Consider the following 46,584-nt stretch of genomic DNA (forward strand, 5'->3'; position numbering starts at 1 on the left):
GCGACTCCACGGTGAGTGCGGCTTCAGCCCCGACAGGCGTTATCGGTAAAGCCCGTCGGGGCTGAAGCCCCTCCCACAGTGCAATCGCAACCGCCCAGCACTCGCGGAACATTCCGGATCCCGGTTTGCGGGGTTCCGAATCCCCAATCCCCAATCCCGGCTTTTTAGCTCCTGGCTTCAGCGCGATGCCTCACCAATAAAACAACGCTAACGCTAGCCCTGCAGGAAGCGGCCGCGCATGCAGCCATCCTGTGGGAGGGACTTCAGTCCCGACGCGATAGCGCCAAACGACACTGCAGATTTCCCGGCACGCGGTCCGCGGCCGATGCGCTGCCTTCCTCCAGGACATCGCCGTCGCTGGAGGCATCGCACACGCGCTTGGTCAGCCGCCCTGGCCGCCGCTCCAGTTATCGCGCAGGGTCACGCTGCGGTTGAACACCGGCGCGTCGGCGCGGTGGTCGTAGCGGTCGGCGACGAAATAGCCGGTGCGCTCGAACTGGAACGCCTGCTCCGGCGCGGCCTGGGCGGCGGCGGGTTCGACGTAGCCGCGCACGCTGCGCTTGGAGTCGGGGTTGAGGTAATCGCGGTAGGTCTTGCCGTCGGACTCGTCGTCGGGCTTTTCCACCGAGAACAGGCGGTCGTACAGGCGGATCTCTGCCTCGACCGCGTGCGCGGCGCTGACCCAGTGGATGGTGCCCTTGACCTTGCGGTTGGCGCCTTCCATACCCGGACGCGATTCCGGGTCGAGCCAGCCGCGCAGTTCCACGATCTCGCCGGCGGCGTTCTTGATCACTTCGTCGACGCGGGCGATGCCGGCGCCGCGCAGGCGCACTTCGCCGCCCGGTACCAGCCGCTTCCAGCCTTTAGGCGGGACTTCGGCGAAGTCCTCGCGCTCGATCCACAGTTCGCGCGAGAACGGCACTTCGCGCGTGCCGAAGCTCTCATCCTTGGGATGATTGGAGAAGGTCAGGGTTTCGCTGTGGCCCTGGGGCAGGTTGCTCAGCACCAGCTTCAGAGGCTCGATCACCGCCATGCGCCGCGCGGCGTGCGCGTCCAGGTCTTCGCGCAGGCAGCCTTCGAGCACCGAGAAGTCGATCACCGAGTTCTGCTTGCTGATGCCGACGCGGTCGACCAGCAGGCGCAGCGCGGCCGGCGTGTAGCCGCGGCGACGCAGGCCCTGCAGGGTGTACATGCGCGGGTCGTCCCAGCCATCGACCAGGCCCTCGGCGACGAGCTGGGTCAGCTTGCGCTTGCTCATCACCGTGTAGTTGATGTTGAGCCGCGAGAACTCGATCTGCCGCGGCTTGGCCGCCTCGCGCGGCAGGCCCTTGTCCAGCAGCGGCTGCAGCAGTTCGGGGTGGCCGGCCAGGTCGACCTTGTCCACGCACCAGTCGTACAGCGGGCGGTGGTCCTCGAACTCCAGCGTGCACAGCGAGTGGGTGATGCCTTCCACCGCATCGCCCAGCGAATGCGCGAAGTCGTACATCGGGTAGATCGGCCAGGCGTTGCCGGTGTTCTGGTGCTCGACGTGCTTGATCCGGTAGAGCGCCGGGTCGCGCAGGTTGATGTTGCCGCTGCTCATGTCGATCTTGGCGCGCAGGGTGCGCGCGCCGTCCGGGAACTCGCCCGCGCGCATGCGCCGGAACAGGTCCAGGTTCTCTTCGACGCTGCGGGTGCGGTAGGGCGAATCGCGGCCCGGCTCGGTGAGGGTGCCGCGGTACTCGCGCACCTGCTCGGCGGAGAGGTCGCAGACGAAGGCGTGGCTGTCGCGGATCAGCTTCTCGGCGGCCAGGTAGTACACCTCGAAATAGTCCGAGGCGTGGCGCAGCTCGGCCCAGTCGAAGCCCAGCCAGCGCACGTCGTCCTGGATCGCGGCGACGAATTCGGGATCTTCCTTGGCCGGATTGGTGTCGTCGAAGCGCAGGTTGCAGCGCCCGCCGAACTCGGCGGCGATGCCGAAGTCCAGGCAGATCGCCTTGGCGTGGCCGATGTGCAGGTAGCCGTTGGGCTCGGGCGGGAAGCGGGTGCGGATGGCCGTGTGCTTGCCGTTGGCCAGGTCCTCGCGGACGATCTGGCGGATGAAGTCTTTCTTCTCGGCCGGGGCGGAGGCGTCGGTGGCGGGGGTGTCGGACATGCGCGCGTCTGAGAATAAGTAAAGCGCAAGTTTATAGTAAGTAAAGCGCTGCTTTAGCTTGGCCGGACTGGTCTGCGGCCGTTCTGGCGCGTAGGCTGCGGAACAATTCACTCAAGAGAAGCCCGCATGCAGGCGTTCCGTCTTGCCCTTGGCGTCATGCGTCCTTCTCAGTTGGCGTACCCGTTTACGGATCTGTGTTGCCTTTCCTCGCTCCAGGTTCTGCCTGGCTCCGTGGCTCGCCGCTGAGGGCTCGACCATGCAGATCGCCTACCGCGCCCAGCACCTGATCGACGCGCACCTGGCCAAGCACGCGCTGGAGGATGCCGGCATCACCGCCTTCGTGTTCGGCGAGGCCCTGCTCGGCGGCGCCGGCGAACTGCCGTTCGGCGTGGTCCAGGTCTGCGTGGCCGACGAACTGCTGGAAAAGGCCCAGGAAGTGCTGATGGCATTGGGCCTGGGCGGCCAGGTGACGCGGGCGATGTAGGTTGGGGGCCGGGATTGGGGAGTCGGGATTGGGGATTGGCAAAAGCGGGGGGCTGCCGTTGCGAATCCCCAATCCCTAATCCCCAATCCCGGCCGTCAGCCATCCCGGCGGCGCGGCATCCGCCACGGCCAGCGCGCGCAGGCGTTTGAACAGCACCACGGTCTCGGCCACGTTCCAGACGCGCAGGGCGACTTCGAAGGTGTCCAGCGGCTTGGTCAGGAAATCCTTGGCGCCCAGGCCGAGGGCGCGGTGGCGGGCGCTGCGGCTGGGGTCGGCGGTGAGCACGATCACCGGCAGGAAGGTGGACGGGCCGGCCAGGCGCGCCAGCTGTTCCAGGATCGCGTAGCCGTCCAGCTCCGGCATCATCAGGTCGAGCAGGATCAGGTCCGGCGCGAACGCCGCGACCAGGCCCAGCACCCGCTGCGGGTCGGTGGTCGCCACCACCTGGCGGAAGCCTTCGCGCTGCAGCAGTTCCTCCAACAGGCGGACGTTGGCCGGTTCGTCGTCGACGATCAGGATGCGCGTGGCGAGGACATCGTTGCGGGTCATGCGAGGTGTCGGTCCAGAACGGAGAAGAAGTCGGCCACGTCCAGCGGCTTGGTCAGGTAGGCACGCACCGGCTCGCCTTGCACGCGGGCCAGCGTGGTCGCGGTGGCATCGGCGCTGATCACCACCACCGGGATCGCCGCGGTGTGCGGCTGCGCGCGCAGCGCCTGCAGCAGGTCCTCGCCGTTGCCGTCGCTCAGGTGCAGGTCGAGCAGGATCAGGTCGGGCGTGGTCTGCTGCAGATGCGCGTGCGCCTGCGCCAGGCTGGCGGCCTCGTGCAGGCGCCAGTGCGGGCGGCGTTCGACCAGGGTACGGATCAGCGCCTGGTTGGACGGGTTGTCTTCCACGCTCAGCAACTGGCGCTGGATCCCGCCCGCCGTCGTCGTCGCCACGGCCAGGTCTGGCTGCGCCGCGGCCTGCGGCCGGTCCAGCGGCAGCGCGATGGTGAAGCGCGATCCGTCCGGGTCGCTGTCCACGGCGATGCGCCCGCCCATCGCCTCGGTCAGGCGCTTGCTCAGCGCCAGGCCCAGGCCGGTGCCCTCGATCGCCGAGCGCTCGGCGCCGAGCCGCTCGAACGGCGTGAACAAGCGTTCCACCTGCGCCGGCGTCAGACCGCGGCCCTGGTCGTGCACGCTCAGCGCCAGGGACTGGCCTTCGGGCACGGCGCTCACCCACACCGCGCCACCCGGGCGGTTGAACTTGATCGCGTTGGACAGCAGGTTGATCAACACCTGGCGCAGCCGCTGCGGATCGGCGCGCACGGTCCACTCCGGCGGCAACTGCGGTGGCCGCAGCACGATGCCGCGCGCCTGCGCTTCCGGCGCGACCAGGCCCAGCGCCTCTTCCAGCGCGGTGCGCACCGGCACCGGGCGTGGGCTCAGGTCGAGCTGGTCGGCCTCGATGCGGGCGATGTCCAGCAGTTCGGTGATCAACCCCAACAGATGCCGGCCGGCGCCGAGGATGTGCTGCAGGTGGTCGCGCTGCGCCGCGCCCGGCAGGTCCATCTCCAGCACCTGCGCATAGCCGAGGATGGCGTTGAGCGGGGTGCGCAGTTCGTGGCTGCTGCGCGAGAGGAATTCGGTCTTGGCGCGGTTGGCGCTCTCGGCCTCGCGGCGCGCCGACTGCGCTTCCTCGGCGCGCGCGGCGAGCAGGGTGCTGGCCTGCTGCAGGCGTTGCGCGACCTGGCCCAGTTCGTCGCCGGCCGGCGGCTGCGGCGCCAGCGGCCGGCCGTCGCCGAGGCGGTCGGCATTGGCCGAGAGCTGGCGCAGGCGCCGCGACAGCGACGAGGCGAACCAGGCCACCGCGAGCACCGCGCCGAGTCCGCCCAGCATCGCCGCGCACAGGGTGATCAGCAGGTTGCGCTGGCGCAGCGCCTGCGCCTTGGCGGTGCGCACCTGCAACTGCGCGGTCTCGTAGTTGCGCAGCTCGCGCAGTTCCGCACGCAGGATGTCGAGGGTGACCTTGCCCTCGCGCAGCTGGCGGATCTCTTCATCGCGGCTCAGGTCCGGCGCCAGCAGCCGCCGCCAGCCCTGCATCTTCTCCTCGAACAGCGGCTGGATGCGGGCGAAGCGCTGCGCCTGGCGCGGGTCGGTGATGCGTTGCGACAGGCGCTGCACCACGGTCTTCAGCCGCGGCTCGGCATCGCGGTACGGGGTCAGGAACGCGTCCTGGCGCACCAGCCGGTAGCCGCGCACGCCAGCGGCGGTCTCGGCCAGCAGCGCATGCGCCTCGTGCAAATCGCTGAGCAACTGCAGGGTGCGGCGCACGTCGTTCTCGGCGGCGATGTTCTGCCGCTCCACGCTGTAGATCGCCACCAGCGCCGCCACCAGCAGCAACAGCGGCAGCGCCACCAGCGCCAGGCTCTTGCGGGTCAGCGGCCAGTCGTTCCAGCGCCGCGCCAGCGCCCTCACAGCGCCACCCCCGCCTGCACCGCGACCACCGCGGCCTGGGTGCGGTCGGCCACCTGCAGCTTGTGCAGGATGCGCTCGACGTGGACCTTGGCGGTGCCGGCGCTGATGCCGAGTTCGGCGCCGAGTGCGGCATTGGTGAGGCCGCGCGAGAGCAGCGCCAGCACCTGCCGCTCGCGCGCGCTGAGCACGGCCAGGCGGTCGGCATGCGCCGGTTTGCGTCGCCGCGGCGGACGCGGCGGTTCGGCCGCCAGCGGTGCCAGCAGCGCGGCGATCGCGGACAGGGCCTGCACGTCTTCCGGCGCCGGGACGGTGCGGGCGTCCCAGCCCAGGCACAGCATGCCCAGCGGCACGCCCAGCGCGGCGATCGGCAGGCACAGTTCGCCGGCCTCGTTGGCGGCATGGCCGCGCAGGCGCCAGGCCTGCGCCGGGGCCTCGACGGCGACGCTGGCGCCCGGCGGCAATGCATCGCCCTGGCTGGCCAGTACCAGGCAGCGGGCGCCCCGCACCGCCAGCACCGCAGCATGCGGGGCCGCCACCAGGGCACTGGCCGGCACGAGTGCGTGCGCGGCGGCCTGCGCGGCATCGCCGGCCTCGCGCAGCGCCGCCGCGGCGGCGGCCACCGCCTGCCAGCGCGCGGCGTCGGCAGCGTCGCGGCGCAGTGCTTCACGCCACTGGCCTGCATTGGAGGGAGGGTGCATGGGTGCGTCTCCGATATGCCGAACGGCATATTCGAGGATATGCCGCCCGGCGGATGTTGCGCAAGCCGCGGCTGCCAATACTCGCTTCGCCCCGAGACGGCATCCCCTCAGCACACGGAGACTTCCCATGCGTCGCATCCTGTTCGCCCTGGCACTGGGCCTGACCACCACCTCCACCGCGCTGGCCGCGCCGGCGATGCACTACGACGGCCAGCCGGCGACGCCGGCCAGCAGCGCCGAACGCGAGATCGCCGGCCTGTTCGACCGCTGGAACGCGGCGCTCGCCACAGGCAATCCGCAGCGCGTGGCCGACCTGTACGCCCGCGACGGCGTGCTGCTGCCCACGGTGTCCAACCAGGTCCGCGCCAGCCGCGCCGAGATCGAGGACTACTTCAGCCACTTCCTCGCCGCCAAGCCGCGCGGGGCCATCAACTACCGCCAGGTGCGGCTGCTCGACGACGACAGCGCGGTCGATGCCGGCGTCTACACCTTCACCCTGAACAATCCCGACGGCAGCACCCGCCAGGTGCAGGCGCGCTACACCTTCGTCTACGAAAAGCGCGACGGGCGCTGGCTGATCATCAACCACCACAGCTCGGCGATGCCGGAACCGGTCGCCGCCGCCACGGCCAGCGCCGCAGCGAAGTGAACGTCGAGCCTGTCACCGCCGCCGCGGTAGTCGGGCGCACTTGAAAGCGGACTCCGGCAGCGCCATCCACACGACATCGCCGTCGCTGCCAGGAGTCCATGCCATGTTGGGAATCGGTGCCTTCAAGCAGCGCCTGCCGCGCCCGGGCGAGAGCCTGCCGGGACGCGCGCAGCCGCTGCCGCTGCACAACCGTCACTTCGTCAACGGCCATCCCTTGCGCGATGCCTTCGCCGGCCTGGAGCAGGTGCAGTTCGGCCTGGGCTGCTTCTGGGGCGCCGAACGCAAGTTCTGGTCGCTGCCCGGCGTGTTCAGCACGGCGGTCGGCTATGCCGGCGGCGAGACGCCCAATGCCACCTATCGCGAAGTGTGCTCCGGTCAGACCGGTCACACCGAGGCGGTGCTGGTGGCGTTCGACCCGCAGACCGTGCGCTTCGAGCAGTTGCTGCAGACCTTCTGGGAAAGCCACGACCCGACCCAGGGCATGCGCCAGGGCAACGACACCGGCACCCAGTACCGCTCGGCGATCTACTGCACCACCCAGGCGCAGTACGAGGCCGCGCTGGCCAGCCGCGATGCCTACCAGCAGCGCCTGGACGCCGCCGGCTACGGCCCCATCACCACCGAGATCCGCTTCCCGGCGCCGCCGTTCTACTACGCCGAGGACGAGCACCAGCAGTATCTGGCCAAGAACCCCGGCGGCTACTGTGGCCTGGGCGGCACCGGGGTGAGTTGTCCGATCGGGCTGGAGGCCTGAGCGGGCGCATCTGCGCATGGTGTGCGCAGGATGCTGTCGCCATCGGGGGTCACCGCGACCGCGGCTGACGTCTCGCCGCGAGCCCGTTACTTCGCGGCACGCGGATCGCGCGTGCTCGCGGCGGCCGGCCGCAGCCGCGCCGCATAGCCGGACAGTTGCAGCGCCTTGCGTGGCGACAGCTCGGCCTTGAGCCGTTCGATCGCCGCGTCGCCGTCGCGGCTGCGGCCGAGCGCATAGTCGGTCCGTGCCAGTTCCAGCGTCGCGCGCTGGCGCACCGTCAGATTGCCGAAGGGATCGAAGAACGAATCCACGCGCGTGCGGTCCTGCACGCCGGTCCAGCCGAACGCCAGTTCGACCGGCGTGTCCTCGGCGAGCCGTGCGTAGCGCCGCCGCGCCTCGGCCGGTGCGATGCGGCCGCTCAGCAGGGCCAGGCGGGTTCGCAACAGCGCCGTTTCGGCGGCCGGCGCGTCGGCGGCGTAGGCAGCCAGGACGCGGCTCATCCATGCCCAGTCGACGTTGCCGGTCTCGGCCTGGGTGCCGAGCAGGTTGAAGGCGAGGATCGCGGCGCGCTGCGTCGCGGTGGTGGCGCGCGCGACCGCCTCCGCGGTGGGGCGCCCCAGCGTCGACGGCGGCACCAGCGCGATCGCCGGGTCGTGCGCGAGGATCGCCTCCAGATCCGGTTTGTGGAAATAGCCGACCACCACCAGCACGGTCTTGCCTGGGTGCGCCAGCGCCGCGGCGCGGATGCGCTGGGCCTGCAGGAAGGTGCGGTACAGGTACAGGCGTCGCGGCAGGTCCTGGTCGGCCCGCGGCGCCGGCGTCTGCGCCCACTTCCGTACCGCGGCCACGTTTTCGGCCGCATCCGCCGCGAAGAAGTCGCGCTGCAATGCGGCCTTGTCGGGGAACGACAGGAAGCCCTGGAACCCCTGCTCGCGGCGTAGTTCCAATGGCGTGTCCAGATCCATGCCGAAGCCGAGTCTGGCGTCCTCCACCGGCGGCATCCAGTCGATCGGACAGAGGGCGACGGGATGCGCCGCAGCGTAGGGCAGGATCACGCCCTGCACCTCGTAGGTGTATTCGTAGTAATCGCCGCGCGCCGCCTGCTCCGGCGGGCGTTCGATACAGATCGCGTCCGGCGCGAGTTGCTCCAGGAACGCGGCAAGCACGCCCGGCTGGTCGCGCTCGGAGACCAGTTGCGCCGCGTGCTCCACGCCCAGGATCGCGACCCGGGTCGGTGCCGGCGTGGCGGCCATGCCGGTGGCACTGGCGGCGGCCAGCGCCAGCGAAAACAAATAACGCGCCATCCATCCGCGCATGCGCCTTCTCCTGTCGACGTCGTGGAAGCACCCTGCTGGCGCGCTGGCATGCGTGACCGCCGTTGCGTCACGCCCGCCAAGGGTCGATCGCGACGCCGCGCTCAGCCGCCGATGGCGTACCTCACGGTGTGTGACGACAAGTGTAGTCATGCGGCGCCGCCGCCGTCTGCATGACACGTGGCACTGGTCGCGCTACACGAACTCGGCCGCGAACATCTGCCGCATCTGCGCGATCTGCTCCTCGCGTTCGGGGTGCAGCAGGCGCAGGCATTCCTCGGCGAAACTGACCGGGCTGGTGCCGGGGGCGGTGATCAGGCCGCCGGCGCTGACCACGCGGCGCTCCTGGTAATGCGCGCTGCCGGCGTAGACGCAGGCGTGCTCGCGCAGGAAGGCTTCGGAATTGCTGGTGTGCGGGCGGCTATCGAGCAGGCCGGCGTAGGCCAGCGCCAGGGTCGCCCCACAGATCGCCGCCACGCCGCGGCCAGCCTCCAGGCGCTGCTGCAGCAGTGCGCTCAGTCCTGGAATCTCGCCGGCCTGCCAGCGGTCGCTGCCGGGCAGCAGCCACAGGTCGGCGTCCAATGGCGCCAGGTCCGACAGCGCGTAGGTGGGGTGCAGCTCCAGCCCGCCGATCGAGGTAATGGGCTTGCCGTCGATGCTGGCGATCTGGATCGTGTCGCCGAACCAGGCCCGCGCTGCCGGCAGGATGGTGCCGATCTCCCAGTCCGCCACGCCGTCCACCATCACCACTGCGATCGTCGCCATTGCCTTGCCTCTGCACGCGGGGAGGCAGCATAGCCGGGAAGACGTCGCCGCTGCGCCAAACGCACGGCGACGACCGAGGGCGATGGCCGGTCATGCGGCACCCTGCCCGGAGGAGCGACGTCGCCCCAGCGTATGGTTCGACTATCCCGGGCGCCGCCCGGCCAGTCATGGTGCGGCGCGTGCACAAGCGGCCATGCAAGCGGCCATGAAGTCGATGTGGCATGCCTTGCAACCACGGTGTGCAAAAAGCATGTTACAAACCGTGCGGTCGCACCTGTGCCGGGCGAGGACAACGCACGGTGTGAAAGGGGGGGATTTCGAGATCGGAGCACGGCGCCGACGAGGCTGCGGTTCGTCGATGCTTGTGTCTTCGCCTGTGTGGTTCGATGGTTGGTATCTGGAGAATAGGTGATGAGCTTTCTCTGTCAGGGCGTCTGCAACAGTTTCGACCTCAACAAACAGATCACCGACCAGGGAAGCCGTTCGGGACGGGAAATCAGCTTCTGGCATCCGCTGGTGAGCGGCATTGGCCATGGCGAGGATTATTTCTACATTGGCCTGTACGCGACCAATAACTACGCCAATCCGCCGTCCCCATCCGGTCCGGTGGTCGTGTTGCAGGAATACGATTCCGACAAGAATCTATGCCTGAGCGCGCCCCTCGGCTTCACGACCGTGTGGGAGTGCGAAGGCAACGACAGTCCCTGCAATCTAGGCATTTACAACCTGCAGGCGCCGGCCGGATACATCGCGCTCGGGTCGATCGCGGTGGCGGATTTCAATACCCCGCCAAGCCTTGCCGACTACCCGAGCCTGATGTGCGTGCGCGACGAATTCTGCCAGGTGGTCACGCTGGGCAAGGAAAACCTGATCTGGGACAACGCGGAGTCCGGCGCCGACCGCAACGTGCTGGTGTGGCAGCTTCCGTACTCCGGCGCGTGTTTCGCCCGTGGCTATCAGCGCAGCCAGGGGTATCCGACGGATATTCAGACCTTCGACCTCATGCTGCCGCCCTGACCGAGCCTGCCGCGCGCGTGTCGGGGACAGAAAAAGAGCGGCGTCGCCGCCGCTCTTTCGTTGCCGTGATGTGCGCGACGCTCAGCCGACCAGCTTGTGCCGGATCGTGTCGCGCAGGGTCTGCAGGTCCTTGGCGAAGGTGTCGATGCCGCCGGCCAGCTTTTCGGTAGCCATCGGATCGGCGGCCAGGTCGGCGGCGAAGCGCTTGGCGTCGATCGGCTCGATCTTGGCGCCGTCGGCCTGGCCGGGCGAGAGCTTGCGCGGCAGCGGGCCGTGGTCGGCGTCGAGCTTCTCCAGCAAGTCCGGCGAGATGGTCAGGCGGTCGCAGCCGGCCAGCGCTTCGATCTGCGCGGTGGAACGGAACGAGGCGCCCATGACCACGGTCTGCGAACCGCGGTGCTGCCAAGTTTCCCCATTCCCTTTTGCCCATTCCCTGCAATAAAAGAATGAGTGCCCATTAATCTCCGATCGGTCTAGTCAAATGCCGCTCGCCTTTGCTGATGCAGGGGCTAGGCTTGATAAGGAGCGCTTCGAGTAGTTGGCGCGCTACAACTCTGGCCAAGTAAAGGCCATGACGAGAAATGCACTTGTCGCTACTCCGCAAAGGGCGCTGACAAGTCGTTTGTGACTGGGTGCCAAGCGATAAGCACTGAGACAGCAAACCAGCACGGATAGAAGAAGCATCACAATCAGGAGTGAAGATTCTGCAGATGGGTACCAACTTTGTGAACATGTAGTGGTGGCTATTCCGTAGTTGTCACTCGCTAGGTCGGTCACCCCCTCTATCGACTTTGACGATGGAGGGCATACCTGCAGCAGCAATTGATGGCATAGCCAATACATGCCCGCCATCGATAAGAGGCTGGCAACTACGGCCGGTGCAAGAAGGAGCCAGCGAAGTAGAGGCTTTCCCATGGTCATATTCACGGTCCAGGCGGAAAGGAGCGCATGACTCCTGGATTGGCATAATTCTTCCAATGGAAGTAAGGAACCTTTCCATAGATTCCGCTTATGCCAAGATCGTTGTACCACATGTACTGCGTGGCGCCCGATGTAGCAGTGGAATACTTGTTTGCGAACTGTTCGGCGATCGAGTTCTCTCCCTGCCCTGAGCGGCACCCCATAAATTCAACCGGCTCACCGGGAGTCCAGCCCGCTCCCTCAATAATGTACTTGACACCTTCCACGTCCAGCTTCACAGCAAGACCATCATGGCGCTGGTCGAGAACGCGGTCAGGTCCCATGTGCCCAAACACCCTGGTGACGCCTGGAATGTCAGGAGTCGCCATTGCGCCTTGGTAGAACGGATAGTCGCCAGGGTTGAAGAGGATCACCTTTCTGAGGCCAAGTGGGTCTATGGATGACACCGGATTTTCTTGCACGTAGGCATATGTATTGACGCCGCCTGCGATACCGATTGGATCTGACTGTACGTAACGTGCTGAGACGGGTCCGCCAAACCCGGCGATTAGAATGGCTAGCACGCCCCCTGCGCATTTTAGCTTGTGCATCACCGCCCTCACTGTTGCGTTGCCTTTGCGTGTTGGATGGTTTGTAGGTAGTTCGCATCCTGTGTCTTGGGTGGCATCGTCCAACCAAGCGCCTCGGCCCGATTAAACCAAAGATCGTTACTGCGTTGGAGTGCATCGAAATCCAAACGCTGTTCTGGGGGAATGGCCGCAGGCGACGGATACTTCGCCATGTACTGTTGCATTAACCTGAAGTAGGCGTTGCCCTTCTGTAGCATCGCCGCAATATCCTTGGGGTCGGCCTGCAACGCCAGGTCGGCGATCGCGATGCGTTGCTCCTGACGCTGCTGCTGCCCGTAAAACTCCATCAAGGTACTCAGCATGACTGCGACAGACTCGCGTTTGTTTAGCGGCCGCAAGTAGAGGCGGTTGGCCATGGCCTTCGGCGAGATGTTGGTTTCCTGCTCATAGCTGGCGTTGCTCTTCGTGCCAAAGCTGGTGGCCTCGATGTTGATCCACTGGCCTCGGTCGTTCCGGAACTTCGCCAGGACGTGCTCGGGCGCTGTCGCCAAGGTCATATCCAGTCCTAGCTTCTGGCCCAGAATTACAAGCAGCACCGGCATGGAGACGCAGTTGCCCTTGCGGGTCTTCAGGTAGGTTGAAAGCAGCTTATTGTGGATCGTTTTGCCGAATGGGTCGTTCAGGTCGTAACTGAAAGGGCGATAGTCATTCCACGGCCCGGCCTGGGACAGCGAGTTCACAAGCAATTCCAACTTGGACTGGCTGGTCGCATTCGTCGGAAAACGCGCCTTGATGCGAGTAGTCAGTGTGTCGAGCTGCAGCAGGGTGACAGTGGGGTCAACCTTCGAGTCGATCATGCGGTCGATAGCGAGCTTGGCCTTTGCCAAGTCGATTTCGCTCTCGGGCGTCTGCAGGAGTGCTCGGAGCTCCGTGACCGTGGCGTCCGGTGTTCGTTGCTGGCTCTGACGAGTCGCCGGCTTGGGAGGATCAGCCAAACTCTCGCCCGATACGCCAAGCATGAGAAACGCTGCAAACAAGAGAAGTGCTGGTCGCATTCCTTTGCCCCCAAGTCCTTTGGTCATCCTAGTCTGGCCAAAGAGGACTGTCTATTGATTGTCAAACCTTATCGACCTCAGCGGATTGAGGAGCAAGTCAACTGACAGGCTATCAGCGTAAGGAATGACGCAAGGTTGGGAGTCAAGGCAAGCGCCGCATGCTCGATGCGCGAATAAAAAAGGAGCGACGTCGCCGCCGCTCCTCGGGATGATGCAAGGCGTGCGCTGCTCAGCCGGCCAGCTTGTGCCGGATCGTGTCGCGCAGGGTCTGCAGGTCCTTGGCGAAGGTGTCGATGCCGCCGGCCAGCTTTTCGGTGGCCATCGGGTCGGCGGCCAGGTCGGCGGCGAAGCGCTTGGCGTCGATCGGCTCGATCTTGGCGCCGTCGGCCTGGCCGGGCGAGAGCTTGCGCGGCAGCGGGCCGTGGTCGGCGTCGAGCTTCTCCAGCAGGTCCGGCGAGATGGTCAGGCGGTCGCAGCCGGCCAGCGCTTCGATCTGCGCGGTGGAACGGAACGAGGCGCCCATGACCACGGTCTGCGAACCGCGGCGCTTGAACTCGTCGTACACGCCGCGCACGAACTGCACGCCCGGGTCCTCGTCGATGGTCGCCGGGGTCTGGCCCTTGGCCACGTACCAGTCGAGGATGCGGCCGACGAAGGGCGAGATCAGGAACACGCCGGCCTCGGCGCAGGCCAGGGCCTGGGTGCGGTTGAAGATCAGGGTCAGGTTGCAGTCGATGCCGTCGCGCTGCAGCTGCCGCGCCGCCTCGATGCCTTCCCAGGTCGCGGCGACCTTGATCAGGATGCGGTCCTTGGGGATGCCGCGCTCGGCGTACATGGCGATGAACTTGTGCGCCTTGGCGATGGTGGCGGCGGTGTCGTGGGCCAGGTCGGCGTCCACTTCGGTGGACACGCGGCCGGGCACCAGCGCGCTGAGCTTGGCGCCGACGCCGATGGTCAGGCGGTCGGCGATCTCGTCGACCAAGGCGGCGTGGTCGCCGTCCTGGCCGCGCGCCCAGGCCAGCGCCTCGTCGATCAGATCGGCGTAGACCGGCAGGTCCAGCGCCTTCTTCACCAGGGTCGGGTTGGTGGTGCAGTCCACCGGCTTGAGCCGCTTGATCGCGTCGTAGTCGCCGGTATCGGCCACGACCACGGACAACTCGCGCAACTGGGCGAGCTTGGAGGGGGCGGAAGAGGTCATCGGTATCTCTCGGGAACGAGTGGGAACAAGGATAGGGCCGCGCACGTTAACGCGCCGCGCGCGCATTGTCGTCGTCGGCGCGCTGCACCGCGGTCACGCGCAGGCGCAGCGGGCGTCCGCCGGGCGCCTGCCAGTCGATCGACTGGCCCACGGCCAGGCCGAGCAGGGCGCTGCCGACCGGGGCCAGCACCGAGATGCGCGCATGCGCGGCATCGGCTTCGTGCGGATAGACCAGGGTCAGCTGATGGCGTTCGCCGTGCAGTTCGTCTTCGCACTCCACGCGGGAATGCATGGTGACGATGCCGGGGGGGATCTGGCCGGGCGCCATCACGGTGGCGCGGTCGAGTTCTGCGCCCAGCGCTTGCGCGGCCGGGTGCTGGTGCAAGGCAGGGGAGTCGAGCAGGGCTTCCAGGCGCGCGAGGTCGCGGCTGGAGACGATCAACGAGGGCGGCAGGCCGCTGTGGTGTTGCGAGGTCATGGACAGGCTCCGGTTGGATGGCACAACGAACGGAGGCGGCACCGCGCCGCCCCCGTTCCCATTGTGCAAGCAAGCCGGCGCCGATGCGACGCCTCGGCCGGTCGGCCTGTTCAGGCCACCTGGCGCGGCGCCTGGTCCGGCAGCGACGCCTGCGCCGGCAGCGTGAACAGCTCCTCGGGCAATGCACCGAACAGGTGCGCCAGTTGCTGCAGGAACGCGCCCATCGCCGAACTGCGCCGCCACAGCATGGCGATGCGCCGGCTCGGCCCGCCGTCGGGCGCGAACGGCAGCAGGCGCAGGTTCGGCGGATTGGCCACTGGCGGCTGCACCGCCAGCAGCGGCAGCAGGGTCACGCCGACGTTGGCGGCGACCATCTGCCGCAGCGTCTCCAGGCTGGTGGCCTGGAACTCGGCCTTTTCCAGCGCACCGGACAGATGGCATACGTCCAGCTCCTGGTCGCGCAGGCAATGCCCATCCTCGAGCAGCAGCAGGCGTTGCGCGTGCAGTTCGTCCATGGTCAGCGGGGTCGGCCGTCGCGCCAGCGGATGCTGCTCGGGCACCGCCAGCACGAACGGTTCCTCGAACAGGAATTCGGCATGCAATTGCTCGTCGTGCAACGGCAGCGCCAGCAGCGCCGCGTCCAGCCGGCCCTCGCGCAGGCGGGTCAGCAGCACGTCGCTCTTCTCTTCGATCAGCAGCAGTTCCAGCTGCGGGAAGCGCGCGCGGATGCGCGGGATCACATGCGGCAGCAGATACGGGCCGAGCGTGGGGAAGATGCCCAGGCGCACGGTGCCGGCTTCCGGGTCCTGGCTGCGTCGCGCCGCCTCCTTCATCTGCTCGATCTCGGCGACGATGCCGCGCGCGCGGCTGGCGGCCTCGCGCCCGGCCGGGGTCAGCATGACCTTGCGCGGCGCGCGCTCCACCAGCGGCACGCCCAGTTCGTCCTCGAGCTTCTTGATCTGCGTGGACAGCGTCGGCTGGCTGACGAAGCAGGCCGCGGCGGCGCGCCCGAAATGCTTGTGATCGGCCAGCGCCACCAGGTATTTCAGATCACGCAGGTTCATCAGCGGGTTCCTCGGAACGCAGCGGCGGGAGGTGACGCAGGGTCACAGCATAGAGCGTGTAGCGCACTTGGCGACGAGACAGATGGGCGCGCGCGGTGGAGACCGCACACCCTGGTCCCGCGCCGGCAGTGCGGCGCGGGACGGGGCGGATCAGGCCGCTTCGGCGACGCTGCCGCTGGCGACCGGTGCACTGTGGCGGATCAGGTGATCGAACGCGCTCAGCGCCGCCTTGGAGCCTTCGCCCATGGCGATGATGATCTGCTTGTACGGCACCGTGGTCGCGTCGCCGGCGGCGAACACGCCCGGCAGGGAAGTCTGGCCGCGGTCGTCGACCACGATCTCGCCACGCGGCGACAGCGCCACCGTGCCCTGCAGCCACTCGGTGTTCGGCAGCAGCCCGATCTGCACGAAGATGCCTTCCAGCGCCACGCGATGCACATCGCCGCCGACGCGGTCCTTGTAGACCAGGCCGGTGACCTTCTGGCCGTCGCCCAGCACCTCGGTGCTCTGCGCGTTGACCAGGATGTCGACGTTGCCCAGGCTGCGCAGCTTGCGCTGTAGGACTTCGTCGGCGCGCAGCTTGCTGTCGAACTCGACCAGGGTGACGTGGCTGACGATGCCGGCCAGGTCGATCGCCGCTTCCACGCCGGAGTTGCCGCCACCGATCACCGCCACGCGCTTGCCCTTGAACAGCGGGCCGTCGCAGTGCGGGCAATAGGCCACGCCCTTGTTGCGGTACTGGTCTTCGCCGGGCACGTTCATCTGCCGCCAGCGCGCGCCGGTGGACAGGATCACCGTGCGGCTCTTCAGCGATGCGCCGTTGGCCAGCTTGACCTCGACCAGGCCATCGGCACCGGCCGGCACCAGCTGTTCAGCGCGCTGCAGGTTCATGATGTCCACGTCGTACTGGCGCACGTGCTGCTCCAGCGCCGCGGCCATCTTCGGGCCTTCGGTCTCCTGCACGGAGATGAAGTTCTCGATCGCCATGGTGTCCAGCACCTGGCCGCCGAAGCGCTCGGCCGCCACGCCGGTGCGGATGCCCTTGCGCGCGGCGTAGATCGCCGCGGCCGCGCCGGCCGGGCCGCCGCCGACCACCAGCACGTCGAACGGCGCCTTGGCCGCGATCGCCGCCGCATCGCGCTTGGCCGCGCCGGTGTCGAGCCTGGCCACGATCTGCTCCAGGGTCATGCGGCCCTGGTCGAAGACTTCGCCGTTGAGGTACACGGTGGGCACCGACATGATCTGCCGCGCCTCGACCTCGTCCTGGAACAGCGCGCCGTCGATCGCCACGTGCTGGATGTTCGGATTCAGCACCGCGGCCAGGTTCAGCGCCTGCACCACGTCCGGGCAGTTCTGGCAGGACAGCGAGAAATAGGTTTCGAAGCGGTACTCGCCGGGCAGGTTGCGCACCTGTTCGATCAGCTCGGCGGTGGCCTTGGACGGGTGCCCGCCGACCTGCAGCAGCGCCAGCACCAGCGAGGTGAACTCGTGGCCCATCGGCAGGCCGGCGAAGCGCAGGTGGATGTCGTGGCCGGGGCTGTTCAGCGCGAACGAGGGCGCGCGCTCGCCGCTGTCGCGGTGCACGTCCAGGGTGATCTTGTCCGACAGCAGCACCAGGTCCTCGAGCAGGTCGAGCATCTCGCGCGACTTGGCGCCATCGTCCACCGACGCGGTGATGTGGATGGGCCGGACGACCCGCTCCAGGTAGGCCTTCAACTGGGTTTTCAGATCGGCATCCAACATGGCGGACTCCTGACGTTGGGCAAAGCGAGGGGAGGCGTGCTGCCGGAGCAGCGCGCTGCGAAGAGGGGAGGAGGGATGAACCGCAGCCGGCGCCGGCGCGCGATGCCGGCTGCGGTTCACCCCCACCCCCGCCGCGAGGCGGAGATGGGAGCGAGGGCGGCTTAGATCTTGCCGACCAGGTCCAGCGACGGCTTCAGGGTCTTCTCGCCTTCCTTCCACTTGGCCGGGCAGACCTCGCCCGGGTGCGAGGCGACGAACTGCGCGGCCTTGAGCTTGCGCAGGGTCTCGGTGACGTCGCGAGCGATCGCGTTGTCGTGGATCTCGAGGGTCTTGATCACGCCTTCCGGGTTGATCACGAAGGTGCCGCGCAGGGCCAGGCCTTCTTCCTCGATGTGCACGCCGAAGGCGCGGGTCAGCTGGTGGGTCGGGTCGCCGACCAGCGGGAACTGGGCCTTGCCCACCGCCGGCGAGGTCTCGTGCCACACCTTGTGCGAGAAATGGGTGTCGGTGGTGACGATGTAGACCTCCGCGCCGATCTTCTGGAACTCGGCGTAATGCTCGGCGGCGTCTTCCACTTCGGTCGGGCAGTTGAAGGTGAAGGCGGCCGGCATGAAGATCAGCACCGACCACTTGCCCTTCAGGTCCGCGTCGGTGACTTCGATGAATTCGCCATTGCGGTAGGCGTTGGCCTTGAACGGCTGGACCTGGGTGTTGATCAAAGACGACATGGAGTTTCCTCGTGGTTGCAATAGGGGTCGGGGGATGGAACGAGGCTCATGATAGGGGGTGCCGATAGATCCCTCAAATCGATTGATGGAATTGAATAGATAGGTTTCCTCTATCGATTCCCAAGCCTGGCTCTTTGCTGCACTGCCGCGCGAACAGCGCGTCAGCCGCCCAGGGCGCATGGGCGTCGGTCCGTTCTACCACGTTGGCTTTTCCGCGCTCGCTGCGTCATCGTGACAGCGATGAATGCGCCCACCCCCGAATCCCTGCTGCGCGACGCCTGCACCCAGGTCGAGCGCGGCGATGCCGAAGCTTTGCTGCTGCATGCCCTGCAGCGCGACCGTGCGTGGCTGTTCGCGCACGCCCGCGATCCGTTGGCGGGCGAGGTGGCGGATGGGTTCCAGGCGCTGCTCGCCCGGCGTGTACAGGGCGAGCCGGTGGCCTACCTGACCGGCCGGCGCGGCTTCTGGACCCTGGACCTGGCGGTCGGACCGGCCACGTTGATCCCGCGCGCGGACACCGAGCGGCTGGTGGAGCTGGCGCTGGAGCGACTGGATCCGGCGCCGGGCCGGCGCATCGCCGACCTCGGCACCGGCAGCGGCGCGATCGCCCTGGCCTTGGCCAGCGAGCGGCCCCGGGCGCAGGTGCTGGCCACCGACCTCAGTACGGCCGCCCTGGCGGTGGCGCAGGCCAATGCGCATGCCCACGGCCTGGGCAACGTCGCCTTCGTCCAGGGCCCGTGGCTGGCGCCGCTGGCCGGGCAGCGCTTCGACCTGATCGCCAGCAACCCGCCGTACATCGCCGAGGATGACCCGCACCTGCAGCAGGGCGACCTGCGCTACGAACCGGCCAGCGCGCTGGCGTCCGGCCCCGATGGGCTGGACGACCTGCGCCGGATCGTCGCCGATGCGCCGGCGCATCTGCTGCCCGGCGGCTGGCTGCTGCTGGAACACGGCTGGGACCAGGGCGCGGCGGTGCGCGCGCTGCTGGAGGCGGCCGGCTTCGCGGAGGTGGCGACGTATCAGGACCTGGAGGCGCGCGACCGGGTCACGCTGGGGCGCCAGCCGCTGGCCTGACCCGCCGGCGCCGGGGTATGGTGCGTGGGTAACGATGCCGGACATGGATGACCCGCAATGTTCACCCTCAGTCGCCTTTCGAATGCGATGCGCGTACCGCCCACGCCCGCCGTGGCACAGACGGGTGCGCGGCATGCCGAGGGTGCGTGGATCCCTGCCGGCGTGACCGCTCGTCGCAGGCCCCGTCTCAGAATCCTGCGCGCACTCGCTGTGGCTGCCATCCTCGTGGCTGGCGCGGGCTGCTCCAACGGCATCGACGTCGGCAACGATGGCGCAACCGGGCATCTGAATCCGCACCCGGTCAAACGCGACGAGGTCATCGCCACGTCCCATGCGCCGGGGCCGTGGGATGCGTTCGAGGGCGCCTACATCGGATAGGACGTCGTCAATAAGAAGTGCGTTCCGATGATCCCCTTCATTGGTCAACAGCAAGTCCCCAATACCGGACTCGACGTTCCGATGACCCGCGTAGACGACCATACGTGGAAGAGGTATTTCTACCGTGATGCGCTGCAGGATGAGGATTACTTCAAGCTTGGGGTGTGCCATTGGGACGTCACGAGCGTGAGCGCCAGTGCGATTGCTCAGGGCCTAAGGTTTGCGTGGAGCGGCTCTATGGAGAAGATTCTGCGCGAAGGTGGAGGGACCAGGTATTTCAAGAAGGTCGCGCATGGGGATAAGTCCCTGGTCCCTTACGGGGCACAGGATTTCGATCCTGCTGATCCTGAAGTGCTACAGCATCCGGACGCGTATTTCTCTGTCACCCTCGCTGTCAGGGAGGCCCAGCCGTGAAGGGGATTGATCAAGCGGTTGCCGATGCGGCCAACGACGCGTATGTGAATCGTCCTCGAAGCGATATCGCTGCAAGAAGCAGGTGCATTCAGGTGAGAGGCGCTACTGGGTTTTCGGCTTTTCCAGTGGCTCAGCTACAGGCTTCCAGTCAGTTATGTAACCAATACCTGACGCTGCCGCATGCCGGTATCAGAGCCCGATGGCGATTCATCAGGAAAATCCGGGCCATGGATGTGGGTCAGGATCTCACTTGTACCCTTCGCGCGATGGGCAGTGGCGACATGGTTTCCAGCGAGTAAGATCGCAGTCGCAACTTGGAGTCTTGATAAAGGAGAGGTGGCGCGATGAGCGACGAAAAGAGCACGTACAGCGACAATCCCTATCGTCCACGCGCCCGCACGATGCGCGATGCGCAACTCCTGCGCGACATGGGCAGCATCAATGCGGACGTCTACGCCAGGCTCGGCGCGCTGCCGCGTGGCGGGGTGCCGATTGCGCCCTGGCGCAAGCCGAGACTGCCATTGCCACCAGACCCCACTGCCGCGCTGCCTGCGGCCTATCCCCCCGAGGACGATACGATGAAACTGCACCACCTGGCCGCTGCCGCCATTATGCCCCTGGCCGCGACCGCCGCCGGTTGTTCGAAAGGTATCGATGTTGGCAACGACGGTGCGACCGGGCATCTGAATCCGCATCCGGTCAAGCGCTACGAGGTCATCGCCACGTCAAATGCGCCGGGACCGTGGGATTCTTTCAAGGGTGCTTACATTGGATATGACGTCATCAATAAGAATTGTGTGCCGATGATGCCAGTTCTTGGCGAGCAGCATGTGCCTAACACCGGGCTCGATATTCCTATGGTCCAGGTGGATGACCACACATGGAAGGGATATTTTTATCGCGATGCCCTGCTGGATGAAGATTATTTCAATCTCGGGGTTTGCCACTGGGATGTGACAAGTGTGGGTGTTAGCGCGATTGGCAAGGGTGTGAAATTCGGTTGGGGAGGGTTGTTGGAAAAAATCTTGCGCGAGGGTGGTGGGAAAAGCTATTTCAAGAATAGTTCTTATGGGGATCCTGCTTTGGTTCCCTATGGTGCGCTAGAGTTCCAGTCTGACGATCCCGAGGTTCTTAAAGACCCTGATGCTTATTTCCCAGTGACGATCACTGTTAAGGAAGTCAAGTCATGAAAGTCATTGATCAAGCGTTAGCTGATGCAAGTAATGACTCGTATGCCAACCGATCACAGCGTGATGTGGGCGATAACAATAGATATGTTTCTCTAGATGGTCAGGATTATAAGATATTTGGCTATGCCAGTGATCCGGCTACCGGCTTTCACGCAACTGCGTATCAAAGCGTTGCGTCGCCTCACAATGTTATTGTCGCGTACCGAGGTACTGATCCTGGTCTATTTTCAGGTAAGAGTGTTTCGGAAAAAGCGGACCACGCGCTGACGACGCTGCAGGACATCGCCGTCGATGCAAAGATGGTGCGAGATACCGTCAACGCGCAGAAGTCTGCGGCCGACGCGTTTACAGCGCAGATGATCGCCAAAGCGGCTGCGCAGGGCATCCCGAAAACCCAGATATTCGCTGCCGGCCACTCCCTGGGCGGCGCATTGGCGGAACTCCAGGCCGCCAAATATGGCCTGCGCGGCGCCACCTACAACGGCTTCGGCGCGGCGGACATGATCGATGGCCCGCCGCAGCCGGGCTTCCAGCTCACCAACTACCGCATGGCCGGCGACGTGGTGAGCGCGGCCAGTCCGCATGTCGGCAAGGTGGTGTCGCTGGCCAGCGAAGAGGACATCCAGAGCCTGCGGGCCGGCCGCTACCTGGATGCGCCGCCCGGGTCGGCGCCGCCAAACGCGCTGATCGCGATGCGGCTGAGCGATCACGGCGGCCAGCAGCACTTCAGCAGCGACAGTCCGGACAATATCCTGCAACCCCAGCGCTTCCAGGAAGCGACGCAGCGCTACGCGGCGAACAAGGACGCCATCGACCGCTTCGGCAGCGATGTGTCCTTCGCACGCGCCGAACTGTCCGAGTCGCTGCGGCAGATGCGCGGGAACGACGGGCAGGGCCAACTGTCGCCGAATCTGCGGAGGCAACTCAACGAGTACCTCGTGCTCAACGCCGATCCCGCCATTCGCGACACCATCGCGCGTGGCGCGCCCGTGCGCGGGGTTGCCGACGGCCTGCAACACGGTGCCGATGCCGTGCGCGCCGGCGGTCGCTACGTGCAAGCGCTTGACGAACGTATCGCGATCGTGGCGCGGGAGGGGGGGCGCCTTACCGCGCCCTTCATCCCGGTTGCGCCGCTGGCTGGACATGTGGTGGGCGAAGCCGCCCGTCTGCACGGTCAAGGTGCGGATGCGGCGGCGCGGTGGGTGGGCGGCGGGCTGGAATCGGCCAAAGGCGCCGTGGAGCGAGGCGCGCATGCGGCTGCCGACGCCGTGGTGGAGCGGATCCATGATCCTCGCTTCCAGGCGGGCGTGGCCAACGTCGCCAATCACATCGTCGATGCCTACGATGGCGCGCGGGTCGCGGCGAAAACCGCCACGCAGACGTATCAGCTCGGCAAGCAGGCGGTCTCCGATGGGATCGACCGGGCCGAACGTGCGGTGGCGCAAACCTACGACGCAACCAAGCACGTGGTGACCGAAGGCGCCCAGCAGGTCGGTCGTGCCGCCACCCAGACCTACGACGCCGCGAAGCATGTGGTGACTGAAGGCGCGGAGCAGGTTGGGCGCGCGGCCACTCAAACCTACGGTGCGGCGAAGCACGTGGTCATAAACGGTGTGGAGCATGTCGAGCGCACTGTCACGCAGACCTACGACGCGTCCAAACACGTAGTGACCGAAGGCGTTGCGCAAGCTGGACGTGCGGCCACCAGTGCCTATGATGCGGCGAAGCAAGCGGCCGACAGCGCCGCGCGGGTTGGTACGCACGCGTACGAAGCCGCAAGACAGACCGCCACGCAGGGCATCGATGCCGCCAAGCACGCGGCGGGCAAGGCCTACGACACGCTGACCCATCCCGGGCAGTGGTTCCAGCGCAGCGCGCCGGCCGCCGCGCCCGCGCAGCCGCAGGCGCCAGCAGCGGCGCATCCGCATGGGGCGGCGGCGACGCCTGCCTCCGGAGCCCACATGGCACCGTCGGCCGCACAAACCTATGAGCGTGCGCAGACGCTGGGTGCGCTGTCTGCGTCCGATCAGGCCATGTTCGCGCGCATCCGCAAGGACGTGCCGGCGCAGATCGGCGATGCGCACGTCGCGCAGGCGATGCTCGGCGCCAAGCAGGCCGGCATCGCCGGCGCCGACAAGATCGACCGGGTGCAGATGGCCGGCGACACGCTGTGGGTGTCCGGCAACACGCCGGGCTTCCGCGCCGCCACGGACGTGGCGCAGGCTGCTGCACCGATGCACGAGACGGTGCAGCAGGCGCAGGCGTTCAACCAGCAGCGCGCGCAGCACCTGGCCATGGAAGCGCAGCAGCGGTTGCAGGACGCCCCTGGCGGCAGAGGCGCGCCGGCGATCGGTTGATCCCGACCCCGGTTGGCCGATCGGCGCTGCGCCAGGTCCGTTCGCGGCCGGCCGTTGCTGGTCAGCGCCGCTCAAGTGGCGCGCATGGGTAGAATCGCGGTTTTCCCGCAGGAGTCGCCATGCGCACGCTGTATCCCGAGATCGAGCCGTTCGACAGCGGCATGTTGCCGGTGGACGCACGGCATACCCTGTCCTACGAACAGTGCGGCAATCCGCACGGCAAGCCGGTGGTGCTGCTGCATGGCGGTCCCGGCGGCGGCTGCAACGCCAAGATGCGCCGCTTCCACGATCCGGCCAAGTACCGCATCGTGCTGTTCGACCAGCGCGGCTCCGGCCGCTCCACGCCGCATGCCGACCTCGTCGACAACACCACCTGGGACCTGGTCGCCGATATCGAGCGGCTGCGCACGCACCTGGGCATCGACCGCTGGCAGGTGTTCGGCGGCAGCTGGGGCTCGACCCTGGCGCTGGCCTACGCGCAGAGCCATCCGGAGCGCGTCACCGAACTGGTGCTGCGCGGCATCTTCATGCTGCGTCGCTGGGAACTGGAGTGGTTCTACCAGGAAGGCGCCGGCCGCCTGTTCCCGGACGCATGGGAGCACTACGTCGCGGCGATCCCGCCGGTGGAGCGCGCCGACCTGATCTCGGCCTTCCACCGGCGCCTGACCAGCGACGACGAGGCGACCCGTCTGGCCGCGGCCAAGGCCTGGAGCGTGTGGGAAGGCGCGACCAGCTTCCTGCACGTGGACGCCGATTTCGTCGACAGCCACGAGGACCCGCACTTCGCGCTGGCCTTCGCCCGCATCGAGAACCACTACTTCGTCAATGGCGGCTTCTTCGAGGTCGAGGATCAGTTGCTGCGCGATGCGCACCGCATCGCCGACATCCCCGGGGTGATCGTGCACGGCCGCTACGACGTGGTCTGCCCGTTGGCCAATGCCTGGGACCTGGCCAAGGCCTGGCCGAAGGCGACGCTGCAGATCACCCCGGCCTCCGGCCATTCCGCGTTCGAGCCCGAGAACGTCGACGCGTTGGTGCGCGCCACCGACGGCTTCGCCTGAGTCCGCGCGCGGCTGCATAGCGCGTTCACGGAAGGGCGGTGCTGCGCATGGCGGCACCGTCCACTGCAATGATTCAGCAGGTCAGCGCGTTGCCGGGTTCGCATCCGGCGGCGGTGATGGCACCGGTCGCTGCGCAGGGGCGCGTGTCGAGCTGTGCCTGCTTGGTCTCGTCGGTCCACACCACGAACGATTCGAGCACGTTGTCGCCGAAGGTGGTGCTGATCGCCACGTCGGCGGCGTCGCGGCCGCGCGCGATCAGCACCCGGCCGATGCGCGGCACGTTGTGGCGTGCATCGAAGGTGTACCAGCGCCCGTCGAGGAAGGCTTCGAACCAGCCGGAAAAATCCATCGGTGCGTCCGAGACCGGGACGCCGATGTCGCCCAGATAGCCGGTGCAGTAGCGCGCCGGGATGTTCATGCAGCGGCACAGCGCGATCGCCGCATGCGCGAAGTCGCGGCACACGCCGCGCCCTTCCTGCAGCGCCTGCGCGGCGCTCTTGGTGGCGCAGGCATGGGCATAGCCGAAGGCGATGCGCGTATGCACGTAGTCGCAGATCGCCTGTACCCGTGCCCAGCCGGGCGGCGTGCCGCCGAACAGCTCCCAGGCCATGCCACTGAGCAGGTCGGTCTCGCAGTAGCGGCTGCCGAGCAGATACACCAGGGTGTCGTCGGGCAACTGCTCCACTGGGGTCTGTGCGGCGTCGTAGCGGTACTGGTCCGGCAGTCCGCTGTCGCGCACCACCGCATCGGCACGCAGGGTCAGCGTTCCGGCGGGCGCCTGCAGGCGCGTGCAGCGGTTGCCGAAGCCATCGCGATAACGGTGCAACGGCAGCGCCGGCACGCTGTGCAAGGCGGTTGCGGCAACGATGTCGTCGCGGCGGCTGTCGTGGATGTCCAGCATCGCCAGCATCGGCGTCGCTTGCGCGAACCGGTAGCGGATTTCGTAACCGAGGCGGATGAGCATGTGGGGTCCGGTGCGGGGCGGGGTGCCGGCGGACCGGTCCAGCCCGAGCGTGCGCAGGAGACACTCAGCTTAGTGTGAAGGCGGGCGGCAGCCGCTTCAGCATGCTGAGCGGCGTCGTGGCCAGTGCATGCCGAACGGCCGCAGGGGCAACCGGGCGTTGCGGATCGCGGGCGCCGCTGCGCCAGCCGCGTACCGCTGCACTGGGGGCGCATCGCGGCGGCGCTGCCGGTCGCGGACTGCTTGGGTGCGGGCGAGCGGTCGTCGTCGAACGGGGTCGCGGATCGACACGCCAGGCGATGTCCAGCGACGTCTCGCTCCGGTCTCGCAGGCTTCATTCTCCTTCAGCGTCCGCACACCTGCCTTAGACTGCGCTGCCGCGCGCTGCCTGCCCGACGACGTATGATTCCGCTATTGACCTTGCGTGAGACGCTGGATGCCTTTGCCGCCTGCAACGACGACGGCCACGTGCACGAGGCGTTCGGCTGGGTGCATGCCACCGGCGAGGATCCGCTGCAGGCGCGCTTCTGGTTGCCGCCCGACGAAGCCACTGCATTCGGCGACGATGACACACCGCCCGCGGCGGCGCGCGCGCTGGGCTTGGCGCCCTACCTGGAACCGGCGACGTTCGCCGACGTGCTCGACGTGCAGAAGCGGCAACGCCCGCTGTCGACGTTATACGACTACGCGCAGGCGTTGGCCTACTACGCGGAGTACGACGCGTTCCTGCAGGTCGAGGGTGTGGACGAGGCGCTCGGCGAGGCGGACGAGGACGCTTGGGAGGCGGCGCGCGCGGTTGGCGTCGGTGCAGGCGTCTTTGCCTCGTTCGATCTGGTGCTTGCGCGCTGTCCGCCCGAATGCGTCAAGCCGATAGCGCAGCAGGTCGCGCACCTGCTGGACTGGCCGATCGGCCAGGCGTTGGCCGCCTGTCGCGCCGGGTCGCTGACCGTGGGCGAGGCATTGGATCGTCTTCGTGCCGCGGCGATCGCGGCCGATTTCGCCGCACTCGGCGTTCCGCTGCAGGTGCAGGGCTACAAGGCGTTTCCGTGGATGCCAGTGCCGACGCTGGCATGAGGCGTGGTGCGGGAAGGGCGTCGGCGTTACTCAGCCCAGCGCCAGCAACTGCGGCTGCAGCCTGGTGAAGATCCGCGCCAGCCGCTGCGCCCAGACCTGCTGGCCGGCGGCATCGGCGATCAGGTCCTGGCGGATCTCCAGTTCGACATGCGGCAGGCCGCGGCCTTCGCCGTGCACGGGCACCGCGTAGTCGCTGCTGTCGCTGACCGCGTACGGCGCGTTGTCGCCGATCAGCAGGTCGTCTTCCGCGCGCAGCGCCTGCAGCAGCGCGTGGGCGAAGCGGGTGTCGCGGTGATACAGCACGCCGGCATGCCAGGGCCGCGGCATGCCGTCCATCATCGGGGTGAAGCTGTGCATCATCACCAGCACGGTGGGCCGGGCGGCGGCGCGGCACGCGTCCAGTTCGGCGGCGATGCGTGCGTGGTAGGGCGCATGCACGGCGTCGATGCGCTGCTGCCGCTGCGCCGCCGTGAGTGCGGCGTTGCCCGGCACCACGGTGCGGTCGCTGACGGACGGGATCAGTGTCGGCGAGGCGAGCGGGCGGTTGCAGTCGATCAGCAGCCGCGAATAGGTCTGTTCGATCGCCCAGGCGTCGAGCAGCGCGGACAGCGCGCGGGTGGTGCCGGCGATCCCGATGTCCCAGCCGATGTGCCGATCCAGTTCCGACTGCGCCAGGCCGAGGCCGTGCAACGCGCGCGGCACTGCCTGTCCCGCGTGATCCGCCAGCAGCACGAACGGCGATGTACCGTGTGGTCGGTGGATGCTGAACACCGCCGGGTCGTCCGCGCCCAGCAGCGGCGGCAATGCGTGGCTGAGACCCTCAGCCACGCGGCGTGCCGTCGAGTTCGTGTTCGATCATCCACAGCCCCGCCCACAGCTTCGCATCCAATGCGTAGCCTTCGCCCATCTTCTGCACCAGCCACGCGGCGGCGCGCGAGCGCGGCACCGAATGCACGGTGATGTCCTCGCTGGCGTCGCCGCCGCCGTTGCCGACCTTGCGCAGGCCGCTGGCGCGCACGAAGGCGATCTTCTCGTTGCTGGCGCCGGCCGAGGTCGGGCCGATCAGCAGCACCTCGGCGTGCTCGGCGGTCCAGCCGGTTTCCTCTTCCAGTTCGCGCACCGCCGACACCTCGATCGATTCGCCGGCATCGATGTCGCCGACCAGTCCGGCCGGCATCTCGATGGTGCGCGCCTGCAGCGGCACGCGGAACTGTTCGACGAACAGCACCTCGTCGTCCGGCGTGACCGCCACGATGATCGCGGCCAGGCCGCCGGCGTGGACGCGCTCGGAATACTCCCAGGTGCCGCGCACGACCATGCGCTGGTACTTGCCTTCGTAGACGACGCGGGGCGGGGAATCGTGGCGGGGCATGGGCAGCTCGCAAGATGGCGGAGGAAGAGGGCGCGGTCGCGCACGGCGCGGTCCGGCGATGCGGTGCAGTGTAGAACGTGCGTTGTGTTTTTTTGATGCGCGCCAGGTCGTGCCCGGGGTCGCTGGCGCCGCGCGAGTCGCTCGGCGCCGGTCGCGACGGCACGGTGCAACCGGCACAGCGCGTGCGAGGGCGTGCCTGCTTCGGGCAGCGGCATCGCCTGCCCGTGGCGAAGGCCAGCGCTCAGCCGGCCACAAACTCCAGGCCGGCCGCCTGCAGCAGGCGGCGTCGGGTCAGCGGCCCGAAGCGCAGCGCCTCGCACAGGCCGTGCAGCATGTCGGCATCGGCCGCGCCGCGGGCGAAATTCACGGTGGCCGTGTGCAGCGGCGCGTCCAGGGCGATGGTGGTCAGCTGCCGCCACAGCAGCGCGTGCTCGCGCTGCTCGCGCAGGCGTACGGCCATCTGCGCGGCGCCGCGCAGGCGCAGGAACGCCACTTCGTCGACCCGCGCCAGCAGCGTGTCCAGGTCGCCGAAATGCGCCAGCAGGATCGCCGCCGACTTGGCGCCGATGCCGGTGACGCCGGGGATGTTGTCGATCGCATCGCCGGTCAGCGCCAGATAGTCGGCAATCTGGTGCGCATGCACGCCGTGGCGCGCCTTGACCCCGGCCGCGCCCCAGCGCTGGCCGCGGCCGTAGTCCCATTGTTCGTCGAACTCCAGCAGCAACTGCGACAGGTCCTTGTCGGCGGAGACGATCACGCCGTGGAAGCCGTCGCCGCGCGCACGGTGCAGGGCGCTGCCGATCAGGTCGTCGGCCTCGTAGTCGTGGTGCGCCAGCACGCCCAGGCCCAGGGCCGCGCACAGCGCCTTGCAGTGCGCGAACTGGCGGCGCAGCGCGTCCGGCGCCGGCGCGCGATTGGCCTTGTAGGCGGCGTACAGACGATGCCGGAAACAGCTGTCCAGCGCTTCGTCGAAGGCGATCACGATGTGCTGCGGGCGCTCGCGCTCGAGCAGGTCGAGCAGGAAGCGGGCGAAGCCGTGCACCGCATTGGTCGGCCAGCCCTGCGCGTCCTGGAACTCGTCGGGAATCGAATGCCAGGCGCGAAACACGTAAAGGCTGGCGTCGACCAGGTACAGCGGCCGCGACAGGGGCAGGCCTGCGTTCACGGCGTCCAGTCGCTGAGCAGCGCGCGTGGGTCCGGCCGCTCGCGCTCCGGCACGTCGAGGCGGGCGGTGCCGATGTGGATGAAGCCGGCGACATGCTCGTGCTCGGCCAGGCCCAGCCGCGCGGACACCGTTTCGTCATACGCCATCCAGCCGGTCAGCCATTGCGCACCGAAGCCGTAGGCCTGCGCGGCCTGCAGCAGCGCGAAGCACACCGAGCCGGCGGTCATCCACTGTTCGATCTCCGGCACCTTGTGTCCGCGCTGCAGGCAGGCGATGACCGCGATCACCACCGGCGCATGCGCGAAGCGTTCGCGATCCTTCTCCACCGCTGCCGGCGCCGCGCCGGGATCGCGCTGCAGGGTGCGCGCGGCGAGGATGTCGCCCAACGCCTGACGCGCCGGGCCGGCGATGCGCAGGAAGCGGAACGGCACCAGCTTTCCGTGATCGGGGACACGCACCGCCGACCGCAGCATCGCCAGCAGCGTCTCCGCGTCCGGTCCCGGCTCGCCCAGCTGCTTGGATGGCACTGAACGGCGCGCATCCAGCGCTTGCAGCGAATGAATTGTGCGCATAGTCTCGATTCCGTGGGGCGGGCGCGGAATTATAGTCGGGCGCTCGCAGGCGGCAGCGGATGCCGCAGTTACACGGACAATCGCGTTGAGTTGCTGATCTGCCGCTAGCTTCCGAATTGACGTCGGTCTCACTGCTGCCTGCGTATCACACTGCCATGACCCTTGCTGAATACGCTGAAGAGTTGTTGCCCAGCCGCAACGCGGATCTGCTCGATCAGGTCCGGGATGTGGTGTCGGTTCCGCTCGCCGGCGCTTTCGGCGAGGTGCTGGATGTGCTGGCCGAAGCGCTGTTCCGCATGGCCGAGCGCGCCGGGCCGACCCAGAACGATTATTTCGAGGCGATCCAGCTGCTGCGCCAGCAGCGCGAGCCGATCGCCGCGCGCTTCCGCGCGCACCTGGCCCAGGCCTGGCAGGCGCTGGAAGCCGGCCGCCCGCTGTCGGTGGAGCGCAGCCTGGCGCGCGAGCGCGGCGACCTCAGCTTGGTCTCGGAACAGGAACTGGACGTGCGCCTGGCGGTGCGCAACCTGGCCGGGGCGATCCAGCACCGCTGGCGGCCGGAGCTGATGCGGCTGAACCGATTCCTCGGCTTCATCGCCGGCGGCCAGCGCATCGATGCCGACAACAACCCGTTCGGCCCCGAGCACGTGGGCGCGGCGGTGTATGCGGCGCTGCACGGACTGGTGCTGGCGCCGCAGGTGCAATTGGCGATCGTCAAGATCTGCGAGCAGGAACTGCAGGAGCGCGTCGGCGAACTGTATGCGCAACTGGAGCAGCGCCTGAACGAGGTCGCGCGCGCCCGCGCGCTGCCGAGCGGGCGCCCGCGCCGCCGCGCCATCCCGCGCCTGGGCGCGAGCGAGGACGAGGCGGCGCCGGACTGGATCAGCCGCTTTTTCGAGAACTGGGACACCGCCGCGCCGCTGTCGGCGGCGCAGCGCCGCGCCGCGCGCGCCCTGGACGCACACGCGCGCAACGAGCAGGAGGTGCTGCCGCCGGCGCTGCGCGCGCTGCTGCACGAGGCGCAGCCGGACGCGGGCCCGGGCGACGGCCGGCGCTGCCTGTCGCCGCGCGAGCTGCTGTCGGTGCTGTCGTTGCTGCAGACCATGCCCTTGGCCGGATTCGCCGTCGTCGGCGAACACGGCGGCCCGCTGGCGCTGGGCCTGCGCCGGCAGATCGCCGGTATCGGCGCCTCGCTCGGCCTGGACCCGGCCAGCACCTGCCTGGATCCGGCCGATGCCGACACCCTCGATCTGGTCGGCCTGCTGTTCGATGTGATGCTGGAGGAATGCGTGCTGCAACCCGCGCAGCGCGAGCTGCTGGGGCAGATGCTGGTGCCGATGGCCAAGGTGGCGCTGATCGACGGGCGCCTGTTCGTGCGCGACGGGCATCCGGCGCGGCGCCTGCTCAACCTGCTGGCCGACGCCTGTGACGGCAATGCCGGCAGCACCGGCCCGGAGCAGGCGCTGCTGGCGCAGGCGCAGGCGGCGGTGGAGCGGGTGGTGCGCGATTTCGACGAGCACCTGGCGGTGTTCCTGGCGCTGGAGGCCGAGTTCGGCAGCGCCTACGAGCAGTACCAGCGCCGGGTGGAGATCGCCGAGCGCCGCGCGGCCGAACTGCAACGGGCGGAGGAGCGCCGCGAGGTCGCCCGGCAGCGCGCCGCGCAGGCCCTGCACGATCTGCTGCAACAGGCCGGCGACGACCTGACCGTGCCGCTTCCCATCGAGGCCTTCCTGCGCCAGTCCTGGTGCCAGTACGTGCAGCAGTCGGCCTTGCGCGACGACGGTCAGGGCAGCGCGCTCGCCGCGGCGCTGGCGCTGGGCGATGCGGTGCTGGCGCAGTGCCGCCAGGCCCGGAACGGTGCGGTGCCGGTAGAAGGCTGGCTGCAGCCGCAACATGCCGAGCTGACCCGGCTGTGGACCAGCGTCGGCCTGGACGCCGCGGCGGCCGAAGCCGCCTGGCAGGCCCTGCACACGGCGCTGGACGACCTGGCGCACGCGCGGCCGCTGCAGGCCGCGCTGCCGACGACGGGCGTGGACGTGCCCGAGCCGCCCGCCGCCGAGACCGTGCCGGCACTGCCGGAACCGGCCCAGGCCACCGATTTCGACCACATCACCGCCGATTACTTCCGTACCCTGCCGCTGGGGACCTGGCTGGACTTCGTCGACCGCGAAGGCCGCGTGCAGCCCGGCAAGCTGACCTGGGTGAGCCCGATCTCGGCGCGCCTGCTGTTCGTCAACCGCCGCGGCGGGCGGCTGTGCGTCGCCTCGGCCGAGGCGCTGGCAGTGATGGCGCGGCTGGACCGGCTGCGCCTGCATCGCGACGACGATGCCTTCTACAGCGCCATGCAGGGCGTGGTCGACCGCCTGGAACGGGTGGCGGCGGCGGCCTGATCCTCGACGGGCGTGCCGTATTCATGCCGCATTGCCGCCGTAGTGACGCCTTCCATGCCTACGATCCTGCACGAGGTCACGTTCTGGAGCCAGAAATGCGCAGCGCATCACGGTCGCTGTTCAGACACCTTGCCTACCATGCAGGAGCGGAAACAGGGGCCGCGTCCGATCGTCTTCCACCTTCCTTCTATCTGGCGCCGTCCATGGCGCGGAGCCGTCGCGCATGAGTTTCAGCCCCAGCCCGCACGCACACCCGGCGCGTGACCCGCGCCTGTTGACGCAGGCGCGCGAGGGCATGCTGCCAGTGCTGGGCCAGGCCTTCGCCGCGGCGCTGGCGCATTTCGACGATGTGCTGTTCGACCGCGCCGAGAGTGCCGGCGCGTCGCAGTTGCTGTTCCTCGACGGCATGCGCGAACTGCGCCGTCGTCGCGACGAGATCGCCGCGCGCTTCCGCGCCCAGCTGCATACGGCCTGGGAGGCGCTGGAGGCCGGCGCGCCGCTCTCGGCCGAAGTCGCCCTGGCCGGCTATGGGCAGGGCCTGAGCCTGATCTCCGAACACGAGTTGGAATCGCGGCTGGCGGTACGCAACCTCGCCAGCGTGCTGCTGCGCGAATGGAAGCCGGTGCTGACCCGCATCGACCGGCGCCTGGGCTGGATCGCCGGCGGCCTGGAGCTGGATGCGGACACCAACCCGATCGGCCCCGAACACATCGGCGTGGCCGTGCATGCCGCGTTCTCCACCAGCGACCTGGCCCCGGAAGTGCGGCTGGTGCTGATCAAGCTGTGCGAACGCGACTTCACCGCCGGGGTCGGCAAGCTCTACCAGGACCTGGACGACAGCCTCGCCCAGGCCGGGATCATGCCGGAGATCTCGCGGCCGCGACCGCCGCCGCCGCCGCGGCGCGCACCGCCGCCGGAGCAGCGCCCGCCGCGCGAGGCCGGCGCTGCCGCCGATGGCGTCGGTGCCGAGCTGGGCGAGGACGAAGAACACTACGCGCCGGCCTGGGCCAACCGCTTCGTCAACCGCTGGGCCGAGCGCCGCGGCAGCCTGCAGGCCGGCGAGCGCTACGACGACGGCGAGGCGCGTTTGCCCGGCGGTAGCCAGGGCGTGTTGCTGGAGGCGTTGCACGAACTGTTGCAGCAGACCCGCAACGCGCGCGAGAGCGCCACCTCCGCGGCGACCGCGGCGGTCGGCCAGCAACGCCCGCTGAGCCAGCGCGAGATGATGTCGGTGCTGTCGCTGCTGCAGGCCACGCCCAGCGCGACGCTGCGCGCGGCGATCGGCGACGACAGCGAATCGCTGGCGCAGCGGCTCAAGAGCGAGGTGCTGTCCAACGCCACCCAGTTCGGCGTGGACCCGGCGCATGCGCGGCTGGATCCGGTCGACGAGGACGCGATCGACCTGGTCGGCATGCTGTTCGACGTGATGCTCGACGAGCGCGACCTGGAGGGCCGCTCGCGCGAACTGATCGGCCGGCTGGTGGTGCCGTTCGTCAAGGTCGCATTGCTGGACCGGCGCATGTTCGTGCAGAAGACCCATCCGGCGCGACGCCTGCTCAATTCGCTGGCCGAGGCCTGCGAGGGCAACACCGGCGAGAGCCAGGCCGAGCGCGTGCTGATGGGCAAGGTCGAGGAGATCATCGACCGGCTGGTGGCCGAGTTCAACGAGAACCTGGCGATCTTCCTGACCCTGGAAGAGGAATTCCGCGATTTCCTGGTGCAGCACCGCCGCCGCATCGAGATCGCCGAGCGCCGCGCCGCCGAGACCCAGCGCGGCCAGGAGAAGCTGGAACTGGCGCGGCAGCGCGCCGAGGCCGAACTGCAGGTGCGCCTGCAGGGCCGGCAGTTGCCGCAGGCGCTGCAGGAGTTCCTGCGGCAGCCGTGGCAGCACCACCTGACCATGGCGATGCTGCGCGAAGGCGAGGGCGGCCCCGGCGTGCGCGATGCGCTGGCGCTGGCCGACGGCCTGCTCGAGGAAGCCGCCGAGGCGCAGCGGCACATCGTCGGCAAGCCCTGGCTGCAGGCCTGGCAGGGCGCGCTGCAGCGGGTCTTCGCCAGCGTCGGCCTGCATGCCGAGGCGGCCACGGCCGCGATCGACGCGCTGCACGACACGCTGCAGGCGGTGGCCGAGTTGCGCCCGGAACTGGAGCGGCCGCTGCCGGAACTGCCGCAGGTGGCGCTGCCGCAGCCGCCGGTGCAGGAGGCGCAACCGGTGGACGTGGCGCCGCCGCAGACCATGGACGATTTCGACAACGCCGATGCCGACCGCTTCCGCGCGATGCCGATCGGCACCTGGCTGGATTTCGTCGACCGCGACGGCAAGATGCAGGCCGGCAAGCTGTCGTGGGTGAGCCCGATCTCGTCGCGGCTGCTGTTCGTCAACCGGCGCGGCGTGCGCTTCTGCGTGGCCTCGCCGGAAGAACTGGCGGTGATGGTGCGGCTGGGCCGGCTGCGCGCGCACGTGGACGACGGCGCCTTCGACAGCGCCATGCAGGGCGTCATCGACCGTCTCGATCCGCATAGCGCGACCTTGCACTGAGAGCAGCGCGGCGGCGCGGGCGATCGCTGCCGTGGCGTTGCACGGGTCGCGTCTTGCTCGGTTGCCCGTATCGGCGGCGTCAGCGCATCGCCAGCGACGCGTTCTGGTGGCCGTTGGTCGCTATGCCATCGCGACCGTAGGGGCGGCTTCAGCCGCGAGGGGCTTTACTCGGAGCCCCATTCGCGGCTGACGCCGTTTCCTGTCTGTCGGCCTTGGCTGGATCAGGAGGTCTCCTCCGCCGCGACCGGGTTTCCTCGCGCTGCCGGTCGCGGCTGACGCCGCGCCTGCGCCTGACCCGCGTTGGCGATCGCTTGCCGGCGATGCAGGGGTTCCTCGCACGCCGCGCCCTTCCCGACCTGGCCATGCCCCTGACCGCCCCGGCGGAGAACACGGCTTCGCCGAGGCGGCGTGCGGCGGGCGCCCTCGGGTCGGGGGCGCCAACGCGCCCGGTCGCCGACGCGCACTTGGCGTGCGCGACGCCTCCACCTGGCGTGCGGACGCTGTAGGATCGGCGCGGACGACAGGCAAGGCACGGGGAATCGCATGGCAGTGCAGGTGCTGGTGGTGAAGGAATCGGCGCAGGGCGAACGCCGCGTGGCGGCGACGCCGGAGACGGTCAAGAAACTGGTCGCCCTGGGCGCGCAGGTGCGGGTCGAGCCGCAGGCCGGCGTGTCGGCCGGCTTCGTCGATGCGGCCTACCTGGCCGCCGGCGCCAGCCTGGCCGATCCCGACAGCCCGGCGCAGGCGGATCTGGTGCTGTGCGTGCAGCCGCTGCCGGCGGTGGCGCTGCAGCAGCTGAAGGAGGGCGCCGGCGTGGTCGGCATCCTGCAGCCGCAGGCCGATCCGGCGCGCGCGGCGGCGCTGCAGGCGCGGCAACTGGTCGCCTTTCCGCTGGAACGGCTGCCGCGCACCACCCGCGCGCAGGCGATGGACGTGCTCAGCTCGCAGGCCGGCATGGCCGGCTACAAGGCGACCCTGATCGCCGCGCAGCTGGCGCCGCGTTTCTTCCCCATGCTGACCACCGCGGCAGGCACCATCCGCCCCTCCAAGGTGCTGATCGTCGGCGCCGGCGTGGCCGGCCTGCAGGCCATCGCCACCGCCAAGCGCCTGGGTGCGCAGGTGGAGGGCTTCGACGTGCGCCCGGAAACCCGCGAGCAGATCGAGTCGCTGGGCGGCAAGTTCCTCGATCTCGGGGTCAGCGCCGCCGGCGAGGGCGGCTACGCGCGGCAACTCACCGACGACGAGCGCGCGGAGCAGCAGCGTCGCCTGGCCGAGCACCTGAAGGGCATCGACGTGGTGGTGTGCACCGCCGCGGTGCCGGGACGGCCGGCACCCAAGATCCTCAGCGCGGCGATGGTCGCCGGCATGAAGCCGGGCAGCGTGGTGGTGGATCTGGCCGCCGAGACCGGCGGCAATTGCGAGCTCACCCGACCGGGCGAGACCATCGAACACGCTGGCGTGACCATTGCCGGGCCGTTGGATCTGGCCAGCATGGGCGCGGTGCATGCGAGCGAGATGTACGCACGCAACGTCTACAACTTCGTCGCCCTGTTCCTGAAGGACGGCGCGATCGCCTACGACTGGAACGACGAGCTGCTGGCGAAGACGCGCTGGACGGCGTGAGTGCGGCCGCGATGGTTGGGCGCCGGCTCGGGCGGCGCTGATCTGCGGGCAAGGTGAGCCCGTGCAAGAGCTGCTTCAGCTGCGACGGGCGCTACCGAAAACGCCGCGTCGTGACTGGAGCGCGACTTCGGAAGTGTCCCGTGGGAGCGGCTTCCAGCCGCGACCGGGTTCACCGGGAACGCCGTGGGGGCTGAAGCCGCTCCTGCGAGGCGATTTCTGCGGCGCTGAACTCCATGCGCCGCACACGACGAGGCGAGGGCGCGCGCGCCATGCGCATCGGGCTTGAACCGGCGCCGCATTTCGCCTACCTGGCAGCATCCGGCGGCGGCAGGTTGTCCGGGCCGGCATTGGCACGGATCCAGGCGGCGCGTTGCGCCGGCGTCATCGCTTCCCAGCGGTCGCGCAGCGCTTTGCGCTGGTCCGGCGGCAGCGTGCGCATGCGCTCGAACAGCACCCGCGCCTCCTCGCGCTGCTGCGGGGTCATGTCCTCGTAGCGGCGGGCGCCCTTGCGTGCGCGGTCGCGTTGCTCGGGGGTCATCGACTGCCAGCGCTGCGCGTGCTCGAACATGCGTCGGCGTTGCTGCGGGGCATCGTTCCAGCGCTGGCGCAGGGGCGCGATCAGCAGCTCGCGCTGCTGTGGGCTCAGGTGTTCCCAGTCGGGCAGCGGCGGGCCGGAGTCGTCGTCGCGGTCGGCCGCGCTCGGCGGTGGCGGCGGCCCGGGCGGGGGCGGCGCGGCGAAGGCCGCCGGGACGGCAGTGCCGGCCAGCAGCGTCAGCGCCAGGGAGAGACGGATCAGGCGAGTCATCGGGTTCATTCCATTGCCAGCGAGGTATCGGAGCCCAGCCACAGGTACAGGTCGGGATTTTCGTCGAGCATCGCGGTCGCGGCCTGGTCGCTGTCGGCGGCCGCGCCGGCGCGCACCGAGGCGGTCGCGGCGACGGTCGTCGAGGCAGTGGCGGTGGCGACGCTGGCGGTGGTGGTGGTCGGCATCGACGGTGCGGGGCGCAGCAGCAGATGCACGCCCAGCGCCGCGCCGAGCAGCGCCGGGACCGCCGCCAGCAGCCAGCCCCAGCGCCGGCTTGGCGCCGCGTGCGCATGGCTGGCCTGCTGGCGTGCGGCGCGCAGCCGCGCCAGGGTCGGCGCGGGCAGGGCCTGCAAGCCGGCCTGGTGGACGGCGCGCATCTGCGTGTCGAAATCCGCCGGGCGGGTGGGATCGGATGTCATCGGACGTCCTCCAGATGTTTCTGCAGCGCCTCGCGGGCGCGCGACAGATGGGTCTTTACCGAGCCTTCCGAGCAGCCCATCGCGCGTGCGGTGGTGGCCACGTCCAGCTCTTCCAGTACGCGCAGGGTGAAGGCCTCGCGCTGGCGCGCGGGCAGCGCGCGCAGTGCCGTCACCAGCCGCGCATGGGTCTGCCGACGCTCGTGCTGCTCGGACGGATTGGGGCCGTCGTCGGCCCAGTCCGGCGGGCTGTCCGCGTCACGCTCGCTGGTCGGCGCCCAGAAGCGCAGGCGGAAGGTGCGGCGGCGCTGCAGGTCGATGATGCGCCGGCGCAGGATGCTCCAGAACAGCGGCGTCCATTCCTGCGCCGGGCGCTCGCGATAGGCCAGCAGCTTGATCATCGCGTCCTGCACCGCGTCCAGCGCGTCCTCGCGCTGGCGCAGTCCGGCTTCGGCGAAGCGGAACGCGCGCGGCCCGATCTCGGCCAGGAACGCGTCCAGCGACGCCGGCAGCGGGCGCTGTTCGGTGTCGGCATCGGTCGATGGCGGTGCGAGGGCGGGCGTGCTCACCAGCACAGCTTAGCTTCCGGCAGGGGGATGCCGTGGTTAACGCGCGGTGGCGGGCGTGGTTGACCGGCCCGGCCTGGCGGCCTTCGCGCAACCGCATGCCGGCATCGCACAGCGGTTCAGCACGCGGTTATGATGCGGCGGACGGGCGCGGCGCCCGGGAGAATGGTGCGATGAGCGACGGGTTCGTGGCCTTGTACATCTTCATGCTGGCGGCCATCGCCGGGCATGTGATCATCTCGCGGGTGCCGGTGATCCTGCACACCCCGCTGATGTCCGGTTCCAACTTCATCCACGGCATCGTCCTGATCGGCGCGATGGTGGTGCTGGGGCATGCCGACACCACCCTGGAGAAAGCCATCGGCTTCGTCGCGGTGCTGCTCGGCGCCGGCAATGCCGCTGGCGGCTATGTGGTGACCGAGCGCATGCTGGACATGTTCAAGTCCAGCAAGCCGGACGCTTCCAAGACCAAGGCGAAGGATTGAATGCGCGGCATCGGCGCACCGCCGCGGCGCTGGCCGTGGCCGTCCTGCTGGCACCGCTCGGCCTCGCGCCGAGCGTCCTCTCGTACTTTCTGCCACTCGGGCAGATGTCCTTTTTCGGAGCACGCGTGCTGATGGAACTGTTGCCGATCCTGATCAAGAGCAGCTATCTGGTCGCCGCCACCCTGTTCCTGCTCGGCCTGCAGCGCATGGCCTCGCCCAGGACCGCGCGCAGCGGCATCCGCTGGGCCGGTTTCGGCATGTTGCTGGCGACTGCCGCCACCTTCCTGCTGCCGGGTCTGCACAACCTGCCGCTGATCGTGCTGGCGATCGTGCTCGGCACCGCCGCGGCGTGGATCTCCGCCAAGAAGGTGGCGATCACCGACATGCCGCAGATGGTCGCGCTGTACAACGGCATGGGCGGCGGCTCGGCGGCGGCGATCGGCGCAGTGGAGCTGCTGCGCTTCTCGTTCCTGATGCGCCGCGATACCACGCACTGGAGCGAGGCCGCGATCGCCGCGCTGGCCGCGCGCCAGCCGGATGCGACCACGCTGGCGCTGGCGGTGATCGGCTCGGCGATCGGTGCGGTGTCGCTGTCCGGCTCGATCATCGCCTGGGCCAAGCTCGACGGGCGCCTGGACAAGCGCGTCACGTTCCCCGCGCAGCAGGTGTTCAACCTGCTGGTGTGCGTGGCGATGCTGGGCGTGGGCGCCTGGGCCGCGATCAGCCTGAGTCCGCTGGCGATCGTGCTGTTCTTCGTGCTGGCGCTGGCCCTGGGCGTGCTGATGACGCTGCCGATCGGCGGCGCCGACATGCCGGTGGTGATCTCGCTGTACAACGCCTTCACCGGCCTGGCGGTGGCCTTCGAGGGCTACGTGCTCGGCAACGAGGCGCTGATCATCGCCGGCATGATGGTCGGCGCGGCCGGCATCCTGCTGACCCGGCTGATGGCCAAGGCGATGAACCGGCCGATCCGCGGCGTGCTGTTCTCCAACTTCGGCGGCGGCGGCCAGGCGCAGGCGATCGCCGGCAGCCAGAAGCCGATCGAGGCCGGCGACGTGGCGGCGATGATGGCCTACGCCGAGCGCGTGGTGATCGTGCCGGGCTACGGCATGGCGGTGGCGCAGGCGCAGCACAAGATCTGGGAGTTGGCGCAGCGGCTGATCGAGCGCGGGGTCAAGGTCAAGTTCGCGATCCACCCGGTGGCCGGGCGCATGCCCGGACACATGAACGTGCTGCTGGCCGAGGCCGGCGTGCCCTACGACCTGATCGCCGACATGGACGACATCAACCCCGAGTTCGCCAGCACCGACGTGTCGCTGGTGATCGGCGCCAACGACGTGGTCAATCCGGTGGCCAAGACCGACCCGGCCAGCCCGATCTACGGCATGCCGATCCTGGACGTGGTCAATTCCAGGAACGTCATCGTCATCAAGCGCGGCAAGGGCACCGGCTTTGCCGGCATCGAGAACGCGCTGTTCTATGCCGACAACACCCGCATGCTGTACGGCGACGGCGCCGAGGCGGCCGGCGCCCTGGTCAGCGAACTGAAGGCGCTGGATGGCGGCGGGCATTGAGCCGTTGCGGGCGGAGTGGCGGGGCAGGGGGGACGTAGCGAGCGCAGGGCGCAGGAGCGGCTTCGGGCGCGCCTACAAAAACGATGCGCTTCATGGCCAAGGCGGATGATCGGGGGGTGATCAGGCGGCAATCATCATCGCCACCCAGCGGCGTCCGCCGCGCTCCGGCCGTGCTCAGCGCGCGCTGAAATACGCCGTGGCCACGCCGATGCCCAGCCACAGCAGGTCGCCCGGGCTGTTGGCCAGCAGGGTCAGGGTCCAGGCGTAGTGGGCGCCCATCTTCAGCGACGAATCCCAGACGTTCAGGCCCAGCCCCGCGCCCATCTGCGCGGCGGCGATACCCCAGTTGGCGGCGACGATCACCAGCACCGTGGCGCTCATCGCCACGGCGATGCGCAGCGGGCCGCGCGGCAGGTTGCCCAAACGCAGCATCCAGGCGATCTCCAGCGCCACCACCACGGCCATCCAGCCGGCCTGGCGACCCAGCGACAGCGCCACCAGCAACCAGGCGATCAGCGCGGTGAAACAGCCCATGGCGAGCAGCAGGGGCCACAGCCAGTGCGAGGGCCTGGCCGGCGTGGAGGAAGGCGGCATTCGATGTTCCCGGAGAAGGCGTACAGGATACTTCCGGCGCGCGCCCCGCGCACTCGGATAAACTGCACGACTTGCACCGGCGGGGCCTGGCCCCATATCGCCCCCATGTACTCACGCAGCAGCGAACCTGTCCAATTCGAACGCGATTGCGCCGCGGTGATGGTGCCGCAGGGCGACGCGGTGACCCTGCCCGCCGGCAGCTACGGCTATATCACCCAGGCCCTGGGCGGCAGCTACACGGTGTTCGTGGAGGGCAATCTGTTCCGCATCGCCGGCAAGGACGGCGACGCCATCGGCAAGGAGCCGCCGCCGGGGCTGGAACTGCCCGAGGATGCCGGCGACGAGCAGGTCGAAGCCCTGATCTGGCAGCAGTTGCGCACCTGCTTCGACCCCGAGATCCCGTTCAACATCGTCGATCTGGGGCTGATCTACGACGTGACCATGCATGCGCGCGAGGATGGCCAGCGCACCGTCGAGGTCAAGATGACGCTGACCGCGCCCGGCTGCGGCATGGGCGAGATCCTGGTCGACGACGTGCGCAGCAAGCTGGAAATGATCCCGACCATCGCCGAGGCCGACGTCGAGCTGGTATTCGATCCGCCGTGGGGCCGGCATATGATGTCCGAGGCCGCGCGCCTGGAAACCGGCATGCTCTGACCCGCGCGCGACGCCTCGCGCGTCGCGACGGAGCCCGATCGGGCGCCGCCGCTGCCGTCGCCACGACGCTGCGGCCCTGGCCATCCCTCGACTACCACAGGAATTCCCGGTGTCCGCTACCGAGCCGTCCACGCAGTTCCGCCTGACCCCGTCCACCGCCGCGCGCAGCGCCGAGGCGCGCGCGCAGATCCTCGCCGCGCCGGGCTTCGGCAACTATTTCACCGACCACATGGTCGCCATCGAATGGAGCCGCGAGCAGGGCTGGCACGACGCCGAAGTGCGCGCCTACGGCCCGCTGGCGCTGGATCCGGCCGCCTCGGTGCTGCACTACGGCCAGGAGATCTTCGAAGGCATCAAGGCCTACCGCCATGCCGACGGCTCGATCTGGACCTTCCGCCCGGAGGCCAACGGCAAGCGCCTGCAGCGCTCGGCGCAGCGCCTGGCGCTGCCGGAGCTGCCGGTGGAGCTGTTCGTGGAATCGCTGCGGCAGCTGATCGCGGTCGATGCGGCGTGGGTGCCGTCGGCGCCGGAGACCAGCCTGTATTTCCGTCCGTTCATGATCGCCAACGAGGCCTTCCTGGGCGTGCGCGCCGCGCAGAAGGCCGGCTACTACGTCATCGCCAGCCCGGCCGGTGCCTATTTCGCCAAGGGCGTGGCGCCGGTGGCGATCTGGCTGTCCACCGACTACGCGCGCGCCGCCAAGGGCGGCACCGGCGCGGCCAAGTGCGGCGGCAACTACGCCGCCTCGCTGCTGCCGCAGCAGCAGGCGCAGGCGCAGGGCTGCTCGCAGGTGCTGTTCCTCGATCCGGTCGAGGGCAAGTACATCGAGGAACTGGGCGGCATGAACGTGTTCCTGGTGATGCGCGACGGCAGCCTGGTCACCCCGGCGCTGTCGGGCAGCATCCTGGAAGGCATCACCCGCGACAGCATTCTGCAACTGGCCCGCGACCGCGGCATGCAGGTGGTGGAGCGGCAGGTGAGCATCGACGAGTGGCGCGACGGCGTGGCCTCGGGCGAGATCGCCGAGGTGTTCGCCTGCGGCACCGCCGCGGTGGTGACCCCGATCGGCCAGCTCAAGGGCAAGGACTTCGCGGTCGGCGACCTGACCGCGCCCGCCGGCCCGGTGACGCTGTCGCTGCGCCAGGAACTCACCGACATCCAGTACGGCCGCGTGGCCGACCGCCACGGCTGGCTGGTGCGGCTGGGCTGAGCCGAGCGCCCAACGCTGGGGCGGCTGTCGGCTGCCCTGGCGAATGGACCTCATGCCACTTGGCGCACGGTCCGACAGCGTCACCATCGCCGGCGACGTCCGCGCTGGTGCGCCGGGGCGTGCGATGTGTCGCCGCCCCGCCTCCGCATCGCGCCTTCCCGGGAGTCCGCTCCCCGGACATTCCGTGTCCGTCCCGATGTATGGCGCCGCCATGCAGGCGACCTCTGTCGTCTGTATCCACTGTCTCCTTTTCTTGTCCCGTGTGTCGCGCGGGAGCCAAAAATCTGCCCCTGATTTGCCGAGTCTGGCGTCTTTCCATGCTGCATCGCAGCAAAAATGAGGTGTAGTTCTCTTTATGACATCGACGTTCATTGCATTTCTTCGCTTTGTACAACGGATTTCCGTCACACCCTGCTCCATACGCGCTTGTACTGAGCTAGCGTCGATGAATGGTCGGCAACACGCCATCCGACCGGGCTCGCAACGCACGCCAGGTTCAGGTTTCGACCGGACCGGTGCGGCGCGGAACACCGCCATCAGGCGGCTACTCAACCGAAAGGAAGTCCGAATGTCCGAAATGTCGCATCGTGGGTCGCGCCAGCGTCCGTGGCTGGTCGTGCTGGGCGCGTCCGCTCTCACCTCCCTGCTGTTGGCCACCCCAGCCTTCGCCGGTGACGTGAACCTCTCCGGCCTGTCTTCCGAGCCGACCGTGCAGCGCTTCATCGTCAAGACCCGCGATGCCGCGCCGGTCAGCATCTCCAGCGCGTCCGCCACCGCTGCGGCGCCCTCGGCGGCGCTGCGCGCGACGCTGCAGTCGGCCGCCGCCGCGCTGCCGGCCAAGAACGGCCGCGCGCTCGGCCTGACCAGCCTGCGCCGCCTGGCGGTGGGTCCGGAAGTGGTCAAGGCCAGCCGTCCGCTGGACCGCGCCGAGGCCGAGACGCTGATGCGGCAGATCGCCGCCGACCCGAACGTCGAATACGTCGAGGTCGACCAGCGCATGACCATCGCGCTGACCCCGAACGATCCGCGCCTGGGCGACCAGTGGGCCTTCGGCACCACCAACGCCGGCATCAACGTGCGCTCGGCCTGGGACAAGGCCAGCGGCGACGGCGTGGTCGTGGCGGTGATCGACACCGGCATCACCAGCCACCCGGACCTCAACGCCAACGTCCTGCAGGGCTACGACTTCATCAGCGATGCGGATTCGGCGCGCGACGGCAACGGCCGCGACAGCAACCCGGCCGACGAAGGCGACTGGGCCGCTGCCGGCGAGTGCTACTCCGGTTCGCCCGCCTCCAATTCCAGCTGGCACGGCACCCATGTGGCCGGCACCATCGCCGCGATCACCAACAACGGCACCGGCGTGGCCGGCACCGCGTTCAAGGCCAAGATCCTGCCGGTGCGCGTGCTCGGCAAGTGCGGCGGCTACACCTCCGACATCGCCGATGCGATCACCTGGGCCTCCGGCGGCACCGTCAGCGGCGTGCCGACCAACCAGAACCCGGCCGAAGTCATCAACATGTCGCTGGGCGGCAGCGGCACCTGCTCGAGCACCTACCAGAACGCCATCAACGGCGCGGTCAGCCGCGGCACCACGGTGGTGGTGGCGGCGGGCAACAGCTCGACCAACGTGTCCAGCTCGGTGCCGGCCAACTGCAACAACGTGATCGCGGTGGCGGCGACCACCTCGTCGCGGGCCAAGGCCAGCTACTCGAACTACGGCGCGGGCATCGACATCTCCGCGCCGGGCTCGAACATCCTGTCCACGCTCAACGACGGCACCACCACCCCGGGCAACCCGAGCTACGCCTCGTACAACGGCACCTCGATGGCGACCCCGCACGTGGCCGGCGTGGTCGCGCTGATGCAGTCGGTGGCGCCGACCGCGCTGACCCCGGCGCAGGTGGAAAGCACCATCAAGAACACCGCGGCCAGCTTCTCCTGCTCGCAGGGGTGCGGCGCCGGCCTGCTCGACGCCAACGCGGCGGTCACCGCGGCGTTGAACGGTGGCAGCAGCGGTGGTGGCGGTGGCGGTGGCAGCAGCAACGAACTGCAGGATGGCGTGGCGGTCACCAACCTCAGCGCCAACAGCGGTTCCTCGCTGAACTACACGGTCAAGGTGCCGTCCGGCGCCAGCAGCCTGGTGGTCACCACCTCCGGCGGCAGCGGCGATGCCGACCTGTACGTGCGCTTCGGCAGCGCGCCGACCGACTCGGCCTACGACTGCCGTCCGTACAAGAACGGCAACAACGAGAGCTGCACCTTCAACTCCCCGCAGGCCGGCACCTACTATGTGCGGGTGAAGGCGTACAGCACGTTCTCCGGTGTCAGCCTGAAGGCCGACTACTGAGGCACTCCGTCGCGGCGGCCGCGCCATGGCCGCCGCGCACCTCCCGGTGCCGGATCGCAGCGGTCGGCCAGGACGCCGCCGCCGCCACTCTCGGTCGCCCCGCGCTTCGGCGCGGGGCTTTTTTGTTTGTGCCGCGTCCGCGTCCGGCCGCCCTGGTCCGGTCGTCTTGATGCATTCCGCAGCCGGGCTCGTCGCCGATCACAGATCTGCACATTGCGCCGCTTGCGCCCTCCACCCGATCCGCGCCTTGCCGCTATCCGCGGTGCAGGACCGTCCTGCGGCTGTCGCGTACGCGGTGGCCGCGGCCTGCACCGCCACGTTCGAACCTGCGCGGTGGACGGCCGACTGCGCCACGTGTACAGCCCGGGGGGAGTCTCATGTTCAAGTACAGCGTGCTTCGGCGGCGCAGCGCCGCGTGCCTTTTGCTGCTGGCAGCCGCCGGCACCGCCGCTGCCGGCGAGATCGGATTGCAGGCGCTGGCGACGACGCCGAATCCACAGCGTTTCATCGTCACCTATCGCGATGGCGCCGCGCCTGCGCTGGCCTCGCGCGCGGCACCGCTGGCGGAGGCCGCGCGCATGTTGCCGGCCCGGCGCGGCCGTGCCCTCGGCCTGGCATCGTTGCGGCGCCTGGCGACCGGTGCCGACGTCATCGCCGCCGATCGCAGCCTGGATCGCGTCGAGGCGGAGACGCTGATGCGGCGCCTGGCCGCCGATCCGGCCGTCGCGCGCGTGGAGGTCGATGTGCTGTTGCGCCCCCTGCTGGTCCCGAACGATCCTGGCCTGTCCCAACAATGGGCGTTCGGAACCGGTACGGCGACGATCAATGTGCGCCCGGCCTGGGATCTGGCGACGGGCAAGGGCGTGGTGGTCGCAGTGCTCGATACCGGCATCACCGCACATCCGGATCTGGCTGCGAACGTGTTGCCGGGCTACGACTTCATCAGCGATCCCCTGGTGGCCGGCGATGGCGGCGGCCGCGACCGTGACGCCGCCGATCCGGGCGATGGCTATCCCGCCAATACCTGCGGTGCCGGTACGCCGGCGGCGAGTTCGAGTTGGCACGGCACGCATGTGGCCGGCACCATCGCCGCGGTCACCAATAATGCCGCCGGTGTCGCCGGCGTCGCCTTCAACGCGAAGCTCCTGCCGGTGCGTGTGCTGGGTAAATGCGGTGGTTATCTCTCCGATGTCGCCGACGCCATTGTCTGGGCGTCCGGCGGCGTCATCGCGGGCGTTCCCGCCAACCCGACGCCGGCGCAGGTCATCAACCTGTCGCTGGGTGCCGCCGGAAGCTGTTCGCCGACGATGGCAGGGGCGATCGCGAGTGCGGTTGCGCGCGGGACCAGCGTCGTCGTCGCTGCGGGCAACAGCAACAGCAATGTCGCCGGCAGCGTGCCCGCCAACTGTCCGAACGTGATCGCGGTGGCCGCGACCACCTCCGCCGGCGCCCGTGCCAGTTTTTCCAACTATGGGGCGGGCGTGGACATTGCCGCTCCCGGACAGGGCATCCTGTCCACGCTCAATACCGGCACGCTGGGGCCGGGGGCGCCGGCGTATGCGTCCTACAGCGGCACCTCGATGGCGGCGCCGCACGTGGCCGGCGTCGCCGCGCTGGTGCTGTCGGCAGCGCTGAATCCGCTGACGCCGGCGGAACTGGAGGCCCGGCTGAAGGCCACCGCCAGCCCGCTGCCGGTGGCGTGCACCGCCGGCTGCGGTGCAGGGCTGGTCAATG

The 46,584-nt window shown here is 68.8% G+C and carries 42 protein-coding genes and 1 pseudogene; 20 read left to right on the top strand and 23 right to left on the bottom strand.

What is annotated here, in order from left to right; all coding sequences use genetic code 11:
• Positions 1 to 382 precede the first annotated feature (382 nt).
• Complete coding sequence (locus CEK68_RS03585; RefSeq protein ID WP_152238564.1) at positions 383 to 2,134, bottom strand: glutamine--tRNA ligase/YqeY domain fusion protein; 1,752 nt, start codon at positions 2,132 to 2,134, stop codon at positions 383 to 385.
• Between the two features lie 256 nt (positions 2,135 to 2,390).
• Between CEK68_RS03585 and CEK68_RS03590 the strand changes: the two genes are divergently transcribed.
• Entirely contained in the window at positions 2,391 to 2,618 is a 228-nt protein-coding gene (locus CEK68_RS03590; RefSeq protein ID WP_017915895.1) for a DUF2007 domain-containing protein, read from the top strand.
• Between the two features lie 75 nt (positions 2,619 to 2,693).
• On the opposite strand, the gene CEK68_RS03595 is transcribed toward CEK68_RS03590, so the two are convergent.
• Genes CEK68_RS03595 through CEK68_RS03605 form a run of 3 tightly spaced genes read right to left on the bottom strand, consistent with a single transcriptional unit; the run spans position 2,694 to position 5,772 of the window.
• Complete coding sequence (locus CEK68_RS03595) at positions 2,694 to 3,167, bottom strand: response regulator (RefSeq protein WP_043093079.1); 474 nt, start codon at positions 3,165 to 3,167, stop codon at positions 2,694 to 2,696.
• The gene (locus CEK68_RS03600) at positions 3,164 to 5,074 is read right to left on the bottom strand and encodes an ATP-binding protein (RefSeq protein WP_152238565.1); all 1,911 of its coding nucleotides are present in this window, start codon (positions 5,072 to 5,074) and stop codon (positions 3,164 to 3,166) included. Before CEK68_RS03600 ends, CEK68_RS03595 begins: the two co-directional genes overlap by 4 nt.
• Positions 5,071 to 5,772: a helix-turn-helix transcriptional regulator gene (locus CEK68_RS03605; RefSeq protein ID WP_152238566.1), complete on the bottom strand. Its 702-nt coding sequence runs from the start codon at positions 5,770 to 5,772 to the stop codon at positions 5,071 to 5,073. The genes CEK68_RS03600 and CEK68_RS03605 overlap by 4 nt, the downstream gene beginning before the upstream one ends.
• 127 nt (positions 5,773 to 5,899) lie before the next feature.
• Here CEK68_RS03605 and CEK68_RS03610 point away from each other — a divergent pair, with 127 nt between their 5' ends.
• Positions 5,900 to 6,421 (top strand): SgcJ/EcaC family oxidoreductase, encoded by a 522-nt coding sequence (locus tag CEK68_RS03610; protein ID WP_017915099.1) that lies wholly within the window; start codon positions 5,900 to 5,902, stop codon positions 6,419 to 6,421.
• A 103-nt stretch (positions 6,422 to 6,524) separates the two neighbouring features.
• A complete protein-coding gene (gene msrA / locus CEK68_RS03615) occupies positions 6,525 to 7,175 on the top strand; it encodes a peptide-methionine (S)-S-oxide reductase MsrA (RefSeq protein ID WP_150410396.1) in 651 nt (216 codons plus the stop codon).
• An 86-nt stretch (positions 7,176 to 7,261) separates the two neighbouring features.
• Here the strand turns inward: msrA and CEK68_RS03620 are convergent, their stop codons facing one another.
• Positions 7,262 to 8,491 (bottom strand): hypothetical protein, encoded by a 1,230-nt coding sequence (locus tag CEK68_RS03620; RefSeq protein ID WP_152238567.1) that lies wholly within the window; start codon positions 8,489 to 8,491, stop codon positions 7,262 to 7,264.
• A 192-nt stretch (positions 8,492 to 8,683) separates the two neighbouring features.
• Positions 8,684 to 9,253 (bottom strand): type 1 glutamine amidotransferase family protein, encoded by a 570-nt coding sequence (locus CEK68_RS03625; protein ID WP_152238568.1) that lies wholly within the window; start codon positions 9,251 to 9,253, stop codon positions 8,684 to 8,686.
• 411 nt (positions 9,254 to 9,664) lie between these two features.
• On the opposite strand from CEK68_RS03625, the gene CEK68_RS03630 reads away from it, so the two are divergent.
• On the top strand, positions 9,665 to 10,270 hold the full coding sequence (locus CEK68_RS03630; protein ID WP_152238569.1) for a Vps62-related protein: 606 nt from the start codon (positions 9,665 to 9,667) through the stop codon (positions 10,268 to 10,270).
• A gap of 81 nt (positions 10,271 to 10,351) precedes the next feature.
• Here CEK68_RS03630 and CEK68_RS03635 read toward each other — a convergent pair.
• The 8 genes and pseudogenes from CEK68_RS03635 to ahpC form a co-directional block, all read right to left on the bottom strand.
• Positions 10,352 to 10,675: pseudogene (locus CEK68_RS03635) on the bottom strand (transaldolase family protein); the annotation flags it as partial.
• 518 nt (positions 10,676 to 11,193) lie between these two features.
• Positions 11,194 to 11,781 carry an RHS repeat-associated core domain-containing protein gene (locus CEK68_RS03640; protein WP_150410393.1) on the bottom strand — a complete coding sequence of 196 codons (588 nt, stop codon included), beginning with the start codon at positions 11,779 to 11,781 and terminating at the stop codon, positions 11,194 to 11,196.
• 8 nt (positions 11,782 to 11,789) lie between these two features.
• Complete coding sequence (locus tag CEK68_RS03645) at positions 11,790 to 12,842, bottom strand: transglutaminase family protein (RefSeq protein WP_152238570.1); 1,053 nt, start codon at positions 12,840 to 12,842, stop codon at positions 11,790 to 11,792.
• 202 nt (positions 12,843 to 13,044) lie between these two features.
• On the bottom strand, positions 13,045 to 14,013 hold the full coding sequence (tal, locus tag CEK68_RS03650) for a transaldolase (RefSeq protein ID WP_152238571.1): 969 nt from the start codon (positions 14,011 to 14,013) through the stop codon (positions 13,045 to 13,047).
• Between the two features lie 46 nt (positions 14,014 to 14,059).
• A complete protein-coding gene (rnk, locus tag CEK68_RS03655; RefSeq protein ID WP_152238572.1) occupies positions 14,060 to 14,491 on the bottom strand; it encodes a nucleoside diphosphate kinase regulator in 432 nt (143 codons plus the stop codon).
• Positions 14,492 to 14,601: 110 nt separating this feature from the next.
• Positions 14,602 to 15,555 carry a LysR substrate-binding domain-containing protein gene (locus CEK68_RS03660; protein WP_152238573.1) on the bottom strand — a complete coding sequence of 318 codons (954 nt, stop codon included), beginning with the start codon at positions 15,553 to 15,555 and terminating at the stop codon, positions 14,602 to 14,604.
• 150 nt (positions 15,556 to 15,705) lie between these two features.
• Entirely contained in the window at positions 15,706 to 17,298 is a 1,593-nt protein-coding gene (gene ahpF / locus CEK68_RS03665; RefSeq protein ID WP_017911311.1) for an alkyl hydroperoxide reductase subunit F, read from the bottom strand.
• A 161-nt stretch (positions 17,299 to 17,459) separates the two neighbouring features.
• Positions 17,460 to 18,026, bottom strand: coding sequence for an alkyl hydroperoxide reductase subunit C (gene ahpC, locus CEK68_RS03670; RefSeq protein WP_010341941.1), 567 nt, complete (start codon positions 18,024 to 18,026; stop codon positions 17,460 to 17,462).
• Between the two features lie 240 nt (positions 18,027 to 18,266).
• Between ahpC and prmC the strand changes: the two genes are divergently transcribed.
• The 6 genes from prmC (at position 18,267) to pip (ending at position 24,500) form a co-directional block, all read left to right on the top strand.
• Positions 18,267 to 19,100, top strand: a complete 834-nt coding sequence (gene prmC / locus CEK68_RS03675) for a peptide chain release factor N(5)-glutamine methyltransferase (protein ID WP_152238574.1) — start codon at positions 18,267 to 18,269, stop codon at positions 19,098 to 19,100.
• Positions 19,101 to 19,157: 57 nt separating this feature from the next.
• The gene (locus tag CEK68_RS21180; RefSeq protein WP_226977746.1) at positions 19,158 to 19,478 is read left to right on the top strand and encodes a hypothetical protein; all 321 of its coding nucleotides are present in this window, start codon (positions 19,158 to 19,160) and stop codon (positions 19,476 to 19,478) included.
• A 27-nt stretch (positions 19,479 to 19,505) separates the two neighbouring features.
• Positions 19,506 to 19,892, top strand: coding sequence for a hypothetical protein (locus CEK68_RS21185; protein ID WP_226977747.1), 387 nt, complete (start codon positions 19,506 to 19,508; stop codon positions 19,890 to 19,892).
• Positions 19,893 to 20,236: 344 nt separating this feature from the next.
• Complete coding sequence (locus CEK68_RS20930) at positions 20,237 to 21,082, top strand: hypothetical protein (RefSeq protein WP_193312711.1); 846 nt, start codon at positions 20,237 to 20,239, stop codon at positions 21,080 to 21,082.
• Positions 21,079 to 23,439: a hypothetical protein gene (locus tag CEK68_RS03690; RefSeq protein ID WP_152238575.1), complete on the top strand. Its 2,361-nt coding sequence runs from the start codon at positions 21,079 to 21,081 to the stop codon at positions 23,437 to 23,439. Before CEK68_RS20930 ends, CEK68_RS03690 begins: the two co-directional genes overlap by 4 nt.
• Before the next feature lie 119 nt (positions 23,440 to 23,558).
• Entirely contained in the window at positions 23,559 to 24,500 is a 942-nt protein-coding gene (pip, locus tag CEK68_RS03695) for a prolyl aminopeptidase (RefSeq protein ID WP_152238576.1), read from the top strand.
• 73 nt (positions 24,501 to 24,573) lie between these two features.
• Here pip and CEK68_RS03700 read toward each other — a convergent pair whose 3' ends face one another.
• Positions 24,574 to 25,464: a transglutaminase family protein gene (locus tag CEK68_RS03700; protein ID WP_152237897.1), complete on the bottom strand. Its 891-nt coding sequence runs from the start codon at positions 25,462 to 25,464 to the stop codon at positions 24,574 to 24,576.
• A gap of 123 nt (positions 25,465 to 25,587) precedes the next feature.
• Between CEK68_RS03700 and CEK68_RS03705 the strand changes: the two genes are divergently transcribed.
• On the top strand, positions 25,588 to 26,535 hold the full coding sequence (locus CEK68_RS03705) for a hypothetical protein (protein WP_226977748.1): 948 nt from the start codon (positions 25,588 to 25,590) through the stop codon (positions 26,533 to 26,535).
• Positions 26,536 to 26,565: 30 nt separating this feature from the next.
• Here the strand turns inward: CEK68_RS03705 and CEK68_RS03710 are convergent, their stop codons facing one another.
• The 4 genes from CEK68_RS03710 to CEK68_RS03725 all read right to left on the bottom strand — a co-directional run bounded on the left by CEK68_RS03710 (position 26,566) and on the right by CEK68_RS03725 (position 29,644).
• Positions 26,566 to 27,363, bottom strand: a complete 798-nt coding sequence (locus CEK68_RS03710; protein ID WP_193314094.1) for an N-formylglutamate amidohydrolase — start codon at positions 27,361 to 27,363, stop codon at positions 26,566 to 26,568.
• Entirely contained in the window at positions 27,356 to 27,907 is a 552-nt protein-coding gene (locus CEK68_RS03715; protein ID WP_148829884.1) for an NUDIX hydrolase, read from the bottom strand. Before CEK68_RS03715 ends, CEK68_RS03710 begins: the two co-directional genes overlap by 8 nt.
• A 241-nt stretch (positions 27,908 to 28,148) precedes the next feature.
• A complete protein-coding gene (locus CEK68_RS03720) occupies positions 28,149 to 29,072 on the bottom strand; it encodes a 5'-3' exonuclease H3TH domain-containing protein (RefSeq protein WP_152237898.1) in 924 nt (307 codons plus the stop codon).
• Entirely contained in the window at positions 29,069 to 29,644 is a 576-nt protein-coding gene (locus CEK68_RS03725; RefSeq protein ID WP_152238577.1) for a nitroreductase, read from the bottom strand. Before CEK68_RS03725 ends, CEK68_RS03720 begins: the two co-directional genes overlap by 4 nt.
• 155 nt (positions 29,645 to 29,799) lie before the next feature.
• On the opposite strand from CEK68_RS03725, the gene CEK68_RS03730 reads away from it, so the two are divergent.
• The 3 genes from CEK68_RS03730 (at position 29,800) to CEK68_RS03740 (ending at position 36,193) form a co-directional block, all read left to right on the top strand.
• The gene (locus CEK68_RS03730) at positions 29,800 to 32,031 is read left to right on the top strand and encodes a DUF1631 family protein (protein WP_193314095.1); all 2,232 of its coding nucleotides are present in this window, start codon (positions 29,800 to 29,802) and stop codon (positions 32,029 to 32,031) included.
• Between the two features lie 223 nt (positions 32,032 to 32,254).
• Positions 32,255 to 34,570 carry a DUF1631 domain-containing protein gene (locus CEK68_RS03735; protein WP_152238578.1) on the top strand — a complete coding sequence of 772 codons (2,316 nt, stop codon included), beginning with the start codon at positions 32,255 to 32,257 and terminating at the stop codon, positions 34,568 to 34,570.
• Between the two features lie 543 nt (positions 34,571 to 35,113).
• Positions 35,114 to 36,193, top strand: a complete 1,080-nt coding sequence (locus CEK68_RS03740; protein ID WP_017908585.1) for an NAD(P) transhydrogenase subunit alpha — start codon at positions 35,114 to 35,116, stop codon at positions 36,191 to 36,193.
• 304 nt (positions 36,194 to 36,497) lie between these two features.
• Here CEK68_RS03740 and CEK68_RS03745 read toward each other — a convergent pair whose 3' ends face one another.
• Genes CEK68_RS03745 through CEK68_RS03755 form a run of 3 tightly spaced genes read right to left on the bottom strand, consistent with a single transcriptional unit; the run spans position 36,498 to position 37,989 of the window.
• Positions 36,498 to 36,998, bottom strand: a complete 501-nt coding sequence (locus CEK68_RS03745) for a DUF3106 domain-containing protein (protein ID WP_026143493.1) — start codon at positions 36,996 to 36,998, stop codon at positions 36,498 to 36,500.
• 5 nt (positions 36,999 to 37,003) lie between these two features.
• Entirely contained in the window at positions 37,004 to 37,417 is a 414-nt protein-coding gene (locus tag CEK68_RS03750; RefSeq protein ID WP_043093053.1) for a hypothetical protein, read from the bottom strand.
• A complete protein-coding gene (locus CEK68_RS03755; RefSeq protein WP_017909518.1) occupies positions 37,414 to 37,989 on the bottom strand; it encodes an RNA polymerase sigma factor in 576 nt (191 codons plus the stop codon). The genes CEK68_RS03750 and CEK68_RS03755 overlap by 4 nt, the downstream gene beginning before the upstream one ends.
• A 164-nt stretch (positions 37,990 to 38,153) precedes the next feature.
• On the opposite strand from CEK68_RS03755, the gene CEK68_RS03760 reads away from it, so the two are divergent.
• On the top strand, positions 38,154 to 38,465 hold the full coding sequence (locus CEK68_RS03760; protein WP_017909519.1) for an NAD(P) transhydrogenase subunit alpha: 312 nt from the start codon (positions 38,154 to 38,156) through the stop codon (positions 38,463 to 38,465).
• Positions 38,466 to 38,569: 104 nt separating this feature from the next.
• Positions 38,570 to 40,039: an NAD(P)(+) transhydrogenase (Re/Si-specific) subunit beta gene (locus CEK68_RS03765; RefSeq protein ID WP_043095230.1), complete on the top strand. Its 1,470-nt coding sequence runs from the start codon at positions 38,570 to 38,572 to the stop codon at positions 40,037 to 40,039.
• Between the two features lie 174 nt (positions 40,040 to 40,213).
• On the opposite strand, the gene CEK68_RS03770 is transcribed toward CEK68_RS03765, so the two are convergent.
• Entirely contained in the window at positions 40,214 to 40,633 is a 420-nt protein-coding gene (locus CEK68_RS03770; RefSeq protein WP_150410383.1) for a hypothetical protein, read from the bottom strand.
• Between the two features lie 105 nt (positions 40,634 to 40,738).
• On the opposite strand from CEK68_RS03770, the gene sufT reads away from it, so the two are divergent.
• From sufT to CEK68_RS03790, 4 genes are all read left to right on the top strand, one after another.
• Positions 40,739 to 41,290: a putative Fe-S cluster assembly protein SufT gene (gene sufT, locus CEK68_RS03775; protein WP_017909071.1), complete on the top strand. Its 552-nt coding sequence runs from the start codon at positions 40,739 to 40,741 to the stop codon at positions 41,288 to 41,290.
• 109 nt (positions 41,291 to 41,399) lie between these two features.
• On the top strand, positions 41,400 to 42,500 hold the full coding sequence (locus CEK68_RS03780) for a branched-chain amino acid aminotransferase (protein ID WP_010341242.1): 1,101 nt from the start codon (positions 41,400 to 41,402) through the stop codon (positions 42,498 to 42,500).
• Positions 42,501 to 43,077: 577 nt separating this feature from the next.
• The gene (locus CEK68_RS03785; protein WP_152238583.1) at positions 43,078 to 44,850 is read left to right on the top strand and encodes a S8 family peptidase; all 1,773 of its coding nucleotides are present in this window, start codon (positions 43,078 to 43,080) and stop codon (positions 44,848 to 44,850) included.
• Positions 44,851 to 45,227: 377 nt separating this feature from the next.
• Positions 45,228 to 46,584 (top strand): S8 family peptidase (locus CEK68_RS03790; protein WP_193314096.1); only part of this gene is annotated, 1,357 nt, incomplete at its 3' end.

The sequence above is a fragment of the Xanthomonas sp. LMG 12461 genome, assembly GCF_009192935.1.
Lineage (GTDB): Bacteria > Pseudomonadota > Gammaproteobacteria > Xanthomonadales > Xanthomonadaceae > Xanthomonas_A > Xanthomonas_A sontii.

What these genes read in the sequence shown, in the direction of transcription:
- CEK68_RS03610 (WP_017915099.1), top strand. Translation starts at nt 5,900, where the DNA reads ATGCGTCGCATCCTGTTCGCCCTGGCACTGGGCCTGACCACCACCTCC.
- CEK68_RS03765 (WP_043095230.1), top strand. Translation starts at nt 38,570, where the DNA reads ATGTCCTTTTTCGGAGCACGCGTGCTGATGGAACTGTTGCCGATCCTG.
- rnk (WP_152238572.1), bottom strand. Translation starts at nt 14,491, where the DNA reads ATGACCTCGCAACACCACAGCGGCCTGCCGCCCTCGTTGATCGTCTCC.
- CEK68_RS03660 (WP_152238573.1), bottom strand. Translation starts at nt 15,555, where the DNA reads ATGAACCTGCGTGATCTGAAATACCTGGTGGCGCTGGCCGATCACAAG.
- CEK68_RS03590 (WP_017915895.1), top strand. Translation starts at nt 2,391, where the DNA reads ATGCAGATCGCCTACCGCGCCCAGCACCTGATCGACGCGCACCTGGCC.
- CEK68_RS03735 (WP_152238578.1), top strand. Translation starts at nt 32,255, where the DNA reads ATGAGTTTCAGCCCCAGCCCGCACGCACACCCGGCGCGTGACCCGCGC.
- prmC (WP_152238574.1), top strand. Translation starts at nt 18,267, where the DNA reads ATGAATGCGCCCACCCCCGAATCCCTGCTGCGCGACGCCTGCACCCAG.
- CEK68_RS03745 (WP_026143493.1), bottom strand. Translation starts at nt 36,998, where the DNA reads ATGACTCGCCTGATCCGTCTCTCCCTGGCGCTGACGCTGCTGGCCGGC.
- CEK68_RS03785 (WP_152238583.1), top strand. Translation starts at nt 43,078, where the DNA reads ATGTCGCATCGTGGGTCGCGCCAGCGTCCGTGGCTGGTCGTGCTGGGC.
- CEK68_RS03690 (WP_152238575.1), top strand. Translation starts at nt 21,079, where the DNA reads ATGAAAGTCATTGATCAAGCGTTAGCTGATGCAAGTAATGACTCGTAT.
- CEK68_RS20930 (WP_193312711.1), top strand. Translation starts at nt 20,237, where the DNA reads ATGAGCGACGAAAAGAGCACGTACAGCGACAATCCCTATCGTCCACGC.
- CEK68_RS03630 (WP_152238569.1), top strand. Translation starts at nt 9,665, where the DNA reads ATGAGCTTTCTCTGTCAGGGCGTCTGCAACAGTTTCGACCTCAACAAA.
- CEK68_RS03740 (WP_017908585.1), top strand. Translation starts at nt 35,114, where the DNA reads ATGGCAGTGCAGGTGCTGGTGGTGAAGGAATCGGCGCAGGGCGAACGC.
- CEK68_RS21185 (WP_226977747.1), top strand. Translation starts at nt 19,506, where the DNA reads ATGATCCCCTTCATTGGTCAACAGCAAGTCCCCAATACCGGACTCGAC.
- CEK68_RS03620 (WP_152238567.1), bottom strand. Translation starts at nt 8,491, where the DNA reads ATGCGCGGATGGATGGCGCGTTATTTGTTTTCGCTGGCGCTGGCCGCC.
- CEK68_RS03760 (WP_017909519.1), top strand. Translation starts at nt 38,154, where the DNA reads ATGAGCGACGGGTTCGTGGCCTTGTACATCTTCATGCTGGCGGCCATC.
- CEK68_RS03605 (WP_152238566.1), bottom strand. Translation starts at nt 5,772, where the DNA reads ATGCACCCTCCCTCCAATGCAGGCCAGTGGCGTGAAGCACTGCGCCGC.
- CEK68_RS03770 (WP_150410383.1), bottom strand. Translation starts at nt 40,633, where the DNA reads ATGCCGCCTTCCTCCACGCCGGCCAGGCCCTCGCACTGGCTGTGGCCC.
- ahpC (WP_010341941.1), bottom strand. Translation starts at nt 18,026, where the DNA reads ATGTCGTCTTTGATCAACACCCAGGTCCAGCCGTTCAAGGCCAACGCC.
- CEK68_RS03730 (WP_193314095.1), top strand. Translation starts at nt 29,800, where the DNA reads ATGACCCTTGCTGAATACGCTGAAGAGTTGTTGCCCAGCCGCAACGCG.
- CEK68_RS03640 (WP_150410393.1), bottom strand. Translation starts at nt 11,781, where the DNA reads ATGCACAAGCTAAAATGCGCAGGGGGCGTGCTAGCCATTCTAATCGCC.
- CEK68_RS03645 (WP_152238570.1), bottom strand. Translation starts at nt 12,842, where the DNA reads ATGACCAAAGGACTTGGGGGCAAAGGAATGCGACCAGCACTTCTCTTG.
- CEK68_RS03585 (WP_152238564.1), bottom strand. Translation starts at nt 2,134, where the DNA reads ATGTCCGACACCCCCGCCACCGACGCCTCCGCCCCGGCCGAGAAGAAA.
- CEK68_RS03750 (WP_043093053.1), bottom strand. Translation starts at nt 37,417, where the DNA reads ATGACATCCGATCCCACCCGCCCGGCGGATTTCGACACGCAGATGCGC.
- CEK68_RS03700 (WP_152237897.1), bottom strand. Translation starts at nt 25,464, where the DNA reads ATGCTCATCCGCCTCGGTTACGAAATCCGCTACCGGTTCGCGCAAGCG.
- CEK68_RS03715 (WP_148829884.1), bottom strand. Translation starts at nt 27,907, where the DNA reads ATGCCCCGCCACGATTCCCCGCCCCGCGTCGTCTACGAAGGCAAGTAC.
- ahpF (WP_017911311.1), bottom strand. Translation starts at nt 17,298, where the DNA reads ATGTTGGATGCCGATCTGAAAACCCAGTTGAAGGCCTACCTGGAGCGG.
- tal (WP_152238571.1), bottom strand. Translation starts at nt 14,013, where the DNA reads ATGACCTCTTCCGCCCCCTCCAAGCTCGCCCAGTTGCGCGAGTTGTCC.
- CEK68_RS03625 (WP_152238568.1), bottom strand. Translation starts at nt 9,253, where the DNA reads ATGGCGACGATCGCAGTGGTGATGGTGGACGGCGTGGCGGACTGGGAG.
- CEK68_RS21180 (WP_226977746.1), top strand. Translation starts at nt 19,158, where the DNA reads ATGTTCACCCTCAGTCGCCTTTCGAATGCGATGCGCGTACCGCCCACG.
- sufT (WP_017909071.1), top strand. Translation starts at nt 40,739, where the DNA reads ATGTACTCACGCAGCAGCGAACCTGTCCAATTCGAACGCGATTGCGCC.
- CEK68_RS03725 (WP_152238577.1), bottom strand. Translation starts at nt 29,644, where the DNA reads ATGCGCACAATTCATTCGCTGCAAGCGCTGGATGCGCGCCGTTCAGTG.
- CEK68_RS03595 (WP_043093079.1), bottom strand. Translation starts at nt 3,167, where the DNA reads ATGACCCGCAACGATGTCCTCGCCACGCGCATCCTGATCGTCGACGAC.
- pip (WP_152238576.1), top strand. Translation starts at nt 23,559, where the DNA reads ATGCGCACGCTGTATCCCGAGATCGAGCCGTTCGACAGCGGCATGTTG.
- msrA (WP_150410396.1), top strand. Translation starts at nt 6,525, where the DNA reads ATGTTGGGAATCGGTGCCTTCAAGCAGCGCCTGCCGCGCCCGGGCGAG.